This is a genomic window from Paenibacillus sp. NPDC057934, from assembly GCF_042887565.1.
Taxonomy (GTDB): domain Bacteria; phylum Bacillota; class Bacilli; order Paenibacillales; family Paenibacillaceae; genus Paenibacillus_AQ.
Window position 1 is genome coordinate 346,028 of the sequence record NZ_JBHVPB010000005.1, and the last position, 55,991, is coordinate 402,018.

The window sequence follows — 55,991 nt, forward strand, 5'->3', positions numbered from 1 at the left end:
GGATCTACCTCATCCTCGGCATAAGATTCTGCGGAATAGTTAAGGTGTTTGGAGCCCTTGGCGCTGGCATCTATAATACTGACAAGGCCGCGAAGCAGCGGAATCTTGCGGAGTTTGACGACCCAGCTTTTGTCGCTTTTCGGCACCTCCAAAAATGTGATTTCCTGATTCTTGCGCCGTACGGCTGTTACGTTGACATGCTTTCCGCCGAACATGACGCCTTCAATGACGGCTTGGCCGCCGTAGCTTGGAGTATCCTGGGACAACCCATTCACCTTCCCGTTTGTAATATATTTGTATATCCCTCATTGTAACTAATTTTTACGGACATTACTAGTTGGATCGGCTTTTACTGTACATACTATCCATTAGAGAGAGGATAAGGATGTTAAGGCCGCATTAAACCATTGAGGAAAGGGTGTACAGCGAAGATGAGCAAGCCGCAACAACAGAGAACAGTACATACAAATCCGTTTGGGTTTGCCTTGGAGCTCGGCTTTTTTGCCGGATTGTTCTGGGGAGGTGCCCGGTGGATCATGTATACACTGCATTTTACGAAGGTCATTCCCGCATTTTTGGCAGAGCCTTTCTTTAAGCATGAGTTTTTGCTGAAGCCGGCCGGACATTTGATCGGTTACTTGTCCTTTATTCTCCTGTCGGTGATCGCTGCCCTGATTTATGTATTCGCGTTCCGCTGGTTAAAGGGCCCGTGGCCGGGGATGATTTATGGCGTTCTCTGGTGGGCAGGCCTCTTTCTGGGGGGTTCTTGGCTCTTCCTGTTGCAGCGTCCGTTCCGACTGCCTTGGAATTCAGTGATCAGTGAATTTTGCGTTTTTTTACTCTGGGGATTGTTTATCGGCTATACCGCTGCGATGGAGTACACGGACGAGCGCAAGCGGGAGCGGAAAAGCATACTTACTTAAACGCCTCAAAAAAACTTCTCAAGGGCATAACCCTATGTTAAAATACAATGTGGCTATTTTGAGAGGAGAATGAAAATGGGCAACAAGCGTGTCTCCAAGCTGCGCAAGGCTTTGCTGGATCAAGGTTTGGATGCGATGTTAATTACCAGCGACATCAACCGTCGCTATTTGAGCGGATTTACCGGGTCGTCAGGATATGTGCTCGTCACAGGTGATGAAGCGTATTTGCTAACAGACTTCAGGTATATGACACAGGCAGCGGATCAATCAAACGGATTAAAAGTGGTAGAGCACGCTTCCAAGTTTCTAGATACAGTACGTGAATTGCTGCCAGCAGGCAACAATGTGCGTATTGGCTTTGAACAGGATCAAGTGGCTTACAGCGCTTATACAGCTTATGCGGAAGCCTTAAAGCCGGCTGAGCTGGTTCCGGTATCCAAAATTGTTGAGAACCTGCGCACCTACAAGGATGAAGAAGAGCTGGCTGTCATGAGACGGGCCGGCGCGCTCGCGGATGATACCTTCCGCCATATTCTGAATGTGATCAAACCGGGCATGACTGAACGTGATGTGGATCTGGAGATGGAGTTCTACATGCGTACCCATGGAGCAACGTCTTCGTCTTTCGATACGATCGTCGCTTCCGGTGAACGTTCGTCGATGCCGCATGGTGTGGCGAGCAGCCGTGTGATCAAGGGTAACGAGTTCATAACCTTGGACTTCGGCGCTTTGCTTGACGGCTACTGCTCCGACCTGACGCGGACCATTGCGCTGGGATCGCCTGATCCGAAGCTGAAAGAGATCTATGATATTGTGCTTGAGGCTCAGCTACATACGCTGGCAAATATCAAACCGGGCATGACCGGACGTGAATGCGACGCACTGGCGCGTGATATTATTACGCGTTATGGCTACGGCGAGCAGTTCGGACACAGCACTGGCCATGGCCTTGGCATGGAAGTGCATGAATGGCCACGTCTCTCCAAGCTCAGTGATGAGATTATGGAGCCAGGCATGGTAGTTACTGTAGAGCCGGGAATTTATCTGCCGGGCCTCGGCGGCGTACGTATTGAAGATGATGTAGTGATTACGGAAAGCGGCATTTCGCTGCTGACGCATTCGTCCAAAGAGTACACAATTTTGTAAGCTGGCTTTAAGCCCATGAGTAGCTTTCGAACGGGAAGACTATATTTTCTCATCAGGGTTCCATTATAATTATTGATTTCAGGAGGGGTATTTGTGATTTCAGTTAACGATTTCAAAACAGGTTTGACCGTAGAGGTGGACGGCGATATCTTCACCGTCATTGATTTCCAGCATGTTAAGCCAGGTAAAGGTGCGGCATTCGTTCGCTCCAAGCTTAAAAACCTGCGTAACGGTAACACCGTTGAGCGCACTTTCCGTGCAGGAGAAACCATCGGTCGTGCCATCATCGAAAACCGTGGTGTGCAGTATCTGTATGCCAGTGGTTCGGATCATGCATTCATGGACAACGAAACTTACGATCAATTCGAACTGTCCAGCAAACAGCTTGAGTGGGAACTTCACTTCCTGAAAGAGAACATGACTGTGAACATCGTAAGTTACCAAGGCGAGATCCTTGGGATCAACCTGCCTACCAGCGTAGAGCTGAAGGTTACAGAAACTGAGCCAGGCGTGAAAGGAAACACCGCTCAAGGTGCTACCAAATCCGCTAAGCTGGAGACTGGCCACTCTGTACAAGTGCCACTGTTCATCAACGAGGGCGATGTTCTTCTGATCGATACCCGCGAAGGTAAATACATCTCCCGCGCGTAGTTGTAAGGCAAGAATATTGTTCCATATCAAACTTTATTGCGTACGAGCCCCCCGCATTAGCGGTGGGGCTTGTACGTGTTTGGGTTTCCCAAACAACTATATTCCTGTTAAAATCCCCTCGTGAGGGGCGTGTTTCCGGACAATCCAAGAATTGCCCGGATATTTTTTTGTGAAACCATTAACGCATAACACTAATTTCGTATTATACTGATTTAAAGCGGGAAACTGAAAGCAAGATACTACATAGACCGAAATAGGGAGTGAATGGGACTTTGTCACTTTATGTTATGAAATTCGGGGGCAGCTCCGTCGGCGACATCGAACGCATGAAGCGGGTCGCAGGACGTATTGCACAGAAGCAGGATGAGGGCCACCGCTGTGTTGTAGTTGTATCCGCCATGGGGGATACAACAGATGATTTAATTGATCAGGCGAAGGCGCTGAACGCTCAGCCACCGGCGCGTGAAATGGATATGCTGATGACTACAGGGGAGCAAATCTCTGTCGCTCTGTTGTCTATCGCGCTGCATGGAATTGGCCGGGATGCCGTGTCTTATACAGGCTGGCAGGCCGGATTCCGCACGGATGAGACGCACGGACGTGCTCGCATTAACGAAATTTTGCCTAGCCGTGTGCTGGAGTCTCTGGAGAAGAATCAGGTTGTCATCGTTGCCGGATTCCAGGGGATGACTGTGGACGGAGAGATCACTACGCTGGGACGTGGCGGTTCCGACACAACGGCTGTTGCGCTTGCAGCCGCGATCAAAGCGGATGTGTGTGAGATCTACACTGATGTCGACGGGATCTATTCAACCGACCCCCGGATCGTGAAGACGGCGCGCAAACTGAAGGAAATCTCTTACGACGAGATGCTGGAGCTCGCCAATCTGGGCGCTGCTGTTCTGCATCCACGTGCCGTGGAGTATGCCAAACGTCATCAAGTCAAGCTGGTCGTCAGATCAAGCTTTAACCATAATGAAGGTACTGTTGTGAAGGAGGAAACAAACATGGAGCAGGGAGTAGTGGTAAGCGGTATTGCCTACGATAAGAACGTGGCACGGATCAGCATTTTGGGAGTGCCTGATGTGCCGGGCGTACTCGCACAAGTCTTCGGCACGCTGGCTGGTGAAGGCATCGATGTGGATATTATTGTACAGAGCGGCGTGCAAGGGGAGCATGCAGATTTCTCCTTTACAGTCTCGCTAGATGATCTGGACCGTGCCAAGGAAGTGATCAAGGGGCTGCATAGCGCACTGCCTTACCGTGAAGTGACCTCCGAGGATAATCTTATTAAAGTATCCATTGTCGGCGCTGGCATGGTCAGCCATCCTGGCGTGGCGGCTCAAATGTTCGAGGTTATCTCCAATCAGGGCGTCAGCATCAAGATGGTAAGCACGTCCGAGATCAAGGTATCCTGTGTAATTGAATCCGGCAATCTGCAAAATATCATTCAGGCGCTTCACACTGCCTATAATTTGGATACCACCGAGCAAGCTTTTGTTGGCGGACCACAAGATCGCCGTTAAGCAAGACGTGAGCGTACAAAAGGGATGTCAGCAGCCATTAAGGCTGTTGGCATCCTTTTTCTATGGGAAGCAGCCTTCCATAGGAAGGCTAGCGCCGGAATATAGACTGTCGACAGATTACACGTTGATCTTTCTTATATGAGCTCTCTATTTCTTGGCTATGTTTGTTTTTTTAATACATTCTATATAGTAGCTATATTCTCTAAAAAAAAGAGAAGAGGTAGACTGCCCGAATCTGAATCTATCGGATCACTCTGCCGCTGCTAAGCAAGTCTTCTGAATCTGCCCAGAATCTCTACCGTCTCTAGCACATTGACGAAGGCTTTGGGATCGGTCTCCAGGATCGTCTTCCTAAGCTCCGACAGCTCGTAACGGGTTGTGACCGTCATCAGCATGGTGTTTCCCTCATGACTGTAGCCACCCTCCGCATTCACTACGGTAACCCCATGGGGCAGGAGCGTGAGTCGATTCAGCATCTTCTCCCGTTCCTTGGTGACGATGAAGCAGGTCAGTTTGACATGGCGGATATGGATCATATCTACGACCCGGCTCTTGACGAAGATGCATAGCATGGCATAGAGGGCCGAATCCCAGCTTTTGAAGAAGCCGAGACTCAGAATCACGATTCCGTCCATTACGAACAGGATCGACCCCATCGGAATATCGTGCTTACGGGTAATAATGGAGCCAAGAATATCAAATCCCCCGGATGAACCGCCCACTCGTAGCGCAAAGCCAACACCACAGGCAATAATCACCCCACCGAAAATACTGGCCAGAATCGGGTCTTTGGTCAATTTCACCACCGGAATAATCGTCATAAACCAGGTAGTAGCCACCACCGAGAGCATGCTTAGACAGATATATTTCTTTCCCACAGCGATAAAACCCCACACTAGAATCGGTAAGTTCATCGCAAAATAAATTATGGAGATATATTTCGGATTGGTTAGATAACCCACTACGGATGCTGCCCCGGCTATTCCTCCGCTTAATAGCTGGTGTGGAATCAGAAACAGACGTAGCCCACTGGCGACCATAAAGGCCGAAATAATAATAATAACTACTTCTCGCGCCCGCTTCACAGCAACTGCGCCAGTTAGCCCTGTCCATAAATTCCGAACGTACATCATGATATCCCCTCTTTTTTTCTCGTATAAAAAATAAATTTATCATACCGATGATATTTTCTTATCAGGATGAGCACTATGATTTGTTTCACAGTCTTCCCCTTAATCTTCCCTTTCTTTCCTGTCTAATCCGGGCCCGTCCCGCATATCCATGAATAATGGCTGGAAGTAGAGAATTCAAAGGGAGCAAGCGTGTTTTAATTTTGTCAAAAGGAGATGAGCGGATTTGGACAAGTATGTAAGCTGGATGGCTGTACTGAGAATGCTGTCCGGCAGTGCCGAGATTATAGCTGCGCTGCTTATGCTGAGGTTTAATCAGGTGGATAAGGCACTGGCCGTCAATTCTACACTGGCTTTGGTTGGACCCACCATATTGATTCTGACCACGGCTATCGGGCTTACCGGGATGGCGCAGGAACTGTCCTGGGGCAAGCTAGGCTGGATTGGCTGCGGTGTTGCCTTTCTCTTAATTGGAATTCTAAAAAAATGATAGATGATAGTCATATTTGACCGGTACAAGCATAAATATGAACTAAAGCAGAAGAAGTAGAGGACAACTTGGGGGTAGCTTGTATGGCAAATGACTGGCTTCACTTATTCCCTGAAAAAGTAAGAATGCTGCTAAAAAGTCTTCCCTTGCAACTTTTATCAGCGGTAGAGGAAATACGGGTCCGCGAAGGCCGACCGCTCGAAATCAACTATTCCGGCAAGTACCACTTTCTAAGCGCCGATGGTAGCCTCACACAAAAGCCAGAAGAAGCTTATCGGCCGGACCGAGAGGATAGCCACCGGCTGCTGGATCTGATCAGTAACCATTCCTTGTATACGATGGAAGAAGAGCTGCGGAAAGGGTTCATTACGATTCCTGGAGGCCATCGAATTGGACTGGCCGGAAGAACTGTGCTGAGCGGGGGCGGTGTCGAACATCTGCGCGACATCACCGGATTCAATGTACGCATCGCACGTGAGGTACCGGGTGTGGCTGACGGTGTACTGCCCTATCTGCTGGACAAAGGTCGAATGCGGGTGCTGCATACGCTGATCCTTTCGCCGCCCCAGCATGGCAAGACCACACTGCTGCGCGATCTCGCCAGACAGATCTCTGGCGGCAGCCAGAACAGGCAAGGCGGGAACCGGCAGGGTCTCAAGGTTGGTATTGTCGACGAGCGATCCGAGATTGCAGGAAGCAGACGCGGGATACCTGCTTTCGATGTAGGCCCACGCACCGACATTTTGGACGGCTGCCCCAAAGCGGAAGGAATGATGATGATGATTCGCTCGCTCTCCCCAGACGTCATTATTGCCGACGAGATCGGCCGCCCCGAGGATGCTGATGCGGTAACTGAAGCACTGCACGCAGGCATCACAGTCGTGGCTTCCGCACACGGTAAGGAAGTGGCCGAGCTGGCCCGCAGACCGGGCCTGGGTAGTCTGCTCGAACACAAGATGTTCGAGCGCTATGTGATTCTGCACCGCAGTGAGGCGGGATTATCCTTCCGCATTCTGGACAGTCAGAAGCGCGCGCTGCTGCCCGGCTCACCGGGAGAGCGGACAGGTGGTGAACGCCATGCTTAAACTGTTCGGCGCCGTGCTGGTTGTGCTAGCCGGCACACTGGCCGGGTTCCAACGGGCCAGGCAGTATGCGGACCGCCCCCGGAACATCCGTGGCCTGATCGCTGCTCTGCAGCGGCTGGAGACGGAGATCATGTACGGCTTCACACCGCTGCCGGAAGCGCTGCGGCGGATCGGACAGCAGTGCAAGGAGCCGCTGCGAGCCTTGTTTGTCCAAGCCGCCGAGGAAATGTCTCCGCCGCATGATCGAAGTGCCGAAGAGGCCTTCGGCCGGGCTATCGAGGTTCACTGGAAGGCCGCAGCGCTGAAAGCTGCGGAGAAAGAGGTTATGAGGCAGCTAAGCTGTACGCTTGGCACCAGCGACAGGTCGAACCAGAGCAACCATATCGCGCTGGCTTTGCAGCAATTGAAGCAGGAAGAGACGGCGGCCAGAGAGGATCAAGGCAAATACGAAACTATGAGCAAAAGCCTGGGTCTGCTGCTTGGAGCATTGATCGTCATTTTGATCTTTTAGCGAGGTGCCAGGAATGAATATTGAAGTGAATGCCATCTTCCAAATTGCCGGCATTGGCATCATCATCGCCATGATTCATACCGTGCTTAAGCAGATGGGCAAAGAGGATATCGCCCATTGGGTCACAGTCATTGGGTTCGTCGTCGTGCTGTTCATGGTCATCCGCATGCTGGACGGACTGCTCCAGGAAATCAAAACGATCTTTCTTTTTCAATAGGCGCGGCGTGTCATGGAAATCATTCAAGTTGTAGGGATTGGGCTCATGTCGACCATATTGATACTCGTCCTGAAGGAACAAAAGCCGATGTTCGCCTTCCTGCTCACAGCTGCTACAGGAGTTCTGATCTTTCTGCTCCTGATTGGCAAAATCGGGATGGTCCTCTCCACGCTGGAGCGGATCGCCGAATCCTCTGGGATGGAAATGATCTACCTGAAGACCATATTTAAAATTATCGGGATTTCCTACATCGCTGAATTCGGCGCCCAGGTGGTGCGTGATGCAGGCCAGGAGTCGATTGCTTCAAAGATTGAGCTAGCTGGAAAAATACTGATCATGGTGCTGGCCGTTCCCATCATCAGCATTATTATTGAAACGGTCATGAAGCTTCTGCCCGCATAGGGCCTGAAAGAACTACGAACGCGAAAGTGGAGCAGGGAGGAGAAGCCATGTCGGAGCGCCGCAAGTTTCGCCCTCCGCCGTTCAAAATCATACTGCTTCTGCTCCCCTGCCTCCTGATGCTGTGGTGTGCCGGGAGCGTCGCTGCTTCGCCAGCGCCCACTCCTGAAGGAAGCTCATCACCGGTGGATCAATGGGTGAAAAGCCAGGTGGAGAGCCTTCCCAAAGATAAAGTGGACAAATACTGGGATCAGCTGATGAAGGATTACGGCGGATTTTTCCCGGACGGGGCCACCCCTACCCTCATGGATATGCTGTTGCCAGGCGACAAGGGACTCAGCATGAAAGGGGTGCTGTCAGGTCTGGGAGCGTACATGTGGCACGAGGTAATGTATAACGGCAAGCTCCTCGTCACCATTGTCATGATCAGTGTGATGAGTATGATCCTGGAGACGCTACAGACTGCTTTTGAACGTAAAACCGTCAGTAAAGTCGCGTATACCCTCTGTTATATGGTAGTGCTCGTCATTGCCGTTAACAGTTTCAATATTGCTATCGGTTATGCCAAGGATGCGATCGACAGGATGATTGATTTCATGATGGCGATGATTCCTCTGCTCTTCGCGCTTCTCGCTTCCATGGGGAATATCATCACGGTCTCGGTCACTCATCCACTGATCGTGTTCATGATCCATACGGTCGGTACCCTAATTCACACCATGGTTTTCCCGCTGCTATTCTTCTCAGCCGTGCTGCATCTGGTCAGTTCATTGTCCGAGAAATACAAGCTTACTCAATTGGCCAATCTGCTGCGTAATATCGGTGCCGGGCTGCTGGGGGTACTGCTGACTGTGTTTCTGGGCGTCATATCCGTCAGGGGCATTACCAGCTCGGTCACTGACGGGGTTACGATCAGGGCTGCAAAGTATATAACGGGAAATTTTGTTCCGGTCATCGGTAAAATGTTCGCGGATGCTACAGACACCGTCATCTCTGCCTCGCTGCTGGTGAAGAACGCCATTGGGTTGTCTGGGGTCATCATCATTTTGTTCCTCTGTGCATTCCCGGCGATCAAAATCCTGGTACTTGCTCTTATCTATAATGTTGCTGCCGCAGTGATGCAACCGCTCGGTGAGACACCGATCGTAACCTGCCTGCAGACGATTGGAAAAAGTATGGTGTATGTGTTCGCCGCTTTGGCTGCAGTCTCGCTGATGTTCTTCCTGGCCGTCACGATTATGCTGACCGCAGGCAATGTCACGGTAATGATGAGGTGAGTGCAGGCGGTGCTTCTGAAGCCGAATTGCAGCAGAGGATTCCGGGATGCAGAATCAGCAACACACTTTTGGGAGGGAGACGATGACTTGGTTAAGCGATTGGCTGCGTGAGATCATCCTTGTAGTCCTGCTGGCGGCTTTCGTGGAGTTGCTGCTTCCTAGTAAGTCCATGGAGCGTTATGCCAGACTGGTGCTCAGCTTGTTGATCTTGCTTACCCTGTTGAACCCCGTCGTCTCCTTGCTGAAGGGAGACGCTGCTAAGGAGCTTAGCTTGGCGATGAGTCAGCAAGAGAAGACAGGCGGAATGTTCACAAGCACTGGCAAGGGGACGGATTCGCTGGAAAAGATTTTGGCGGACGGACAGAAGTTAGCTCAAGGCCGTCAGGAGCAGAGTCTCAAGCTGGCGGCGGAGGAAGTAGCGGGACAGATGAGAGATCAAATCGCAAGTGAAGCGGGCGTCCGAGGTGTCCGGGTAACTGTCTCGCTGGCGATGGGCAAGCCGACTGGGGGCAGCGGTGGAGAAGAAGTCCCGATGATCTCAGGTGTAACAGTAGCACTGCCCGCGGCCCAGTCCCCTTCAGGGGCAGAGGAAGGTTCCTCCGGCGCAGCAGTCTCCCAGCCGATTGTCATCGTCCCTGTGGAAGCCGTAGAGGTGACTATAGGGGGCACGCCAAGTGCAGCACCATCCCAAACCGGACATACGGGAATAAAGGGCAGTACCGACGAGAGCGGGGAGTCATCGAAAGAAGCAAAGTCAATCACTGAGCTGCTGAAGCAAAAATGGGATCTCAATCCGGAGGCCATCCACATACAAGATCAAAGTGTAAGCGACAAGAAGATGTGAGACCAGCAATCGAAAGTACGCCAAACAATGAAGGAGGGATATAGGGATGGGCAACTGGTTGAAAAAACTGGAACAGTGGGCCGGGGGCGGACAGGGAAGCCCAAAGCGGAGCCATACGTTCCGCTGGTTGATTATTCTGGGCTTACTGGGCGCGGCGATCATGCTGTTTAATTCTTTTGTGAATGTGAAGAAGCTCGACAGCGAGAATACGGGGCGGGAGCCGCCTAGCTCCGGCAGTTCGCAGGCTGCAATCCAGCAGGCTGATCCGGCGGTCAGTAATTCTTTTTCCAGCATAGAACAGGCCATGGAGGACCGCACGAAGGAAATTCTGGAGAAAATCGTCGGCGTGGGGACAGTGGATATTATGGTCACCGTTGACTCCACTGAGGAAATCGTCGTGCAAAGAGATGTAAAGGACTCTCAGCAGAGTAGTGAAGAGACGGATGCCAACGGGGGAAAGCGTCATACGACGCAGTACACAAGAGACGGTGAGATCGTAACCTACACCCAGTCCGGGGACCAGACCCCGATCATAACCAAACGGGTCAAACCTCAGGTGCGAGGTGTGCTGGTCGTAGCCAAAGGGGCAGAGAACAAGGTTGTCCGCAGCCTGATTGAACAGGCAGTTCAGAAGGGCCTGAATGTACCAAGCTATAGGATCTCCGTAGTGCCGCGCAAGCAGGAATAGAAGAAGGAAAGCATAAAAGGAGGAATAAGGAATGAACGGCAAAAGACAAACGATTTGGTTAGTATCGATGCTCAGCTTGATGGTGGTCTTATCCGCATATTATTTATTCACAGAAGACTCTGGTGCTTCAGTTCCGAAGGAGACGGCGGGCAGCATGCAGGTGGATGGCGCAGCTAAGGGAACCTCCGCCAATAATGCTCTTGATAAAGGCTTCGAGGTCAATGAAGTTGTGACCCAAGGTGATGTTACGGGCGATGTAGATGCTACCGCTCAAAAAACTGCACAAGACCCTGCAACATTAGATGACAGCACAGCAGCAACTACTGAGGACAGCAGCAAGGCTACCGATAACAGTAATAATTCAGCAGCCGTCACTGAAACTTCAGACAAGGCAGCCGATAAAACAGTTGCGGGGGATAAAAAAACTGACAGTAACAAAACAACTGCTGATAGCAAGAGTAGCGGTGACAAGAGTGCCGATAAGAAAACCACAGCAGCAGGTGAGAAAACACCAGCCAAGAAGGATGCTGATGTTCTGGACGAAGTCGCTTCCCAAAGCGTCTCGGCAAGCAGTCTCTTCACCAATTATTTATACGAGCGTGAGCAAAATAATCAGAAGCAATACCGCGATCTTATGGCTCTGATTAACGATATGGATAAGACGCCAGCTGAGAATGCCGTAGCGCAAGAACAATTGCACGCGCTGGAAGACAAAGAGTCCAAAATCAATAACATCGAAGAGCAGCTTCAGCAAAAATACGGGGAAGCCATTGTCAAGGAAGACAGTAATAATTTCTATAAAGTGGTTGTGCTGAGTGACAAGCTGGATGTGAAGCAGGCAGTGGGCATTGTGGACCTGGTCATGAAGGAACTTAGCGTCACTCAGGACAAGGTTAGTGTACAATACGTCTCTCAGCAATAATCGGATGTGAAAAAACAAAGAAAATAGCGAAAGTGCTCGGGTTATCCCGGGCTCTTTCCATTTCTAGCGTTTATGATATAATACTTAAAGTTATCTTGTCCGCGAAGAAGAGCGGTTTCGAGAGAAAGCTGAAGGAGTGAACTGATTTTATGTTCAAATTAAGCGAAATTAAGGAATTGATCAAATTGCTGGACCAGACATCCTCCGTACATGAGCTGGAGATTGAGAGCGAAGGAATGAAACTGGCTATCCGCAAACCGGACCGCCCTGAGGCCGACGGAACAGCGGTTCCTTATGCCTACCCTCTGACGCAGCCTGTTCTGCAACAGCCTGTTCCGCAGCAACCAGCGGTGCAGCCAACTGTAATTGAGACACCTGTTCAGGTGCAGACTCCGTCTACTCCTGCAGAAAGTACATTACATACAATCGTGTCTCCGATGGTCGGTACCTTCTATGGTGCCGCATCTCCTGAAGCGCCGGCGTTCGTATCAGTCGGCGACCGTGTCAATGCCAAGACAACAGTGTGCATTATCGAAGCTATGAAGCTGATGAATGAGCTTGAAGCGGAAGTGAAAGGCGAAATCGTATCCGTCTTGGTCGAGAACGGCCAGCTTGTGGAATACGGCCAGCCACTGTTCTTGGTCAAACCGGAATAATATGCCGTAAATCATGCGGAGCTTAAAGCTCCGCAATACTTTTGGGAGGAAACGCATGAACATTCAAAAAGTGCTGATTGCCAACCGTGGAGAAATAGCGGTCCGCATTATCCGGGCCTGTCGTGAACTCGGCATTTCCACCGTAGCGGTCTATTCCGAGCCCGACAGGGACTCACTGCATGTCCGTCTGGCAGATGAGGCCTACTGCATTGGACCTATGCTATCCAAGGACAGCTATCTGAACTTTACCAATATTATGAGTGTTGCCACGTTGACCGAATGCGATGCTATCCATCCGGGATACGGATTTCTCGCGGAGAACGCAGATTTTGCGGAGATTTGCGAGTCTTGCAATATTACCTTTATCGGGCCTTCCCCGGAAGCGATTACGCGAATGGGTGACAAGGCTGTGGCGAAAGACACCATGAAGCAGGCCGGAGTCCCGGTTATCCCGGGTTCTGATGGCCTTGTGGGTGATGTAGAAGAAGCGATAACGCTGGGCCGTGAGATCGGGTATCCGATCATCGTTAAGGCAACAGCGGGCGGCGGAGGCAAGGGCATCCGGATTGCCGAGGATGAAGAATCTCTGGTGAAGCAGATTATTGCAGCCCAGCAGGAAGCACAGAAAGCTTTCGGCAATGCCGGAGTCTATCTGGAGAAGTTCCTGACGGGAATGAAGCATGTCGAGATACAGATTATTGCTGACAAGCATGGCAACGTAGTCCATCTGGGCGAACGGGACTGTTCTGTGCAGCGCCGCCGCCAGAAATTGGTGGAGGAAGCGCCTTGTGCCGTACTGACACCGGAAATTCGTGAGGCCATGGGGGATGCGGCCGTACGTGCGGCGCTTGCCGTGAACTATTCTGGAGCAGGTACACTGGAATTTCTACTAGGTCCGGATGGTAATTTCTATTTCATGGAAATGAATACTCGGATTCAAGTCGAACATCCGGTTACAGAAATGGTTACCGGTGTTGACCTTATCAAAGAAATGATCTCCGTAGCTGAAGGCAATCCGCTTTCCTTCAAGCAAGAGGATATTGTCATTAACGGTTGGTCCATTGAATGCCGGATCAATGCCGAAGATCCTGAGAAGAATTTCATGCCTTCCCCGGGCAAAATCGGCTTTTATCTGCCACCGGGTGGTCTTGGTGTTCGCGTAGATAGTGGCGCTTATCCTGGGTATACTATTTCGCCTTTCTATGATTCCATGATTGCGAAGCTGATCGTCTGGGCACCGACCCGTCAAGAAGCTATTGCGAAGATGAAGCGTGCCCTGGGCGAGTTCGCGGTGGAGGGAATTCATACGACTATTCCGTTCCATCAAAAACTGCTTGAACATCCTGTGTTCTTGGACGGGAATTTTGATATTAAATTCCTGGAAGAGTATGAAGTTTAGGACGACTTTGCTTTGTTTGTCATAAAGTTCGCCAAATGATATAGTATGTTTAATAAGAGACGTGCTTTAAGCTTGAAATCATGAACAACATGTTGAAAGGTGTGAAGGCTAAGATGAGTACATTGCCGACGGAATTCGAACGGACGGAAATCGGTGAAATCCAAATTGCCCCGGAAGTCATCGAGGTAATCGCAGGTTTGGCTACCGTAGAAGTTAAAGGTGTGGCCGGCATGAGCGGTGGATTTGCTGGAGGAATTGTAGAGCTTCTCGGACGCAAGAACTTGTCCAAAGGTGTGAAAGTAGAGGTTGGACAACGTGAGGCTGCGGTGGATGTATCCGTAATTATCGAGTACGGCAACCGGCTTCCTGAAGTAGCGGCGGAGATTCAGCGCAATGTTAAGCGTTCCATCGAGACCATGACGGGGCTTACCGTTGTGGAAGTCAATGTTCATATTCATGATGTGCAGTTCAAGAGTGCCACTGTAGAAAAGAACGAGGATGCCGAAGCCGTGCTTCGTGTGAAATAATAGCCACCCGTTCTTCTATAAACCCCCGACAGCAACGTCGAGGGTTTACTCTAATTTAAGGAGGTTATGAGACTCGTGGCAAAAATTTTGGACAGGCTTCTGCTGTTCATCTACAGCCTTAGCATCGGAATATTATCTGCAATAGCCATCCTCCTCTTGAGCGGGGCCATCCCCAGAACAGTGGAAATTAAGGATGGGCCGGCAGTCTACATTGTTGCGATCACGATCTCCGTGATCCTGTTCTTGCTCAGCATTCGTTTCTTCTACATCTCCATGCGACGTGACCGGGCAACGCTGCCTTCGGTAGATCAGCGCACAGAGTATGGGGATATCCAGATCTCCATGGAAACGATTGAGAACCTCAGCCTCAAGGCTGCCGGCAAGGTCAAAGGCATCCGCGATCTGAAGTCGCGTATTCGCGTCTCTCAGGCGGGTCTGGAAATTATGATCCGCGCGGTCGTGGACGGAGAGCATTCGCTCCCGCTACTGACCACGGAAGTTCAGCGTCAGGTGCACGATTTCGTGCAGGAAACGACTGGCATACCGGTTGCGGATGTGTCCGTATATATAGCCAACCTGTCACAGTCTCCAAGCTTCAAAAGTCGAGTGGAATAGAGGTGGGTTTCCCCTATGTCCTGGAGAGAAGTATGGGAAAGTCACGGGGGTAGGATCGCCGGAGTCTCCTTCGGGGTCATTCTCGGTTTGATTTATTTGTTTAGTGGTTTTTGGGATATGCTGTTCTTTGCACTGGTAGTGTTCATCGGATATACGCTTGGCAAAAGGAAGGACGATCACGCGCAGTCTCCTATGGTTAGATGGCAGGAGCTGGTGGAGTGGTTGTCTGGACGCTGGCGTCCTTTCAAATGAACCGCGATAGTCTTTCTCCCGAAGCAGGAATTGTAGGTTTGTTGTTGTTCGTTGCCCCGGAAGAAAGATCACGCGGTTTTTTTGTGGAGAGAAGGCTTTTGACGCAGCTGCCATAATATCTGTGTCCTATATATAAGACGAATAAAAGAAATCAACAAAAAAGCGGGAAGGAATGAAGGGGAGGTTTGGAACTGAAGGAGCGAACGCGTTCGCCTTTGTTCCCGGATTTCAACCGCTAAAAGCGGTTAATAAAGAAGAAATCTGGGGACAACAGCGACCGGAAGTCCAAACATCACCGCAATGACGACTGAGCCTTAAGTTAGGATCTTAAGTTCGTCTTATATAGGGATAAAAAGTGCTGAATTTGGGCTTAAAATAAAGATATGAGAAACAAGATTTTAGGAGGAACACATGAAGAGACGTTTAGCTAGAGAAATTATTGTACAAAGCCTGTACCAAATGGAAATGAATGATGTGGACAGTGCAGAGGCGGTGGAAATGCTGCTGGAAGAGGCTTCGGAGGAGAATGAGACAGAGCGTGTCATTACCGATGAGATTGAACTGAAGCACTATGTAGTAGACCATGTGAATGGTGTTTGGGAACATAAGGTAGCAATTGATGACATGCTGGAATATTACTTGAAGGGCTGGCAAATGAGCCGTCTGTCGCGAGTAGACCGTCAGATTTTGCGTCTGGCGACTTTTGAAATGGTATTCGCAAGCGATGTTCCTGCCAAGGTCTCCGTCAACGAAGCCATTGATCTGGCCAAGCATTTTGGAACCGAGGATTCCGGCAAGTTCGTGAACGGCGTGCTGGGTAAGATGATTCAGGAATTGGACACGCTCAAAGCGGATCATCTCCAATAAGTGAGTTAACCTTGAGGAGGCTGTGGGGGGACCATGGGTGTGCGAAAGTCACTAGCTATGGAGAAATAACTAGCTGTGGGAAAAAGCGCAGAAGTGCTCCTTAATTTAGCAAAAAACAGGTGAATGTATGGTTTAGGAGCATTATCGTATGCTAAAATGGTTCATTTTAGTTTCAGAGAAGCGAGTCTTTTAGATTAGATACGGTTATTGCTCTTAATGTACATTACACACGAAATTCCCAACTTTTAAGGTGTAATATTACCTCTATATGTATCGGCAGATTCAGATTCAGGGGACAACCCTGCACTTGCAGCGCTTTGCAAGCCTAAGTTTTGAGAGCACGCCATGTTTTGCGTAGAGCTATTAACTTTTTAAAATAAATTAAGCTGGAAGTAGGAGTTATCGTAGAATCAGGAATGAACTTTAACGTTGACCTCTGATTTTGACTTGAGCCCCAAAACAGGTTCAATTTATAATATAAAATCAACCAAAGCCTACCAAAGAGGAGAGATTTTCATGACAGCAGCAATCATCAGTGGTAAACAAGTATCCGACGAAATTCGCATCGACATTGCCCGGGAGGTTGCTGGGCTCTTGGAACGTGGGGTAAAACCTGGCCTTGCCGTTGTACTTGTTGGGGAAGACCCAGCTTCGCAGGTCTATGTTCGCAATAAGGAGAAATCCTGCATTAGTCTGGGCTTCCATTCCGAAGTACATAGACTGGATGCTTCGACTTCGCAGGAAGAGCTGCTGGCACTGGTAGAACAGTTGAATCAACGTGACGACATTGACGGGATTCTGGTGCAATTGCCGTTGCCGGGACATATTGAAGAAAAGGCCGTTATTGATGCGATTGCTGTAGAAAAGGATGTTGATGGTTTCCATCCGGTGAATGTGGGTAATCTGGTTATTGGCGACGACAGCCTTCTTCCATGTACACCTGCTGGTGTCATAGAGTTGATCAAGCGTACAGGAACAGAGATTTCCGGTAAGCATGCTGTGGTCATCGGTCGCAGTAATATTGTCGGTAAGCCGGTATCCCTGCTATTGCAACGTGAGAATGCTACCGTTACTATGTGTCATTCCCGCACAGCTAACATTGCGGAGCTCAGCCGTCAGGCGGATATCCTGGTAGTCGCAATTGGACGTGCTAATTTCATTGATGCATCCTTTGTGAAGCCGGGCGCTATCGTCATTGATGTGGGCATGAACCGCTTGGATTCTGGCAAACTTGCCGGTGATGTGGACTATGAAAGCGCGAAAGAAGTTGCCGGCCATATTACTCCTGTACCGGGCGGCGTGGGCCCTATGACGATTACGATGCTGATGGGGAACACGCTGATTGCAGCGAAACGCCGTCACGGACTGGAGTAGGTAGAAATCATGGCGGCAGAGCGGCAAGTCTATTCCATTAAGGAACTTAACCGTTACATCCGCATGAAGCTGGACTCGGATCATCTTCTGTCGGATGTATGGATACGTGGTGAAATCTCCAACTTTACACATCACGGCAGCGGACATATGTATTTCACACTGAAGGATGAGAGCAGCCGGATCAAGGCGATCATGTTCGCGTCCCACAATCAGCGGCTTCCCTTTGTGCCGAAGGAAGGCTCTCGGATCATTGCTAGAGGCAATGTGACTGTATATGAGCGGGATGGGCAATACCAGTTCTATGCAACACATATGCAGCCGGATGGCATTGGGAGTCTGTATCTTGCTTATGAACAGCTGAAGGCGAAGCTGGAGCAAGAGGGGTTATTCGCGGCGGAACGTAAGTCTCCACTGCCGAGGCTGCCGCGTTGTATTGGGGTCGTGACTTCCCCGACCGGCGCAGCTGTGCGGGACATTATGATCACACTTCAGCGGAGATATCCGCAAGCTGCGGTTGTGCTGTACCCGGTGACGGTGCAGGGCAAGGGCGCTGCGCCCTCCATCGTAAAGGCGATCAAAACGCTGAACGCTATGGGCGAAGCTGATGTCTTGATCGTTGGTCGCGGCGGAGGCTCTCTGGAGGAGCTCTGGGCGTTCAACGAGGAGATCGTTGCCCGTGCGATTGCAGCATCGGACATCCCGGTCATCTCGGCCGTTGGCCACGAGACCGATTTCACGATTGCCGACTTCGCCGCCGATCTTCGGGCGGCGACGCCTACCGCTGCGGCGGAGCTAGCGGTACCGCATGCCGCCGAGCTGGCGACGCAGCTTCGCCAGCAGCAGCGCAGGCTGCGCCAGGGGCTGCAGCGGCGTGCCCAGCGTGGACGCGAGCGGTTGGCTTCGCTGCAGCGGTCGCCGGTGCTGGTCAACCCGCGCCGGTATCTGCTGCAGCATACGCAGCAGCTCGACATGCTGCGCCAGCGGCTTGCAAGCGCGGCAGATGCGCGCCTGCGGCGCGCGCGCGAGCGTGAAGCGGTGCTGCGGCATAGCCTGCAGCGCTTCCATCCGCGTGATGGCGTGATCGCCGCCAGGCAGCGCGCTGAAGGCTTGCGCCGCGAACTGATCGGCGCTATAGGGGCAAGGCTGCGGGACAAGCGTTCGAGCTTTGTGGCGGAGATGCGCCACCTCGACGCGCTAAGCCCGCTCAAAGTCATGTCGAGAGGCTACAGCCTCGTCTACGACGAAGGACAACAGCGATTAGTCAAGTCGCTGAATGATGTAGCACTCGGTGACCTTGTGGTGGTCAAGTTGAATGATGGTGAATTGAATTGCCAGGTATGGGGAATGAAGGAGGATGGCAAAGACGATGACAAAGGAAGCGGAACTGGATTTTGAAGGAGCGATGGACCGTCTGGAGGAAATCGTGCGGGAGCTTGAGCACGGCGATGTCCCCCTGGAAAAGGCCATCGATTTATTTCAGCAGGGGATGAAGCTGTCCCAGCTGTGCGGTAACAAGCTGGAGCAGGTAGAACGCAAGATTGAGATGATAGTAGAAGAAGACGGCGAGCTGCGCAAGAAGCCGTTTGGCGGTCTGGAAGGGGTCGGCGATGAGTCCTTTTGACAGCAGCCCCGAAGGAACCGCCGGAGAGCCTCTGCGGGAACCCATTGAGTCTTATATTGCGATAGTTAATGATCTGGTCACTACTGAACTGGAGACAACCCTCCCTGAAGCATGGTTTGTCCCTGATAACTTGCACAAGGCGATGCAGTATTCGCTAATGGCCGGGGGCAAACGCCTGCGGCCACTGCTTGTCGTCGCAGCTTGTGAAGCACTGGGTGGGTCACGGGCTGCTGCGCTGCCTGTAGCCGGAGCCATCGAAATGGTACATACGTATTCGCTGGTGCATGATGACCTGCCAGCCATGGACAATGATGATTACCGGCGCGGCAAGTTAACGAATCACAAAGTGTTCGGCGAAGCGACAGCCATTTTGGCTGGAGACGCGCTACTGACCCATGCGTTCTACAGCATTGTACAAGCCACACGGCGCCATGGCATTCCGGCGGAGAGCTCGCTTGCTATCGTGGAGGAACTGGCTGAAATGGCTGGTCCGCGCGGAATGGTCGGCGGTCAAGTCGCCGACATGGAAGGCGAACAGGGCTTGACCAGTCTGGAGCAGCTTCGCTACATCCATGAACACAAGACCGGCGATCTGTTTATCTTCTCGCTCCTAGCAGGAGGACGGATCGCGGGGGCGAATGAGCAGCAGTTGGCTGCCCTACGGGAGTTCGGCACAAATATTGGACTGGCCTTCCAGGTTCAGGACGATATTCTGGATCTGATCGGCGATGAAGGCAAGCTTGGTAAAAAAACAGGCAGTGACATCCAGCAGCAAAAAGTCACCTATCCGTTTTTTATCGGAATTGAGGCTTCGAAATCCGAGGTGGAACGATTGACGCTGGCAGCCCGAAAAGCCGTGCTGGACGGCGGTTTCACCGACGTTAGTCGGCTGCTGGAGATCGCGGATTATCTCATGAAACGGGATCATTAGAATCAAATACGGAAACGGCTGTACTTCGACAGCCGTTTCGTTTGTGTTATAATGGGATTTATATTTTACAACAACTAGGAAAGCGGGGAATACACGTGCTGCTTCCACAAATAAATGAGCCTGCGCAGTTGAAAATGCTATCAATCGAAGAACTCGGTGTTCTTGCGGAGGAGATTCGTCATTTCCTGATTGAAAAGCTGTCTGTAACCGGAGGGCATCTTGCATCTAACTTGGGAGTCGTGGAGCTCACGCTGGCCCTGCATTACTGCTATGACAGTCCCTGGGACAAAATGATATACGACGTTGGGCATCAGGCATACGTTCACAAAATATTGACCGGACGCAAGGACCGCTTTGATTCCCTGCGTAAGCACGAGGGGCTCTGCGGTTTCGTCAAGCGTTCTGAAAGTGTGCATGATGTCTGGGAAGCCGGACATAGCAGCACCTCGTTATCAGCAGCTATGGGCATGGCGATGGCCCGGGATTTGAAGGGCGAAGACAACAAGGTTATTGCAGTGATCGGCGACGGTGCTTTGACGGGTGGTATGGCATTCGAAGCGCTTAATCATATTGGACACGAGAAGCGTAAACTGATGGTAATTCTGAACGACAATGAAATGTCCATCGCACCGAATGTAGGGGCTATGCACAATTATTTGAGTAAGATTCGTTCAGACCGTCACTATTTGCGCGCCAAAGACGAAGTTGAAGGACTGCTCAAGAAAATCCCCGCGATCGGGGATCGCCTCGCCAAAACGGCGGAGTGGGTGAAAGACAGCCTTAAATATATGATGGTTCCCGGTGTTCTTTTTGAAGAGCTGGGCTTTACGTATCTTGGACCTGTAGATGGCCACGATCTGGAGAAAGTGATCGAAACCTTCCATCAGGCCGACAATGTGAACGGTCCTGTGCTTGTGCATGTGCTGACAACGAAAGGTAAGGGTTATAAGCCGGCGGAAGTCGATTCTTATAAGTGGCACGGGATTTCCCCTTACAAAATCGAATCCGGCCAGGTGCTTAAAGCGGTCGGAAATCCGATGTACACCGAAGTATTTGGCAAAACGCTGATCGAGCTGGGCCGTGAGGATAAGCGTCTGATTGCTGTTACACCTGCAATGCCAGGCGGGTCGGGACTGTTCCCGTTCGCCAAGGAATTCCCGGACCGAATGATTGATGTCGGTATTGCTGAGCAACATGCCGCTACTCTTTGCGCCGCATTGGCGATGGAGGGCATGAAGCCGGTATTCGCGGTCTACTCCACCTTTATGCAGCGGGCCTATGACCAGATTGTGCATGATATTTGCCGTCATAATGCTAATGTCATGTTCGCGATTGACCGGGCCGGATTTGTCGGTGCCGATGGAGAGACGCATCAAGGGGTATACGATATTGCCTTTATGCGCCATATCCCGAACATCGTGCTGATGATGCCGAAGGATGAGAATGAACTGCGTCATATGATGAAGACGGCGATAGATTATAATGATGGCCCCATTGCTTATCGTTATCCACGAATTAATGGCACAGGTGTTCCGCTTGACGAAGAGCTGCACACCATACCGATTGGTACCTGGGAACGGGTACGTCCGGGCGATGAATACGCGGTTGTGGCCTGTGGACCAATGGTTCAGCTTGCAGAGGAAGCAGCGGAGCTGCTGAAGCGTGAAGGTATTCAAGTCGGCGTGGTCAATGCACGTTTCTTAAAACCGATGGATAACTCAATGCTTCTGGACCTTGCTCATGCCGGAACCAGCATGGTTGTACTGGAAGAAGCAAGTCAAGCCGGCAGCTTGGGCAGCGCTGTGCTGGAATTCTACGCGGAGCATGAGCTCTACGATGTCAGGGTTCATCCAATGGGCGTGCCGGATATCTTCGTGGAGCATGGCTCGATCAAGGAGCAGCGTCAAGTGGCGGGTCTTACCGTTGAAGCACTGTGCAAACGTATCAAGTCGATGATCGCTCTGCGCGCCTTTTCATATAAGAGCACTTCGTCTTCCTGAGAAGACCAGAAGCTGTAATTGCATCCTTTGAACAATTGGAGATGACCATGGAACACCGTAAAGAACGGATAGATGTACTGCTCGTGGAGCAGGGGTATTTTGAAAGTCGTGAAAAAGCCAAGGCCGCCATTATGGCTGGCCTAATTCTCGCGGATGAAGAGCGGATCGAGAAACCGGGCATGAAGGTGCCACGCGAATCCGTCTTGAAAGTCAAAGGCGCTGTTCATCCATATGTTAGTAGAGGTGGATTGAAACTGGAGAAAGCGCTCCGTACCTTTGGGATCGATCTTACCGGACGGAATATGCTTGACATTGGCTCTTCTACCGGCGGATTTACGGACTGTGCGTTGCAGAATGGCGCCAGTCATGTCTATGCTATTGATGTCGGCTACAACCAGTTAGACTGGTCGCTGCGCAACGATGAACGGGTGAGTGTCATGGAGCGGACCAACTTCCGTTATATGACCCCGCCGGACCTTAAGGGGCCTGTGCCCGATTTTGCCAGCATTGATGTATCATTCATTTCCCTCAAAATTATTCTGCCGCCACTGATGGCGCTGCTGAAGCGTCCGGCAGATATTGCCGCGCTGATCAAGCCGCAGTTTGAAGCGGGCCGGGAGAAGGTTGGGAAGTCAGGCGTAGTACGTGAACCTGCTGTACATAAGGAAGTGCTGGTCAATGTGCTTTCGATGGCGGCCGGGCTCGGCTACAGTCTTCAGAACCTGACCTTCTCACCGATTACTGGTGGTGAGGGTAATGTGGAGTTCCTGGCTCATTGGCGGCTTGAGCCGGTTGAAGAGTCTGCGGTAGTTGAAACCGAAGAGCACTCTGATCGTGCGGAAGCTTCGTCTGCGGCTGTCAACTTTGCTGGGTTGGCCGATAAGGTCATTAAGGAGGCTAACGCCACATTTAGCGTCAATACAACTCATGGAAACTCACGGCGGTGAGTTTCTTTTGTCATTGGGGAGGATTTTGCGGGGGTTCGCACGAATAAATCTCCGAGGTGATTGATAATGGCAGGTAGCTCTGACAAGATCGTCATGACGGTGATTGGGATCGCGGTTGCCATTGGCTTGTTATACAGATTGTATATATGGCTGGAGGGATCTCCGCGTTCATTAATAAAAGATAAGATTCCGATAAATAAGGATATTCTCCCGCACCCGGCTATCGATGTTCTGGAAGAGGCTGGGTACGAGGTGATTGGTGGCAAATTGAAGATTCCTCTGTCATTTCGGGTCAATGGAGCGGCGATGTACAGTAGGATATTCATAGATTATGTTGCTGCCAAAGAGGACGGGTCCTTCTATATGGTGATTCTTGCCCGCCCCCGCAAGCCGCTGGATTTCACCGGCAGCGGGCTGCGTGATTATTTGCTGCCTTATCTGCTGATCTACCCCGAATGCAGCGGTGTGCTGTATGTCAATATGGCGGCTGCGGCAATCCATGTGATTGAGCTCGGTAAAGACGATGGTGAATCCAATTAAGCTTAATTTTTTTAAAATACGGGAGGCAACAATGAAGGGACAACGACATATCAAGATTCGCGAGATTATTACGCAAAAAGAAATAGAAACACAGGATGAGCTAGTTGAAGCACTGCGGGATTCCGGTTTTCAGGTAACCCAGGCTACAGTGTCTCGTGATATCAAGGAGCTCCTGCTAATCAAGGTACCGATGGATGACGGCAGATATAAATATTCACTTCCAACAGACCAGCGTTACAATCCGGTTCAGAAGCTCAAGCGTGTATTGGTGGACAATTTCGTGCAGATTGATTTTTCCGGTAATCTGGTTGTAATGAAATGTCTGCCGGGTACGGCAAATTCCGTCGCTGCTTTGATTGACAATATTGATTGGCCGCAGATTATGGGAACCATTTCCGGAGATGACACCATCCTTATTATTTGCCGCCAGCCCGAAGATAGCAAAACGGTGATTTCGCAGATTATGGGTTATATTTCGTAATCGTAAAGCATTAATCAACAGCCAATGGCATGACTTTTCGGAGGTGTTTCTTTTCGTGTTAGAAACGTTATCAATCCGCAATTTGGCCGTCGTGGAGGCGGTGGATGTTCATTTTTTTCCTGGATTTCATGTGCTCACCGGTGAGACCGGTGCAGGTAAATCCATTATCATTGATGCGCTGGGGCTGATTGCCGGCGGACGCGGGTCCGGTGATTCCATTCGTTACGGCTGTGAGAAGGCCGAGATGGAAGCCCTGTTCAGCCTGCCGAACAGTCATCCAGTGTGGGAAACTCTGGAGAGACTGGGCATCGCGGCACAGAAGGAGGAGCACCTCATCATCCGACGTGAGATCACTTTGCAGGGCAAGAGTACTTCACGCGTAAATGGACAGATGGTGAATCTCAGCATGCTGCGGGAAATCGGGGAACAACTGGTCAACATCCACGGCCAGCACGAGCATCAGAATCTGCTGAAGGCGGAACGCCATCTCGGACTGCTGGATACTTACGGCGATGCGATTATTGGGCCGCTTAAAGCGGTGTATCAGGAGCGGTATACCGCTTTTGCTAAGGTGGAGAGAGAACTACGCGAATTACAGGAATCCAGTCAAAAGGCATACCAGATGTTGGACTTGTATCGTTTTCAACTGGAGGAGATTTCTTCGGCAGCCTTAAAACCGGGAGAAGATGAATTACTTTCCGAAGAAAGGGTCAAACTATCCCACAGTGAGAAAATGATGGATTCCGTATCGGGTGCATACGAACTGCTGTATGATCGTCAGGGACTGGAATCGATTGGAAAAGTCATTTCAAGGCTGGAAGATGCCGTTCGTTATGATGAAAAAGGTCTGAAGAGTATTCTGGAGCAACTGCAGTCTTCCTATTATCAATTGGAGGATGCGGCGTTTCAGCTTCGCGACTACCGTGAAGATATCGAATTCAACCCGCAGCGGCTGGAGGATATCGAGAACCGGCTGGACCTGATTACCGGCTTGCGCCGCAAGTATGGGGACAGTGTGGAGCAGATTCTGGCTTATTATGAACAAATTCACCGGGAAACCGATTTATTGGAGAATAAAGACGAGTATCTTGAGAAATTGACTACGAAGCGCGATGAGCTGCTTGCAGTCTTAATGGATGCTGCTGTTGAACTAACCGAGGCACGACGGATCTGTGCGGACGATCTGGCAACCCAGGTGGAAGGCGAACTGAAGGATCTTCAGATGGAACGTACCTCGCTCAAGGTCAGATTGGAGGCGCTGGTGGACCCACGTGGCATTGAATATCAAGGCCAGCGTATTCGTTTAACAAGACAGGGGATCGACAGCGCGGAGTTCATGATCTCTCCAAACCCCGGAGAGCCACTGCGTCCGCTGGGTAAAATCGCCTCTGGCGGTGAGCTGTCGCGTATTATGCTGGCGATGAAGAGTATTTTTGCCCGGACCGACGCCATTCCTGTATTGATCTTTGACGAGGTGGATACCGGTGTCAGCGGCCGTGCAGCACAGTCCATAGCGGACAAGCTGTTTAAGCTGTCTTCTTCTTGCCAAGTGTTCTCCATTACTCACTTGCCGCAGGTCGCCTGCATGGCCGATCATCAGTATCTGATTCGTAAGAAGGTGGAGGATGAACGAACCATGACCGAGGTGGAAGCCTTGACAGAGGATGGACGTGTGAAGGAGCTAGCCCGGATGCTGGGTGGCGTGGAAATTACCGAAAAGACGCTGCATCATGCGCAGGAAATGCTTAATCTGGCGGGAGCCAGCAAGGCTACACAGGGGTAAGCGGGACAATGATTGACAGTAATAAAAGCCTGGGGGCAAGGTTATCTTATAGGTACGCAATTGGCGACCACCTTTTTCGTCAAGCGAAAGAAGCAAAAGGGAGCGTGACAGCCATTGAAGCCGAACCTCAGGAAGTTAATGCCCGGCCTTTTATTTGCCTTCTTTCTCAGTTTATCAGGCATAACGGGACCCGTCACAAGCTTTGCCTCTTCACCAGAGCGTGAGCCTAACCAGGCCGAGATGGTGCAGAAGGGGATTGATCCGGAGCTGAAGGTTATTCCGGGGGGACAGACGATTGGTGTGAAGGTGAAATCTGCAGGCGTGCTGGTTGTCGGGCATCACATGGTCCAGACTGAACAAGCCTCCAAGATTTCACCTGGCGAGAACAGCGGGCTGCTGCCCGGGGATCTGATGACCTCGATTGACGGTGTGAAGCTGGATGAAGTGTCCAAGGTAGCCAAACTTGTGGAGCGTGCCGGTAAAGCAGGCGAATTCCTCAACATTGTGTTTAAACGGGGTGGCAAGGAGCATACCGCCAAGCTTAAGCCCGCCTACGACCGCAATGACAAGGTATGGCGCCTTGGACTTTACATCCGGGATTCAGCAGCAGGGGTAGGTACCTTGACCTTTTATGCTCCGCAGCAAGGGGTGTATGGTGCGCTCGGGCATGTCATCACCGATATGAACACAGGAACACCCATTGTTGTTGGCAGCGGTCACATAGTGCAGTCCAGTGTAACCTCGATATCCAAGAGCCAGGACGGCGATCCCGGTGAGAAAAGAGCTCATTTTCTTAAGGAAAGCCAGGTTCTAGGAAATGTGGAGAGCAATACGGATTTTGGCATCTTCGGCAAAATGGACCGTAACCCGGAACACAGCCTCTACAAAGAGCCGATTCCGATTGCACTTAGCAATGATGTGAAAGAAGGACCGGCGCAGATCCTGACCGTTGTAGATGGCCAGCAGGTGGAGCGTTTTGATGTAGAGATCATTCATGTAGCTAAGCAGCAGGTTCCAGCCACAAAAGGTTTGATTCTGCGGATTACCGATCCGCGTCTGCTCGATAAGACCGGGGGGATTGTACAAGGGATGAGCGGTAGCCCTATTGTGCAGAAAGGCCGTCTGATCGGCGCAGTCACTCACGTATTCGTGAACGATCCTAAATCCGGCTACGGCTGCTTTATCGAATGGATGCTTAGGGACTCTGGAGTAGCCAGCCAACAAAATAGCTTCCCACAATATCTTAAGGCCATCTAGCCTTAAGATTTTTTTGTCGAAGCTGACCGAACTACATCGAACCTTGCAATAAAATATTCAATTATAATCTAACCCCGAAAAAAAATAAAGAAAAATAATTTTCGACAGAAGGAAATTCAATCCAGATGTCGAAAACTTAAGGGAGAGAAGATGATATTATTATTTTCGAATAGCAGGTATAAATAAGGAGGAAGCAGCCAGTGCAGAATATTGAAGTATTGTTGGCCGATGATAACCGGGAATTTACGAACTTGCTAGCCGAATACATTACAGAACAGGAAGACATGACTGTAACGGGCATCGCGTACAATGGGGAAGAAGTGTTGCATATGCTTAGCGAAACACGTAAAGTTCCCGATGTCCTTATTCTTGATATCATTATGCCTCATTTGGACGGTCTGGGTGTACTTGAGCGTCTGCGCGAAATGGACCTGAATCCGCAGCCCAAGATCATTATGCTGACGGCTTTTGGGCAGGAGAACATTACTCAAAGAGCTGTGCAACTGGGGGCATCTTATTATATTTTGAAACCGTTCGATATGGAAGTTCTTGCGAACCGGGTACGTCAGTTGGTGGGAGTACAATCCAATATAACCTCTTCCTCTTCCGGCATGATGGGCTTCACGGCTTCAAGATCTAATGTGGTGCCATTGTCCAAAGGCAAGAACCTGGACGCCAACATCACCTCCATTATCCATGAGATTGGCGTACCGGCCCATATCAAGGGATATCAGTACCTGCGTGAGGCGATCACCATGGTGTACAATAACATCGAAATTCTGGGTGCTATCACCAAAACGCTGTACCCGGCCATCGCTGAAAAATTCAAAACGACACCTTCCCGCGTTGAACGCGCCATCCGCCACGCCATTGAAGTGGCCTGGACCCGTGGCAACATTGACAGCATCAGCCACTTGTTCGGCTACACGATTAATATCTCCAAATCCAAGCCCACTAACTCGGAATTTATTGCCATGGTAGCTGATAAGCTGCGGATTGAGCATAAGGTTTCTTGAAAGGGTAAGGAGGAGTGAGGGGTACGGGATTTTAGGATAGTTTACTGAAAATATTTAAAAGACGATAAACTTGCTCCATCTCACCCGATAAACCATTTTGGTTTATCGGGTTTTATTTTTGTAGAAAAGAGATACAGGATTAGATGAATAAAATAAACATGTTGTGGAAAAAGTGAAAGAAGTTCGAGTAGGGCATATTAAGGTAACAGAGGCAGCATATATGGATGTAACCCGTGAAGAAATATTGAGGATGTATATTGAAATGAATAAAAGTATGGGATTGTAAGTCTAATATAGGATTAAGCAGCTATTGCTTAGTCCTTTTCTGTTTCTTATGGACTAAATTATAGATACTCATGTACTATTTGATGTAGTGAAATAATCCTATATTGTTGAAATGGCTATTTAATCAAAGAGGAAGAGATGTGAACCAATGATTGCATATTTTATATTAGCTCACCAGAAACCAACAATGTTACAACGTTTATTGTCCGCTATCTATGATCCTAATAATTTATATTTAATACACGTTGACTTAAAAGCTAAAGATTTGATCGAATTCGCGCATCAAATTTCAAAAAATTATGATAATATTCGAATTATGCCATCTCGTCATATTACATATGCTTCCTGGTCAATGGTTCAAGTTGAATTAGACGCGATTAAAGAATTACTATATTGGAGTTCAGATTGGACACATTTTATTAATCTAAGTGGTCAAGATATGCCACTTGTTAATCAGGATAAGGTAAAAAACTTCCTAAAAGAAAATCCAAATAAAAATTTTATTAATCTTGAAATAGCCTCAGAATCAGACAGAAGAATTCACTTTAATGGTTACTTTATTGAAGACTGTGGATATTTAAAACGATTAGGAGAAAGAAATCCTTTTGAGTCTTATTTTGATAGCGGTATTAAAGCTTATAGGGGATCTCAATGGAAGATGATAACAAGGGAATTCGCTGAATATGTGATAGCATCTTCACTCTCCTTTGAAATGCAGGATTATTTTAAATTTGTATTAATACCAGATGAAACATTTTTCCCAACATTAATTATGAATTCAAATGAATTTGTGGGAACAGTTGTTAATAATAACTTGAGGTATATTGTTTATGAAAGAAAAGAGACTGGATTTTCCAGTGCGGCTGAACTGACAATGAAGGACATAATTAGTATTTATAGTTCAGACGTTTTATTTGCAAGAAAGTTCGATGATGCTATAGATTCTTCTGTTATTGATTTAATAGAAAGTACATTGTAATGAGAAGTGTAAATGAAGTTGTTTTATAGCAGTTTTCTACTGAAAGTGCATTTAAATGATTGTAATAACGCTGTGCTCAAGTAATTTAAATAGAAAAATAAAGAAACTCTATTAGACGCTTCAACTAGCACGATGTTAGAGTTAAGTATGTAAATAATCAAACTAATCACATGTGAATATGTTCAAGTCTTTCATAGATCAGTAGTGTAAATCTTGTGAAAAAGTGGGTTGATCAACGCAGGAAATACGAACTCGATATGCTGCCCGGTAATTGAGGATGCCAAGACCGCCAAAACGTTAGATCCGCAGCAAACATCAGCATAACAAACTTAGGAAAAGGACGGAGGGTTAACAACTATGATCATTGATTTTCGTATGAAAGCGCCGATTCCCAAATGGGAGAAGCTGTTTGCGGACGGGAAAGATGTTGTCAGAGACAGTAGCAAGCTGCGCAACGTCGTCTCAGTACCGTCAAACACGCTTGACGAGGTGATTGGTGAACTCGACTTTCACGGCATAGATTACGCGGTCATTATGGGACGTGGCAATGAGCCGGGTTCCTCAAATGAGGAGCTTGCAGATTTTCTGAAAAGTCCTCTGTCCACACGCTTCATTGGCTTTATTGGTGTAGATACTCCCAACGTCGACGAAGCGGTAAGAACGATTGAAACCTACGCCGCTACAGGGCTGTTCCGCGGGGTGGCTCTCAACGCATCCGTGTTGCTGCCTCATTTACCCGTGGGCGATTCTGCGTGGGACCCTATATTCATAGCCTGCGCAAAGCATAAGTTGCCGCTTGCGCTGACATTGAGTATTTATCTGGGTATAACCGGACCGCGGCAGAACTATGATTTCGCTAGGCCAAGCCAACTGGTTAGAGCTGCCCAAGCGTTCCCGGATTTAAACTTTATTATCAACCACGGAGCTTGGCCATTCGTAAATGAAGCGATCGGCACCGCTTCTTACCTTCGTAATATTTATATCTTGCCCGACTTGTTTGTTCGATTCCCAGACGGTGAAAAGTATCTGGAAGCTGCGAATTTCCATTTATCGAACCAGATCCTGTATGGAAGTAATTATCCCAATGTTCCGTATGAGTTCACACTAGATAAAGTGAAGAATTGGAATTGGGATGAAGGCGTACAACAGAAGTTTTTTTATGAAAATGCTGCTAAACTGCTGGGATTGCCTGTTCAGGAGTAAGGATTGGCGCCATCCAGAACAAGTTTAACGGAAAGATGCCGTCAGGAAAAGCCGAAATTGCAACAAGTGTCGATTGATTATTTTGTAGACGGTCACTCTCCACTCTAATCCCATAATTGAATTACTATTCGAGCGACTATTATCCTCACTAATTGTATGGTACAATTTTCCTACATTTAAATAAGGGGTTGTATTATGAAGAAAGTTTTTATTTCTCTAGTAATCATTGCATCTTTGTTGTCACCACAAACTGTGACGGTTGATGCAGCAACAAGCCAAAAAACTGTAGAAAAAACGGAGGCTCAAAAATTAGATTCTATACGCTACTTACAAAAACAAATAGCTGAACTAAAAAAGCAGGTTGATAGGATAGATTCTGAAAATAAGAGGCTACAAAAGTCTTCAAAAGAATATCAAGACAATCTTAGGAAGAAAATAACTCTAACGAAAAAACAGATATATTATTATGAGGAAATGGATAAATACCTCAATTAATTTCAAGTAATTTTCGAATCCTTAATTAGATCTCCAGGCGAACTGCTAACCAAGAAAAGTGTCACACAAAGAAGCGATCCTCTCACTCCGAGAATCGCATCTTTGCTTTACCCCCCAAGTTATAACCATCTTCACAACACCCGCCACTCAATCCCCCAACGGCAAATAAATCTCAATAACACTCTCTTCATGTTCCGGTAAACTCATGTCTGCCCAGTATTCAAAGTCAAACATCCGGTCACCACCGACACCCGCCTCATGGATGGCATCATACGTTTCGCCGATTTGCGATTCGGGTCCTGTGTGGGTGATCTTCGTGTAGGTTCCAGCCGGTAGGGCATGACTAATGAATCCATCGTTCAATGTGGAGAATTCACTGACTGCTACAGCAACGATGCTTTCGAAAGGTACATCTGGTGTCCATTCAGCGTCCGGATACACTTGTACCAGGTAGACGCCAGCATCGTCTAATTGGTTGGCAATTTCATGACGTCTAGCTATCAATGCTTCGCGTAGATGTACGACAACTTCATTTTCCAAATCTTGATTTAATGATGCTGTTGCGGCATATCCCACAAGTTTGGTTTCATTACGCTGTATTTGTAGTGATTTTATCGACACGAATTACACAGCTCCTTTTACTTTTTTCTTGCAGATCCAAAGACTTCCTCTACCAGATTATACCTGGTTAGCTGGGCAGAATTCAAAAACCAGAACTACCTATGCTGTATTTCTATCTGTCTCATTGGGCTCGTCTTCTGTAGTCGGACTTTTCTTCCGTTTCCCTGGGACAAGTAGGATCACAAAGCACAACAGCGGTAAAACGAGGCAGAAAATGAGATCGAACCAAGGATAGTAAAAGAGCAGAATTTGGTTGTACACGGTGATGTTTGGCGTGCTGGTGATGGTGCATACGATTAATATAATACCGAGCGGGATCGTAAGCATACGGCTTTCTTTTAGGCGAAGGAACTGAGCTAACCCGGTGGTTAGGGCGTAGAAGATCATGGTGGTTTTGTAGTAGACGGTGATAATCCATAAAAAGGTGAGAATCACCTCAAGGCGCTCCAGGAATTTGCCGATAGTTATTTTTTGGGCCAGCACAAAGGCGGGATAATACTTGGTTTCCATAAGCGCGGGACCCAGCACCAGCACGCAAAGTGTCACCACAATGAGCAGAATAAATCCTCCGACGGCATAGCCAGTCAGAATGGGCTTGGTCAGCTTGGTCTTGCTACTCACATGCTGTACCAGCATAAGAATAAACACCACTTCCGTAAAAGCTTGGGTGAAGGCGGGGAACATCCCTTTAAAAGACGGCCCCAGGCCATGAGCCAATATGGGTTTCACATTGGTGATTTCAATTTGTGGGATCAGAAAAAGAACCAGGCAGAGGAACAACACTAAAAAAACGGGAAAGAGGAGTTCTCCCATGCGGGCAAACGCCTCTATTCCGTAACGGTAGGCAATGATAACAACGGCTACAAACAATACAAGTATCGCATTGATAGGCGTTTCCGGCATCATCTGCGTAGTCATGAACTGGCTCATTTCACTCATGAGGGTCAGAGAACACATGAAAAATTGGAACAATAGCAGCAGTGTAATTACACCACCCGTAACGATCCCCAGCTTGCTTTGAACTGCCCCTATAAGACTTTTCCCTTTAAGCCGATTGGCAATTCCTGCGAATAAACAGCCGACGACCAGACCCAAGATGCCAGCCACAATCATTGAAATCCAGGAATCCTGTTTAGCGAAAGAGGCGATCATGGTCGGTAGCACTAGAATGGAATCCCCGATGATTCCTAGGATGATCAGTATGGTGAATTGTCGTGCAGATATTTTGTCCGTAGCATTTGTGTGCATGTGTTTCCTTTCTCCCGTATCCCTTCATAGAACTGCTACGAGAAGCGGATTTTGATAAGCATGAGCAGATTAGGGAGGGGGGCATTTAATACCAGGGCTATATATAGTGAGGTGCCGATCAGCAGCAGTCCAAGGAACACTACAATTTCCTTCTTCCTCTTCCTTTGCAGCAGTCCGGGCATTTCCAGCCCAAAGGCCGCTGCCGCCAATGCCAGCACGCCAATAACTGAAGCGATGTTCATGCTCTAACTCCCTCTATGGATTTAAGGTTGTATTGCCCGTTGTACCCGTTTTACGTATTAACATTTGGATTTTGTAAGAAATCTTGGTTTTCGCTAAATATTCTTCAGTCCAGCGATCTTTGATTGTATCCCAGTAATGAGGATGGTTCTGAGCGATCAATTCACCGAAGCCCAGATAATCAGATTTCATCGTTTTTGAGCGTTTGACAGCTGCCACGGCATTGCTTCGTATAATTTCTACCGTCTGTTTCTGCAATTGTGTGATGGTAGCTGGGTTCATTAAATTGATCTCGCGGCATGATCGTTGATTCACACTTCCTTCAGAACGAATAGAGATGATCATCTCGGGGATATCCCCAACAATTTTGGACTCTACTTTCGATTCCGAGGAGGAAACTTCAATTCCTGTATAAGAGGTTCCCTTGCCGCATGGAACTTCGATAGAAGTGCTCTCTAATTTATTCGATATATCGGTGTAGCCCTTGCTCTCCTGTTCGTTCAGCCAACCCACCAGCTTGTCCCCTTTGAACGCGGCAATCCCGTTGTATCGGAAGCGGCTGCTAGGGAGAAACGTTTCGACGTTACTTTTATGTTCCGCCTGCTCCAGACTGCCGATCAGCCGGATCCCGGTCAACGCCAAATCTACGCCGTCACTGGATAAGCGTTTGAGCACCTGATCCATTGTAATGGATACCGTGGGCGCCCAGTTTTTCTCCGATGTTTCCAAGGAATGAAGCATACTGTATGTGGGCAGTTTTTCAAGTGGCGTATAAATCTTTAGAATATCTTCGGCTTTGGTTCCCCGTGCAACAACCACATTGAAATCCATCCGATGTTCATTGTCGCGAAGCGCATTATCTATGAAATCACTGATGCCTTTCTTGGCAAGCTCCTCACCGATGACATAAAACTGCAGATGTCCCATATAAACTTTGCGCGGCGCCTCAGCCGTTAAAAAACGGGCAGCATCCAGCATGGTTTTACCCCGGCCTTGATACAAAGTGGTTGGCGGACGATCCCCGCTCTTATTTTGCGCAGAGATTTCACTTGGGTTGACCACCTGGAAGGAGACGAGATATTCTCCATCTTGCCAATCGATCCCGATGCCAAGCACAATCAGCAGTTCATTCAGCTCGCGTCGGCTCCAGCAACCGGTGAGCGAGAGAAAGCAAAGCATGATGATTATTATTTTTATAAGGGTACCTTTGTATCTATCCATGTTTACGCAGCCTTTCCTTGCCGCTATCCGTTGAAGTATCCGATCGTCTGAACATCAGCCATCTAGGCATCCGCAGCAATGAATCCTGCATTTCGTTGTCCCGGTAGGGAGCAATGGGGGATAAATAAGGCTCCCCGAAGGAACGAAGCGCGCAAAGGTGAAGCAGCAGTACGAAGATGGCCATAAATATACCAAGAAGACCAAAGCTGGCGGCTAAAATCATGAAAAGAAATCGCAAAATTCGGATCGGAATCGACATGCTGTATGCAGGAACCGTGAATGTGGAGATCGCCGTAATTGCAACGACAATAACCATAGCAGCAGAGACAATACCCGCTTCTACAGCGGCTTGACCGATGACCAGGGTACCTACTACGGATACCGCTTGTCCGGTTGCCTTAGGCATGCGGAGACCGGCTTCACGCAGGATTTCAAAGGTCACTTCCATCAAAAAAGCTTCAACAAACGCCGGAAATGGCACGGCCTCCCGCTGCGCAGCCAAACTGATGAGTAGGGGAGCTGGGAGCATGTCGCGGTGAAAAGTCGTAATAGCGATATACAGGGAAGGGAAGAGCAAGGATATGAAAAAACCGATGAAACGCAAAACCCGAAGCAAGCTCGCATAAACCGAGCGCTGGTAGTAATCTTCTGTAGATTGAAAAAAAGTAATCATTTGTGTAGGGACAAGCAGTGCGTTGGGTGTTCCGTCCACCAGAATGGCTACCTTACCTTCCAGTAGCTGCGAGGCGACGCTATCAGGCAGCTCTGTATTGTAAACGGTGGGAAACAGCGAGTACTTGCCATCTTCTATGAGTTCCTCGATATATCCGCTGTCGAGAATACTGTCGATATTAATGGATTGCAAGCGTGATCTGACCGTATCTACGATCGATGGCTTGGCAATGCCGTTGATAAACATCATCGTTACATCTGTTTTGGTGATAGAACCAATGGAATAAGTCTCAAGCCAAAGACGGGGATCTTTGATTCTTCTACGGACCAATGAAGTATTGGTACGAAGCGTCTCGTTGAAGCTCTCTCTCGGCCCACGTATGGAGGTCTGATTGGTGGACTCGCCGATTTCACGGCCTTTCCACTGCCGGACATCGGCGGAGTAGGCTTGAGCGGAGCCATCCAGTATAATAATAGCTTCACCAGATAGCAGTTTTTTATATAAGTAACTGAACTCTGTGATGGTTTGAATCGAACCCACACCAATTAGAAGCTCTTTGGCAAGCAAGACAGGGTCATCGTCTGTTACTACCATCTCCTCATGGTGATGATGGCTCAGCCTTTTCATGTTCGCAATTAATACATCGGTTATGAACTGATTAATAATGTTTGCGTCCGACATGCCATCCACATAAATGATTGCTGCAGCCGCCTTGTCCGTATTCTCGTAAAAAACCTGGCGAATAATTAAGTCATCGCTTTCTCCCATGTCTTGACGGATGCGCTGCGTATTCGGCCTAACCTCTTTATGAATCAGGAGTTGGTCATCCTCCGGCAGAGTCTGCGCATCATTTTGACGATAGGAGCTGGGTGATGGATTTCGCTGCATGAATAGAACCTTCTCTCCGGTGCGCATTTCTTTCCTATTATGACCAGTGCCAAAACAGTCTATGCACAGCGGGAGAGAGGCTCCATAGAACCGTGATCGCTTTGTTAGTATTGTATCTCCCAGTCTCCGTATTTTGAAATTAGATTTACATAAAGTCCCAAGTTTAATATACTTTAAGGTGGGGGTTCTAATGGTATGGAGGGAGGACGATGTGTGAAGTACTTTTTTAGAATTCTCGGCATTCTGTTTTCATTAGCAACTATTGCCCTGATTTTGCCTTTATTAATTAATGATTATAATCCCGCTGATCAAGCCATGCGTACATGGTCAATGGTAACGATGTGTGGTGCGGTGATATTTAATGGGGCACATTTTTATAGAAGAAGAAAAGATAAACGGGGATTAATATCGGTGATTGTTGGAATAATAATCTTATTGGTGGTTGTTCTTAAATTTCCTTTCTAAATGGCAAGCAAGCCGAAGAATTTGGACGGGGAAAAGCTCATGTAATATTTGGATAAAATCTTCTCTGAGCGAACCCTTTACCATCCCTTGTCCTGATGTGTTATGATTAGAGATAGGATCGTACTGAAAGAAATGAATCTGTTGCCCTTTCTTACAGCCATCTATTTTAATTTGAATCAGAGCATACATTACCAATGGGGAAGAGAAAAGGGGATAAGCTATTGAAGATTACCATGAAATTCACCAGCAAAGGAAAGGCAGCCATTGAATACTTTAACAACGAGGAACTGCTGGAGATCTTTACGCGATATATCAGAACTCTAACTAAAAAGTATGATATTGAAGTAGACATACCTGCGGAGAGCAACACGAACATCGTTGGAGATGGTGTGCTGACTGCGTTGGCCAAGAACGTTAACTGTGATGCGGATACCTTCTTTAAAGAGTTAGGCCGTGATGTTAAAGTCCCTTTGAAGAAAAGAATTGGCGTCAAATTAGACAATGTTTTCAAGACAGAGATTGTTGAATAGTATTGCGGTGAGCAATATGATTTAAAAAGAAACCAGGCATCGCCCGAGTGGGGTGCCTGGTTTTTTTATGTTCAGGTCTGCTGAACAACGAATTGTCATAGTAGACAATTGGTCATTAGGTTATCTGAAATATTCAAGCTTAAGGTGCTTCTTGCTTAGAAAAGGATTTATTAAGAAGGTTTCGATTTATTAAGAAGGTTTCTGCGACTCATGACATTTTCAATAATATCGATAAATTCTGGAGAGGCATTGGCTTCGATCGCGAGTTCATAGATATCTACCAATTGTTCGTCGGATAGCATATCGAGTGATGAAGGGCGCGGAATGGGATGAAAATGATAATCCATAGGATTCCTCCAAAGAGTAGTAAGAATAGGATCAGGATCCCGATATAAATGGTACCATTTGGAATTGAATCCGTCTCCTGCCATTCGCGCTGCGAATTTATCTTTACTTATTATAGACTTTAAGGGATAATTAGCTTTTTGTTTAAAATATGTATTCTAAGAAACAAAACGGCGACCTATCCCATATGGAGGACAGTCGCCGTTTTTGTTTTTAATCCCGTGTTTCGTTGCGGTTATACAGATACTTTTTGATTCGGGCTTCGTTAGATTCCGAGACGTTAGTAAATTGCTCCCCTTGATTGAAAAAAACGATCTTCCGTTCGGAATCATAACCGTCAATATTGTTGATGTTCACGACGTTGCTGCGGTCCAGACGTTCAAAGCCCTTGCTACCATAAGCGGCGAAAAGATCGGAAAGCGTGGTGGGGAGAACAAATTCGCCTTCTTTCGTATGGACGAATATCGTATTTTTGTAATTGGAGAAATACAATATTTCTTCCTCCAGAACTTCCTGGGAGGAACCGTCATTTAGCAAGACACGCATGTTTTCCCCATCCTTGTTCAACTACTTCCGCAGTTCTTTTGGGATTTCTGGGCTGTGAATTACAACTTTCATGACAGAAGTGAAAAAACGAGCAGATGAAGCTAAGATTGAAGAGGCAAACTTAGCGAGATTCTTCTTCATATATATCCTTCCTCCTAACTAAAGTGAAAATTATTGTTATAGACTGTGCTAAGAAAGCTAGTCCGATAACCGGTGATTGCAGCCAATAATTAAGTAGAACTAAACTAATTGAAGCTGCTTTTAAATATGGGTACCATCGAATTGGAATTTGTGTGTTTCTATCTGGTGTAGGTGAAAATAAAATCATAATGATTAGACAAAACACATTAATTATTAATAGGGTATGGTTTGAATAGTTGGATAGATGAGGAGTAATGGTGAAGATCAATATCGAAACGATGTTGCAAGAACGTGCAGTTTGAAAATGATAGCCGCCTGAGCAAAGCCTTAAGGTAATAAAAGCAAAAAACAGCACCAGGGTTTCTGTAAATCTTCCTGATAAATAACCTAGTAACATGGACACTAAAAAAACAAATGAAGTATTGAGTATTATACCTAATGAATATTTCATTACATCTACAGAATAGGTTTCTTCGGGATTTGAGTTCTTAATCTTGATTGCTATTTTGGTTGCTAATGATTCCATGATTCCCCACGGTCCTTCTTATAAGATAAGTATAAATATCCGTATAAAATTAATGCATAAGCAGTAGGAATTACGATGAAAAATCTAGTTAAATGACTGGCGAAAAATAGGGTGGACATTACTACCAGGATAGAAGGCAGGGAGAGAGCAAATAGAATCTTCTCTTTGAACGTGATATCTATTCTCCCATTTGGTTTATCTGGAATAAAATCAAAACCTTTTCGTTTGTTTGCAATCATAGCTCCTATGATGACGGTGATCAAAGACGAAAGGAACTGCAACAGATAGGAAATCGAAGAGAATTCTTTAAACGGTAATGAATAAATACCTAATTGATTCATGAATAAAAATAGCAGAGATTGAATCAACATATACGATTGGTAAGCAATTCCTGTGATAATTACTGCATAAAAAACCTGAATTCTAAAAAGCATCCAGAAAAAACAAAATGTTAGAAAGTATTGAGTAGCAATATCGATGATAGGAAAACTATAGTCATGTCTAAGTACATAAGATATAAAAGCCATAATAATACTAGCGAAAAGCATTTCAACAATATATAGATCAATTTTAAATAATCGAAATGAAAGTAAAAACATAGAGAAGCTCTCTATAACAGAAAAAAACATAAAAAGCACAAAGTCCAACATGCTGACACTCCCGGTAATCAGACTAATCAATCCTTAATCTACCAAACAGTATACAGAATATGCTAAAATACAACAACGATAAATGACACTTTCCGGCAAAATATTCTTGAAAATGTATTTGGAGAAGACAAGGAGGGGAAATATTGAGTCTGTTGCGGAGTAAACTGTACCCTATGTAAAGGACATTTTAAAAAAAGTCTAGGCAGATTGAAGAAGATGATCTCTGTATTGAACAGGGGTCATCTTTTTTAAATCCCATTGATACCTGTAGTGGTTATAGTAGGTCATGTAATCCTTAATCTCCTGTTTTAACTCCATTAAAGTCAAACAAGGCTTAATGGAAGCCTGATCTTTAAAGTGACCAAAAAAGGATTCCTGAGGGGCGTTATCCCAGCAGTTTCCCCGCCTTGACATGGATTGTTTCAATTTCATTTTCTTAACCATTTTTTGAAAATAAGGATGTGTATAATGAGATCCCTGATCAGAGTGAATGAAGGCACCATCAGCTCTCTTAAATCTTCGGTTTTTCTTAAGCTTCAGGAGAGTATCTGTCGCAAGATCCATTGTCATTCGATCTGACACGTGATATGCCAAGATTTCATTGGTTGAACTATCTTTGATTGTGGATAAATAGGCTTTTTTACCCGATCCGTAAAATAAATAAGTGATATCCGTCAGTAACACCTTACCTGGGATGTTCTGCTTAAACTCCCTGTTCAGCAGGTTAGGAACGACCCTGTGCTCCTGAGTAGCCTTCATCATCCGTTTATAGGGATTAGCTCTCCTGAAGGGGCATACAATGCTATATTTCTTCATAATCCTCCTAATCCTTTTCAAATTGTAGATCACCTTAAACTGACCTTCCAAGGTCATCTTGATGGAACGGGCGCCTTTCTTTCGTCTTTTGAAATGAAAAGCTTTTAGAATGACTTCTCTTAGTTGCTCATCTTGCTGTTTCTTCTGGATTCTCTTTTGCTTTGCTTCGGAAGACCAATACCTGTAATATCCACTTCTGGAAACCCCGGATACTTTACATAAATAGTTGACCATACGGTAGACTTGATACTTCTCGATGATGGTATGAATAAGCACAAATTTCTGGCTAGATGAAAGTGTTATCCTTTGTTCTGCCTCCTTTCCATGGAACGAATCTTTTTTAACAATTCATTCTCCGCCCGCAGCAAGGCATTCTGAGCTTCTAACTTGGCATACTTCTCTTCGAGCGTCAGCTCCCGTTTAAGGGGTCTTCCTGAGGCATGGCTTCTAGTATCCTGCAAACCTAAGATTCCGTTCTCTTGGTAGCTCGCACGCCATCTCTTTCCTGAGGATTCGACTCTTTGGAGCCCAACGACAGTTACGTCAAAACCACTTTCTTCAAATATTTCTCTCGGCAGCTTCCCCTTATTATTCTCTGAGATAAACAATTGCTTAAACGCATCCGTATACGTAATTGCCTTTGAAGATACAGACCTCACATAAGGATTGTTAGATAACTGCTTGATCTCTTTATCTGTGAATATTTTCTTGCTCATACCATTCCTCTTCCCTATCTTCTTCGTTATAAACAAAAATACCCTACCGAGAGACTTTTTAAAAGTGTCTACTCGATAGGGTACAGTTTAGAGTATGCTAGATTTCTTTTTTCCAAGGGAACGTTTCTTGCTGTATACCACATTCGATCAAATGCAATATTTCAAGGTTAAGAATCATCTGCTTGCTGAAAGCATACCGCATCGTTCCAAGATTGATGGAGGAAGCAGAGACTTGAATCGGCGCACGGCGGCTGGAGGAAGACCCAATCCTATCTATGAGCTGTATGTCCGGAAGGAAGACGAGCACAGGGCACTACAAGGCATACGCTAACTTTGATTTTAAAAAAAAGCATTCCAACCGATGATCCGGTTCGGAATGCTTTATCGTTACAAGGGAGGATTCTTGTGGCATCTGCGGCACACGGGATAGTATGCTTCATTGCCGCCGATCTGAATCTGCTTGCCGCTGTAGACGGGTTTGCCGTTCTCCACGCGGAGGGCCATGGTTGCCTTGCGTTCACAGAACCAGCAGATCGTCTTCATCTCCTCGATTTTGTCTGCATAGATCAGCATATATTTACTACCTTCGAAGAGGTTGTTCTGAAAATCATTTTTGAGCCCGAACGCCATCACCGGAATATCCAGCTCATCGACAATTCGTACAAGCTGCAGAATGCCGTCCTTATTCAGAAACTGGCATTCGTCAATTAATACACAGTGAGGCTTGGGCAGATTTCTGCTGACAATTCCGAAGATATCGGTGTTATCGTCAATCGGAATGGCTTGTTTGCGTAACCCTATACGTGAGGTGATATAGCCCACTTCGTCCCGGTTATCAATGGAGGGCGTGAACATCAGCACCGATTTTCCCTGCTCCTCGTAGTTATGTGCGACTTTCAATATCTCTATAGATTTTCCACTGTTCATTGCCCCGTATCTAAAAAACAACTGTGCCACGTCCATCTATCCTTTCGTTAGTACCCGCTCGATTATAATCCCGAAAATTGCGACCTTAACAGAGTATCATATTCGGCCCCGGAGAAGCCAGTGTCAATAATGCTTCATCAGTCTTCTTGCGCTCAGGTTATCGTAAAGATCATTCTGACAGGATATGCTATAATTAATTCTATTGCAGTAAAACATGAGTTCGTATGACAGCCACGGTTTCAACCGTGTGAAGAAAGGAGGGAATGACATGGCTGAGCAACACGATGACTACAAGGAACGGATAGCGGCTCTTGAGGCGAACGGGGATTTATCCGGGGCGGCTAAGCTTCTTATGGAAGAGATGCTTGCGGATCTGACCGAGAGTAATCGCAGTAACAAGGCATTGAGACGGGTGATTTTGAAAAATGGCCAGTCATCCACCATGTCTACCCGCTTGCGGGAAGCATTGTATGAATAAGCAGAATAACGGGTAATGGAATATTACGGAGGAAATGCTTATGGACATCATTTTTTCTTTTCTCAAAAAATACAGAGTTGCCTCCATTGCTGCACTTGTTATGATGGTCATTGAGCTAGCTGTGGAATTGTCTCAGCCCCTCCTGATTTCCAAGATTATTGATGATGGAATCAGGCAGCAGAATGCATCGGTGGTATGGCTATGGGGTGGGGTGCTCATTGGGAGCGCAGTTGTAGCATTTATAGCTGGTGTACTTAGTTCTTTTCTCGCTTCACATGCCAGTCAAAGCTTTGCCTTCGATCTGCGGGACCGGTTGTATGAGAAGGTACAAGGCTTCACTTATGAAGTGTTTAACCGCTTTGCTACCTCGTCGCTGATTACCCGTCTGACCGTTGATGTGTCCCAGCTACAGGATACGGTGTTCATGAGTCTGCGTTTTATGACCCGGGTTCCGCTCGTGGTATTGGGCAGTGTTATTATGGCGCTGGTCGTGCACGTTAAGCTGGGCCTACTCCTCGCAGTAACGTTGCCCATTCTGATCGTGTTTTTGTATTGGGTGATGAAAAAAGCCTCGGCGCTATTCCGTACGGTTCAGAACCGGCTTGATGGTGTAAACAGTGTCATTCAGGAAAATCTGACAGGTATTCGCCTGATTCGGGTCTTCGTACGGATGGGCCATGAGATTGGCCGTTTTGCTACCTTTAGCGGCAATTTGATGAAAACAACGATTTCTGCACTTCGTCTCACAGAGACGACGATGCCGTTCATTCTATTGATTGTAAACGCAGCGATTGTGGCTGTTCTGTGGTTCGGGCGTGTGGATATTTCTACGGGAAGTGCCACCTTGGGAGAGACGGTTGCGGTGATCAATTACTCACTGCGGACGATCGGAGCATTATCCGCACTGTCGTGGATTGTGGTGACCTTCTCCCGCGCCCGCGCGTCCTCACAGCGGATTGGGGAGGTCATGGCCGCCGGCAATCACTCTTCGGACGAGACGGCAGGAGTACCGGGCTTTCCATCGTTTGCGACACCAAACCCAGAGAATGCCGGTGTACCTGTGGCAGCAATCAAGGGCAGTGTCGTTTTTGACCGAGTGAGCTTCCGCTATCCCGGTAGCGAAATCGCTGTACTGGAGGATGTGTCCTTTGCGGTGCAGTCTGGGCAGCGGGTGGCTATTATGGGCGCTACCGGTTCCGGAAAATCCTCGCTCGTTGGACTGATCCCCCGTCTCTATGAAGAGAGTGGCGGAATGATCACAGTGGATGGAGCGAACTCCGCGAAGTTGGATCTCACGCAGCTTCGCGGCGCCATCGGCTATGTTCCGCAGGAGGTGCTGCTCTTCAGCGGCACGGTGCGGGAGAACATCGCCTGGGGCAATGAGCATGCCACTCAGGAGGAGATTGAGCAGGCGGCAGCAGCGGCCCAGATTCATGAGACGATCGCTAATCTGCCGAAGGGGTACGATACGCTACTGGGACAACGGGGCGTTAATTTGTCCGGAGGTCAGAAGCAGCGGCTGACGATTGCCCGGGCCCTTGTCCGCAAGCCAGCAATCCTCATTCTTGATGACAGTACAAGTGCACTGGACGCAGTGACCGAAGGTTTGCTGCTTCAGGCTCTGAAGGAAATGTCCTGCACAACATTCCTGATTACTCAGAAGATCAGCTCTACGGTATCTGCAGATTTGATTCTGCTGTTGGATGAAGGCCGCCTGATTGGGCATGGCTCGCATGATGGGCTGATGGCCAGTTCGAAGCTGTACCGGACCATTCTTGAATCACAGACAGGGGAGGCGGAGCAACATGTTGAAAGCCTTACTTGAAGCGTTCCGCCATCCGAAGCCGGACATCGAGCTAGGGGCGGGAAGCGGATTCGGCACACCTTCCGGACGCAAGCCCAAGGGTAAAGCCAAGGACTGGTCCGGTACGCTAAAACGGCTATGGAGCTACCTTGCTGTGCGCAAAGCCAAGCTGGGACTGGTGTTATTCATGGTGATCCTCAGTTCGGGCTTGTCGCTGCTAGGTCCTTATATGATCGGGATGGCAGTAGATGATTATCTGGAAGGAGCAGGGGGCCGGTCTTGGGGGATCTTCCTCGGTGCACTGTCGCTGGTATATATCCTCTATTCACTAACCTCTTGGCTGCAAAATATCTGGATGATCGAGGTGGCCCAGGAGACCATCTACCGGATGCGCACCGAACTGTTCGCTTATCTCCACAGGCTGCCGATTTCGTTCTTTAACCGCAGACAGCAGGGTGAGATTATGAGCCGGCTGACCAATGATATCGAAAATGTCAGTTCTACGCTGAACAGTTCGGCGATCCAGATTTTCTCCAGCGTACTTACACTAGTAGGAACAGTGGTGGTTATGCTGTGGCTCAGCCCGCTGCTCACCTTGCTGACGTTCATTGTGGTGCCATTGATGTTATTTGGCATGCGCTGGATAACGCGGCGCACAGGTCCGCTCTTCAAGGAACGGCAGCGCAATATGGGTGAACTGAACGGCTATATTGAAGAAACCTTGTCCGGCCAACGGATTATTAAGGCCTTCTCCCAGGAAACCAGAGTGATCCAGGGCTTTCGTGAACGGAATAACCGGATCATGCTCTCCGGGTACTGGGCGCAGTCGATCTCCGGTTTCATTCCGAAGCTGATGAACGGGCTCAACAACCTGAGCTTTGCCATTGTCGCCGGAGTCGGCGGATTGCTGGCGATCCATGGCTCCATTTCGGTTGGTGTCATTCTCGTATTCGTGGAATACACCCGCCAATTCACCCGGCCGCTTAACGATCTGGCGAACCAGTGGAATACGCTGCTGTCCGCAGTGGCTGGGGCTGAACGGGTATTTGAGGTGCTGGACGAGGAGACCGAGGCTAGCGATGAAGGGACGGCTATCGCACTGGACCATGTAGCAGGCTCCGTTCAATTCAGCAAGGTGGCGTTCTCCTATGACGGAGAACGGGATACGCTTGAGAATATCAGCTTCGAGGCGAAGCCTGGCGAGATGATTGCCTTGGTGGGTCCGACAGGGGCTGGCAAAACAACGTTAATCGGCCTGTTATCCCGCTTCTACGATCCGAGCGAAGGCCGGATTATGATAGACGGCCGGGATATCACTTCGATTAAGCGCGAGAGTCTGCGGGGGCATATGGCTTTTGTTTTGCAGGATTCTTTCCTCTTCAGAGGCAGCATTCGGGATAATATCCGCTACGGCAAGCTTGATGCTACCGATGAGGAAGTGGAGCAGGCTGCGAAGCTGGCCAATGCGCATTCCTTCATCATGCGGATGCCTGGCGGATATGACCGGATGCTGTCGGCAGATGGCAGTGGAATCAGTCAAGGCCAGAAGCAGCTGCTGGCGATTGCGAGAGCCATTCTGGCCGATCCAGCCATGCTTATCCTGGATGAAGCGACTAGTAGCATTGATACGGTAACGGAGGTCAAAATTCAGGAAGGCTTGCAGGCCCTAATGAAGGGCAGAACCAGCTTCGTTATCGCCCACCGCTTGAACACGATCCGTGCAGCGGACCGTATTCTTGTCTTGCGGGGCGGGAGGTTGATCCAGCAGGGGTCCCACGAGAAGCTTCTTCAGGAAGAGGGACTGTACCAGGAATTGGTGCAGGGTCAGCGTAAAGCAGCAGTTAACTGACCTGGGATCAGCGGACGAAAGTCCAAACACTCACCGTTGGGGCGGCTGAGCCTTACGTTGGGATCTCAAGCTCGTCATATATAACAACAGAGGCTCTCCGAAGGCGCATTTGCGCAGTCACGGGGAGCCTCTTGTTTGATGTGCCAGCGATCCAGAGTTTTTTTAAAAAAATCAAATATATAAATCGCATGAAATAACAAACAAAGCCAAGAAAAAAAGAGAGGTTATACTGCGATTTACGAAGTGTGGTTAACGATTTACGAAGTGTTGATTAATGATTTACGAAGTGTTGATTAATGATTTATGAAGTGTGATTAACAAGTTACGAAGTGTGATTAACGGCATTTTTGTACCTTAAATCGTCTCCAGTTAAGGCTTAGTGGGAATTAAGGGCAATATTGTACCTTAGATCTTCCAGAAACCCCCGTTTAGCATGCTTTTTTGAAAATTAAGATACAAAAATGCACCTATTTCCTCCTTTTCTCTAAATTGAAGAGGAATAAGATACAAAAATGCACCTAATTGGGCGGTAGACCATTTTTCACTGTTAAGCCTATTGGTAAAGGGGAGGAACTTGCGTACTAAAGCTCTAACCTCACTAGTAGAAAAACGCCTGATCTTTTGTGAGTATCTAATTTCGCTAGTAATATGTTCAAGAAATTTAAAATACAAAAATGCTGTTAGTTAGGCTGATTATTTATTAATTCACGGTGTTGATTCTTCAGCCTTCTGTTTCTCCCGAAAACGGGGGCCGACGTAATTGCGCTTGCGGTCACGGGTGAGAATCCAGCCGCCGAGGAAAGTCATGCCTGCTGCGAACAGCACCAGTCCTCCGCCAAAATGAAGCCAGGCGAATACCGGAGTGAGGCTATCGTCTCCATGCATGGAGTAATAGTCGAAGATATCATCCTTCATCATGAGAAAGCCCTTCATGGCGACAAGGCCGGGAAACACAAGGATAAGGATGGCAATAAAGCGTGAAATGAGCAGTCTCATAAGTGTCTCCTACCCTTCTAGGCGCTATAACATCACCACTATGATAACGCTTTAATCTCTAAAAGTCCATTGACAATGACGTTTATACATTTTGTAATAGGCCGAAAAGGGAGTACAATGTAGTAGATTAACATTCAAAGCTAAGTGTAATGACTGGAGGATACATATCATGACAATTTCATGCGACGTGGCAGTACTAGGCGGGGGAACCGGAGGTTATGTAGCGGCAATCCGTGCTGCACAATTGGGGAAATCTGTTGTCGTCATCGAAATGGACAAACTGGGCGGAACCTGCCTGCATCGTGGCTGTATTCCAAGCAAATCGCTCTTGCGCAGCGCTGAAGTGTACGCGGAGATACAGGAAAGCGAAAACTACGGCATTGAGACTAACGGCGTAAAGCTTGTGTTCCCTAAAGTACAGCAGCGCAAGGAATCCGTAGTAGATCAACTTCATCAAGGCGTACAGTATCTGATGCGTAAAAATAAAATACAAGTCATCAAAGGGAAAGGGCGCGTGACAGGCCCTTCTATTTTTTCTCCACGTAGTGGTGCTGTGGCGGTGGAACTGGAAGATGGCGAAATGGAGACCGTTGTCTCAGAGCATCTCATTATCGCTACCGGTTCCCGTCCGCGTGTTCTGCCAGGACTTCAGCCTGACGGCAAGATAATCCTCAGTAGTGAAGAAGCCTTGACGCTGGAGGAGCTCCCTGCTTCGATGATCATCGTCGGCGGCGGAGTTATTGGTGTAGAGTGGGCTTCCATGCTGGCTGATTTCGGTGTGGAGGTGACAGTGGTGGAAGCCGCAAACCAGCTTCTGCCGCAGGAAGATGAGGAAGTGGCACGTGAACTGCAGCGTCTTCTGAAGAAAAGAGGCGTTAAGATTCTGACAGGTACGACTGTAGATGCAGAGAGCTTCAGCAGCAGCGGGGATACGCTGTCCATCGAAGCGACTAAAGAGGAGCAGCGGCAGGTTCTGACGGCTGAGAAGCTGCTCGTATCCGTAGGACGGGTAGCCAATGTGGAGAATATTGGCCTGGAGAACACGGATATCCGCGTAGAGAAGGGTGTCATCTCCGTCAACGCCAACATGCAGACCAGTGAGCCGCATATCTATGCGATTGGTGATTGTATTGGCGGACTGCAGCTGGCCCATGCAGCCAGCCATGAAGGCATTCGGGCTGTGAATCATCTAGCCGGGGAGCCGCTTCATCCGTATCATACCCACCTTGTTCCCCGTTGTGTATACACACGGCCTGAGGTTGCAAGTGTCGGTTATACGGAGAAGGAAGCCAAGGCTCTGGGGCATGATGTCGTTACCGGGAAGTTTCCGTTCTCGGCTATTGGCAAAGCTATTGTATATGGCCTGAAGGACGGGTTCGTTAAGGTAGTGGCTGATCGCAACAGCCGTGACATCCTGGGTGTGCAGATGATCGGGCCGCATGTGACTGATCTGATCGGGGAAGCGGCGCTGGCCCAACTGCTGGACGCGACGCCATGGGAAGTTGGCGAGGCGATCCATGCGCATCCGACGTTGTCGGAGATCGTGGGCGAAGCCATGTTGGCTGTGGATGGCAACGCAATTGGCTTATAAAATGGGCTGCGGGGGACTTGAGGGACAGCAGAGAATAGGTTCTGCTGTCCAAATGACTTCAAAAGGGCTGTCAAACGTTTATTTCCGGCTTTTCTTTTTGAGTAAGTTGGGATTATAATAGACTCAAGCCAAGTCTTAGTACCTGGTTTTAAGATCAGACTATAGGTGATCCTAAAACAGTCTAAGATTTGAGGCTATATAAACAAGCGTATGCTTCCAAAGCCGCTTCGTGTGAAGGCGCTCGAAGAGGTTGCGCTTACCAAACTTTAGGAGGTACCTCATTTATGGAATTGCAAGGTACTGTTGAAACGGTTAACCGACATAAGCAGCTTGGACTCAGCGACGGCCAGGTCATTGATATGTACAGATATATGCAGCTCTCTCGCAAATACGATGAGCGCAGCTTGCTGCTGCAGCGAGCCGGGAAGATCAACTTCCATGTCTCCGGTATCGGCCAGGAGGCGGCCCAGGTGGCTGCCGCTTTTGCACTGGACCGGCAGAACGATTATTTTTTGCCATATTACCGTGATTATGCTTTCGTGCTTTCTGTGGGTATGACGGTGCGTGAATTGATGTTGTCTGTCTTCGCTAAGGCAGAAGACCCTAATAGTGGTGGCCGGCAGATGCCAGGCCACTTCGGCAGCAAACGACTGCGGATCGTAACCGGCTCAAGCCCGGTAACAACTCAGGTGCCGCATGCGGTTGGCTTTGCGCTGGCTGCCAAGATGCAGAAGAAGCCCTTTGTTTCTTTTGTTACCTTTGGCGAAGGCTCCAGTAACCAAGGGGATTTTCATGAAGCGTGCAACTTTGCTGGGGTCAACAAGCTTCCAGTTATTATTATGTGCGAGAACAACCAGTACGCCATCTCTATTCCGGCCCACCGTCAGCTTGGCGGGAAGGTCAGCGACCGCGCGCTAGGTTACGGATTCCCGGGTATTCGTGTTGACGGCAATGATCCGCTGGAAGTGTACCGTGTGGTGAAGGAAGCCCGCGAACGTGCGCTCGCGGGTGAAGGTCCTACCTTGATTGAAGCGATGATGTATCGTCTCGGACCACACTCGACTTCTGACAACGACCTGGCTTACCGGACGAAGGAAGAGGTTGACGAGAACTGGAAAAAGGACGGCGTAGCCGGTTTCCGTGATTATTTGACAGCTCTGGGACTTTGGAGCGAAGAGCAGGAACGCGATCTCGTTGCAGAGTACAATCTGGAGCTGAAAGAAGCTATTGAATACGCCGACAATGCACCGTTCCCGAAACCGGAAGAGACGCTGCTGCATGTGTACAGCGATTCCCAGTCACAAGGAGGGGTATAAGCGATGGCTATGATGGAATATATTGACGCTATTCGGCTGGCAATGAAAGAAGAGATGGAGCGTGATGACTCCGTCTTTGTGCTTGGTGAGGATGTAGGCGTGAAGGGCGGCGTGTTCACAACGACCAAAGGACTTCAGGCACAGTTCGGAGAAGAGCGTGTGCTGGATACACCACTTGCGGAATCTGCGATTGCCGGGGTTGCCATCGGTGCAGCTATGTACGGCATGAAGCCGATTGCCGAGATGCAGTATTCAGATTTCATGCTGCCAGCCACCAACCAAATTATTAGCGAAGCGGCTAAAATCCGTTACCGTTCCAATAATGATTGGGACTGTCCACTGGTGATCCGTGCGCCTATCGGTGGCGGCATCTTCGGGGGGCTGTACCATTCACAGTGTGCTGAATCCATTTTCTTCGGTACACCAGGCCTGAAGATTGTAGCTCCTTATTCGGCATATGATGCCAAAGGACTGCTGAAGGCTGCAGTACGTGACCCTGATCCGGTATTGTTCTTCGAGCATAAAAAATGCTACAAGCTGATCAAGGGGGACGTTCCTGAGGGTGATTACACCGTGCCTATCGGTGAAGCGAACCTGCTGCGTGAGGGCAGTGATATTACGGTTATTGGCTATAGCCTCCCGATGCACTTTGCCATGCAGGCGGCGGAAGAGCTGGAACGCGAGGAAGGTATCAGAGCACATATTCTCGATCTGCGTACGTTGCAGCCGCTGGATACCGCGGCGATTATCGCTGCTGTTCGGCAAACGGGCAAGGTGCTAATCGTCCATGAGGACAACAAATTCGGCGGTGTGGGCGGCGAGGTCGCGGCCATTATTGCCGAGCATTGCCTGTTCGACCTGGATGCGCCAATCTTCAGACTCTGCGGTCCGGATGTACCTGCTATGCCAATTAGCCCTCCAATGGAGAAGTTCTTCATGCTCAGTAAGGATAAAGTGAAGGCGGAAATGCTTCGACTGGCGCAATACTAACATTTATAAGTTTGCGGAGCGGCTGCTTTCGGAGCTAAGTTTTACTGCGGAGTAGACCCAAGAAGCCTCGCTCCGTAAAACTAAGTGTATGCTTTCGAAGCAAGTTTTACTGCGGATTAACCCTAGGAAGCATAGCTTCGTAAAACTAAGTGTATGCTTCCGAAGCTAACTTTTACTGCGGAGTAGACTCGAGAAGTATAGCTCCGTAAAACTAAGTGTATGCTTTCGAAGCTAAGTTTTACTGCGTAGTAGACCCAGGGAGTATAGCTCCGTAAAACTTTTAAGGAGTGAAATTATGTCTGACAATCAAAAGTTGACCGACGTGGTTATGCCCCAACTCGCGGAATCGCTTGTGTCGGCAACCATCGGCAAATGGCTGAAGAAGCCGGGTGATCCGGTCGAGCAGTATGAGCCGTTGTGTGAACTTATTACGGATAAAGTAAACGCTGAGCTGCCATCCACTGTGGATGGAATTATGGGCGAGCTTCTGGCTGAGGAAGGCCAGACGATTAGCGTAGGCGAAGTGATTTGTCGTATTGCTGTACCTGTATCGCCTTCTGAAGTCGCTTCAGCCGCGGCTAGCGCAGCTCCACAATCACCTGGTGCAACTGCAGGAGTACCGGCATCTCCGGTAGCTACGACTGCTGGCAGAACTGCGCTATCTGCCTCATCTGCTGACGCTCCAATGCGTGCCCGCTATTCTCCGGCTGTTCAGACGCTGGCAGCGGAGCATAACATTGATTTGACTGCGGTTGCTGGTACAGGCATGGGCGGACGAATTACCCGCAAAGATGTGCTGTCGTATTTGGAAGCTGGAGGTGCCGCTAATGCTGGGCAAAATATAGCACAAGCTCCGGCTCCGACTACTGTACAGGCACCAACATACGCACAGGCACCCACACCGACAGTTCCAACAGCATCGTCAATGGTGGAAGGATCATCAGCATTGTTTGAACCAGTTCGCCAATCTGGATTGCATCTGAGTGAATCCCCGCGTATTCCGTCGGTTGAAGTTGAAGGGGCGCAAAATGGCGCTTCCGAATACTTGATCGATGTTACACCGATCCGCAATACCATTGCGACCAGAATGCGCCAGAGTGTGGCGGAGATTCCACATGCTTGGACCATGATTGAAGTGGATGTCACCAATCTCGTGGCTCTGCGCAACAAGCTAAAGGATGAGTTCAAGCGCAAGGAAGGCATTAATCTGACTTACCTGGCTTTCCTGATGAAAGCAGTGGTTAGTGCAATTAAGGATTATCCGATCATGAACTCGGTCTGGGCGGTTAACAAAATCATCGTGAAGCGTGATATTAACATTTCGCTGGCCGTCGGTACAGAAGATTCTGTAATGACTCCGGTGATCAAGAAGGCTGATCAAAAGAACATCGCGGGACTGGCCCGCGAAATCGACGAGCTGGCTCAGAAGACTCGGGAAGGCAAGCTGCGCCTCGATGACATGCAGGGTGGCACCTTTACCGTCAACAATACCGGCTCATTTGGTTCAATTCTGTCTTATCCAATAATTAACTATCCGCAGGCGGCGATTCTGACCTTTGAATCCATCGTGAAAAAGCCCGTTGTCATCAACGACATGATTGCCGTGCGTTCCATGGCAAACATCTGTCTGTCGTTGGATCACCGGATTCTCGACGGTGTGATTTGTGGACGCTTCTTGCAGCGTGTAAAAGATAATATTGAAGGCTATACGCCGGAAACGAAGCTTTACTGATCCATACCCGGCCCATCACAGGAAACAGAGACTCGCTAAAGGGGACCTGACGCATGGAGAACTTAAATGACCACAGGCTACGTATTTCCTATGCACCATTGATAGAATATGGTGCAGCCTGGGAGCTGCAGAAGGAGCTTGTGCAAGGGATTGATCGCGGAGAGCATCCGGAGCAGTTGATCCTTTTGCAGCACCCGCCCACCTACACCATCGGATCGCAGAATCATCCTGAACATCTTCTTCTGGACAGCGTACAGCTGCAGGAACAGGGGATTGCTTTGTTTGAAATCGACCGCGGCGGGGATATTACATATCATGGTCCTGGACAACTGGTAGGTTATCCGCTGTTGAAGCTGGGGGAACAGGGCAGAGTAGATCTTCATGGCTATTTGCGCACTCTGGAGGCGGTAATTATTGATTATCTTGCTTCCCATGGCATTGTTGGGAGTCGCAAGCCGGAATATACAGGGGTCTGGGTAGGCGATGATAAGATTTGCGCGATCGGTGTGAAGTTTAATAAAAGCAAGCACCGCAGGGGCTTTATTACTAGCCACGGCTTTGCTTTTAACATCTCTGCCGGAATTGCCCGCCAAGGCTTTCAGGGCATTGTTCCATGCGGTATTACGGAGTACGGGGTGACCTCCTTGGAGGCATGCGTTGGCCGCGTAATGGAAGTAGAGGAAGTCGCACAGTCGTTGGTTCCTTATTTTCTGCAGCATTTTCCTTTTGATAGTGAAGCCATATCTTCCTGGAATGAACTTTAAGTATGATGGTCCTGGGAAAATGGCAAGTCCAAATAGCGGCCGGGAGAACCCTGGCCGCTATTATTATCGTTGCCTGTGAAGGAGATTAGCCGGCAAGGAAGGGCTCGATGACAACCAGCAAGGTGGATGCGATCATGGCGATCAGCATAACGTAGATAATGATGCGGAACCATTTTTGACGTTGCATGAGTGACTCCTTTTGAATTAGTTTAAGTTATGAACATATCACAATTACAACTATTGTAACGTATCCGTGAAAGAGAGGGAAGTCCAGTGATTGTACAGGACCGATTGATTGAGGAATTTATGGAGCTTGTCCGTGTGGACAGCGAGACGGGAAATGAACGGGAAATCGCCGATGTATTGACGAGCAAGTTCAAAGCGCTAGGTCTGGAAGTTGTCGAAGATGATTCTCAGGAGCGGACAGGACATGGAGCGGGCAATTTGTTTGTCACATGGCCTGCAGAGCAAGGGGTTACGGCGCCTAAGCTGCTGTTTACCTGCCACATGGACACCGTCGTGCCCGGTAAAGGAATTAAGCCAACCCTTCATGAAGACGGCTGGATTACAAGCGACGGAAGTACGATTCTGGGAGCTGATGATAAAGCTGGGTTAGCGGCGCTATTTGAAGCAATTCGGGCGATTCAAGAGCAAGGTCTGCCGCATGGACAGATTCAGTTCGTGATCACAGCCGGTGAGGAGTCCGGTCTGTTGGGCGCACGAGCTATGGACGCTAAGCATCTGGATGCTGAGATTGGCTTTGCACTGGACTCCAATGGTGAAGTGGGTTCGATTGCGGTGTCTGCACCGACTCAGGCGAGAATTACAATGCAAATCTACGGAAAATCGGCGCATGCCGGGGTCAATCCGGAAGATGGCATCAGCGCCATTCAGGTGGCCAGCAAAGCGATCTCGGCGATGAAGCTGGGTCGAATTGACAACGAAACTACTGCCAACATCGGCAAATTCGCGGGCGGTGGCCCGACGAATGTGGTCTGTGACCATGTGCAACTTGATGCGGAAGCTCGCAGTATTGTGCAGGAGAAGGTAGATCGGCAGATCGAATCCATGCGCGAAGCGCTGGAAACAACAGTCCGTGAATATAACGCGGAATGTGAATTCCGCAGTGAAGTAATCTATCCGGCATTCAGCTTCAACCAGCATGATCCCGTTGTACAGCTTGCAGATCGCGCGATCACGTCGCTTGGCCTGACGACACGCCTGTTCGCTTCCGGCGGTGGCAGCGATGCCAACGTGTTCAATGGTCTGAAGGTGCCGACAGTCAATCTTGCCATTGGCTACGAGCATATTCATACGACCCAAGAGCGGATCAAGGCTGCGGACATCGCCAAGGCCGCCGAACTGGTGGTTGCAATCATTCAGGAAAACGTTAAGGGATAGGCTCCGTGAAGCCTCCTCTCAGCGCTTAACATAAGGAGCTGTTATCTGACCGGCATTCTGCCAGTAAAGGTGACAGCTCTTTTTTTGTAAGGAGGTAAGGAGACAGCGAAGTGCGCGCGTAAGGTGCAAAGGTAGGGTAGATCGGGTACATGAAGTGCTGGGGTAGTTGTGAGTTGTGTGAAGAGGTGGAGAAGATGAGGGTTACATGAGTTAGTGATGTGGATGTAAGTTGCATGAAAAAATGAAGTAGAAGCGGCTTACATGAAGTAGCCAAGTAGGAGTGAGTTTCATGAAGAGAGGTAGTGGATGAGAACTGCACAGAGAAGTGAAGTAAATGCAGGCTACATGGAAAGTTGAGTCACTGGTGTAGTGTTCACAAGCAGGGAAGATACATGTTAAGCAAAAAAACTGGAAAAAGTCCCGCTAATTTCTGCGAAATCGTTACATTACAAAAAATAACAGGAATCACTCCTGTTATTTCAGACCAAATTCTAGTTTGTTAGTTGAAACCCAGGGAATAGCGGGAGCTATTCCCGTTAATTAGTTCAGAATGAGCAAATGAGTTAAATTAACGGGAAGAATTCCAGTTACGTGCCTAGCTACTCATACTGATCTTGCTACTCATACTGTTGTTGCTACTTTTCCGTTTCCAGTGTTGTCTATAGCGTCTATATCTTTGCTGTTACGTTAGCTGATGAATGCCGTATACCATTCGTTGGTTCACCAAACGCTATATCGAATGCATAGAGTTTCTTTATATAACTTGGGAATTATTTGCGGATTATTTGAAAGTGGTTTGAAGTTAATTTTAAAAGCTAATTTAGAAATTAATTAAGAGGTTAATTCAAGAAGTTCATTAGTGTTTGATGAATTAAAGGGTTATTTATCCAGCCTTGGGCGAGTGGGCCCGCGCTTCGTCATGCAGAGAGAGGACGTAAGCCAGTGGCATATCCCTCCCGTACCGCTCGATCCATTCGGCCAGCATGGCCTTAATTTGCGCTGGTGACCCTGCCATCATGACGGCGGCTGAGCTTGTACGGCTGAAGAACTTGTTCATGTCCGTTACCTTCTTTCCTGATAAGTTTGCTATAATACACCGTATGCAGAACAGAGACAAAGGAGACCAGAATGTGATGAAAAATCAAAAACGACACAGCAATCCGGCCTTGGATGAAGTAACCTTGTCCACTCAGCCGATTTTTGATGGGAAGATTATTACCCTGCAGGTGGATACGGTCCAACTGCCGGACGGAAATAGCGCGACCCGTGAGGTTGTGAAGCATCCTGGCGCTGTCGCGGTGCTGGCGCTGAACAACAACAAACTGTTGGTGGTGGAACAGTATCGGCAGCCGATGCTTCGGACTGAGGTAGAGATTCCTGCTGGCAAGCTGGACCCGGGCGAAGATCCGCTGACAGCAGCTCATCGGGAGCTGCAAGAAGAGACAGGCTTTCATAGCGGCGATCTGAAGCATCTGAAATC

At 48.4% G+C, this 55,991-nt stretch carries 63 protein-coding genes (2 of these 63 running past the window's edge); 47 read left to right on the forward strand and 16 right to left on the reverse strand.

Annotated features, from left to right (window positions below):
- Positions 1-215, reverse strand: the 5' portion of a protein-coding gene (locus tag ACFVRY_RS13875) for a DUF1385 domain-containing protein (protein ID WP_387500976.1). The gene continues 724 nt to the left of window position 1, outside the view; the window shows 215 of its 939 coding nt (coding positions 1-215); it begins with the start codon at positions 213-215; its stop codon lies beyond the left edge, outside the window.
- Positions 216-431: 216 nt separating this feature from the next.
- Here ACFVRY_RS13875 and ACFVRY_RS13880 point away from each other — a divergent pair, with 216 nt between their 5' ends.
- The 4 genes from ACFVRY_RS13880 (at position 432) to ACFVRY_RS13895 (ending at position 4,246) form a co-directional block, all read left to right on the forward strand.
- Entirely contained in the window at positions 432-923 is a 492-nt protein-coding gene (locus ACFVRY_RS13880; protein WP_387500772.1) for a YqhR family membrane protein, read from the forward strand.
- Between the two features lie 75 nt (positions 924-998).
- A complete protein-coding gene (locus ACFVRY_RS13885) occupies positions 999-2,069 on the forward strand; it encodes a M24 family metallopeptidase (RefSeq protein WP_066363762.1) in 1,071 nt (356 codons plus the stop codon).
- Positions 2,070-2,162: 93 nt separating this feature from the next.
- Positions 2,163-2,720, forward strand: coding sequence for an elongation factor P (gene efp / locus ACFVRY_RS13890; protein WP_066363761.1), 558 nt, complete (start codon positions 2,163-2,165; stop codon positions 2,718-2,720).
- A gap of 272 nt (positions 2,721-2,992) precedes the next feature.
- On the forward strand, positions 2,993-4,246 hold the full coding sequence (locus tag ACFVRY_RS13895) for an aspartate kinase (protein ID WP_387500773.1): 1,254 nt from the start codon (positions 2,993-2,995) through the stop codon (positions 4,244-4,246).
- A 263-nt stretch (positions 4,247-4,509) separates the two neighbouring features.
- Here ACFVRY_RS13895 and ACFVRY_RS13900 read toward each other — a convergent pair whose 3' ends face one another.
- Positions 4,510-5,379, reverse strand: coding sequence for a YitT family protein (locus tag ACFVRY_RS13900; RefSeq protein ID WP_387500774.1), 870 nt, complete (start codon positions 5,377-5,379; stop codon positions 4,510-4,512).
- Positions 5,380-5,602: 223 nt separating this feature from the next.
- Between ACFVRY_RS13900 and ACFVRY_RS13905 the strand changes: the two genes are divergently transcribed.
- The 30 genes from ACFVRY_RS13905 to ACFVRY_RS14050 all read left to right on the forward strand — a co-directional run bounded on the left by ACFVRY_RS13905 (position 5,603) and on the right by ACFVRY_RS14050 (position 31,037).
- Positions 5,603-5,866 (forward strand): YqhV family protein, encoded by a 264-nt coding sequence (locus tag ACFVRY_RS13905; RefSeq protein WP_387500775.1) that lies wholly within the window; start codon positions 5,603-5,605, stop codon positions 5,864-5,866.
- 83 nt (positions 5,867-5,949) lie between these two features.
- Entirely contained in the window at positions 5,950-6,951 is a 1,002-nt protein-coding gene (spoIIIAA, locus tag ACFVRY_RS13910; protein ID WP_387500776.1) for a stage III sporulation protein AA, read from the forward strand.
- Entirely contained in the window at positions 6,944-7,462 is a 519-nt protein-coding gene (spoIIIAB, locus tag ACFVRY_RS13915) for a stage III sporulation protein SpoIIIAB (RefSeq protein ID WP_387500777.1), read from the forward strand. The genes spoIIIAA and spoIIIAB overlap by 8 nt, the downstream gene beginning before the upstream one ends.
- Positions 7,463-7,475: 13 nt before the next feature.
- A complete protein-coding gene (spoIIIAC, locus tag ACFVRY_RS13920; protein WP_025335735.1) occupies positions 7,476-7,679 on the forward strand; it encodes a stage III sporulation protein AC in 204 nt (67 codons plus the stop codon).
- 12 nt (positions 7,680-7,691) lie between these two features.
- Entirely contained in the window at positions 7,692-8,081 is a 390-nt protein-coding gene (gene spoIIIAD, locus ACFVRY_RS13925) for a stage III sporulation protein AD (RefSeq protein ID WP_066363745.1), read from the forward strand.
- A gap of 47 nt (positions 8,082-8,128) precedes the next feature.
- Complete coding sequence (gene spoIIIAE, locus ACFVRY_RS13930) at positions 8,129-9,355, forward strand: stage III sporulation protein AE (RefSeq protein WP_387500778.1); 1,227 nt, start codon at positions 8,129-8,131, stop codon at positions 9,353-9,355.
- A gap of 82 nt (positions 9,356-9,437) precedes the next feature.
- Entirely contained in the window at positions 9,438-10,199 is a 762-nt protein-coding gene (spoIIIAF, locus tag ACFVRY_RS13935) for a stage III sporulation protein AF (RefSeq protein ID WP_387500779.1), read from the forward strand.
- 46 nt (positions 10,200-10,245) lie between these two features.
- Positions 10,246-10,887 (forward strand): stage III sporulation protein AG, encoded by a 642-nt coding sequence (spoIIIAG, locus tag ACFVRY_RS13940; protein WP_387500780.1) that lies wholly within the window; start codon positions 10,246-10,248, stop codon positions 10,885-10,887.
- A gap of 31 nt (positions 10,888-10,918) precedes the next feature.
- The gene (locus tag ACFVRY_RS13945; protein ID WP_387500781.1) at positions 10,919-11,809 is read left to right on the forward strand and encodes a SpoIIIAH-like family protein; all 891 of its coding nucleotides are present in this window, start codon (positions 10,919-10,921) and stop codon (positions 11,807-11,809) included.
- Between the two features lie 149 nt (positions 11,810-11,958).
- Positions 11,959-12,465 (forward strand): acetyl-CoA carboxylase biotin carboxyl carrier protein, encoded by a 507-nt coding sequence (accB, locus tag ACFVRY_RS13950; protein ID WP_066363724.1) that lies wholly within the window; start codon positions 11,959-11,961, stop codon positions 12,463-12,465.
- Positions 12,466-12,520: 55 nt separating this feature from the next.
- Entirely contained in the window at positions 12,521-13,864 is a 1,344-nt protein-coding gene (accC, locus tag ACFVRY_RS13955) for an acetyl-CoA carboxylase biotin carboxylase subunit (RefSeq protein ID WP_387500782.1), read from the forward strand.
- Between the two features lie 113 nt (positions 13,865-13,977).
- A complete protein-coding gene (locus tag ACFVRY_RS13960; RefSeq protein WP_066365508.1) occupies positions 13,978-14,391 on the forward strand; it encodes an Asp23/Gls24 family envelope stress response protein in 414 nt (137 codons plus the stop codon).
- Positions 14,392-14,466: 75 nt separating this feature from the next.
- The gene (gene amaP / locus ACFVRY_RS13965) at positions 14,467-15,006 is read left to right on the forward strand and encodes an alkaline shock response membrane anchor protein AmaP (protein ID WP_066363713.1); all 540 of its coding nucleotides are present in this window, start codon (positions 14,467-14,469) and stop codon (positions 15,004-15,006) included.
- A gap of 15 nt (positions 15,007-15,021) precedes the next feature.
- Entirely contained in the window at positions 15,022-15,258 is a 237-nt protein-coding gene (locus tag ACFVRY_RS13970) for a DUF2273 domain-containing protein (protein ID WP_387500783.1), read from the forward strand.
- A 411-nt stretch (positions 15,259-15,669) separates the two neighbouring features.
- The gene (gene nusB, locus ACFVRY_RS13975; protein ID WP_066363708.1) at positions 15,670-16,125 is read left to right on the forward strand and encodes a transcription antitermination factor NusB; all 456 of its coding nucleotides are present in this window, start codon (positions 15,670-15,672) and stop codon (positions 16,123-16,125) included.
- Between the two features lie 516 nt (positions 16,126-16,641).
- The gene (gene folD, locus ACFVRY_RS13980; RefSeq protein WP_387500784.1) at positions 16,642-17,499 is read left to right on the forward strand and encodes a bifunctional methylenetetrahydrofolate dehydrogenase/methenyltetrahydrofolate cyclohydrolase FolD; all 858 of its coding nucleotides are present in this window, start codon (positions 16,642-16,644) and stop codon (positions 17,497-17,499) included.
- 9 nt (positions 17,500-17,508) lie between these two features.
- Positions 17,509-18,894, forward strand: coding sequence for an exodeoxyribonuclease VII large subunit (gene xseA, locus ACFVRY_RS13985; protein WP_387500785.1), 1,386 nt, complete (start codon positions 17,509-17,511; stop codon positions 18,892-18,894).
- Positions 18,866-19,120: an exodeoxyribonuclease VII small subunit gene (gene xseB, locus ACFVRY_RS13990; RefSeq protein WP_066363700.1), complete on the forward strand. Its 255-nt coding sequence runs from the start codon at positions 18,866-18,868 to the stop codon at positions 19,118-19,120. Before xseA ends, xseB begins: the two co-directional genes overlap by 29 nt.
- Positions 19,107-20,051, forward strand: coding sequence for a polyprenyl synthetase family protein (locus ACFVRY_RS13995; RefSeq protein WP_387500786.1), 945 nt, complete (start codon positions 19,107-19,109; stop codon positions 20,049-20,051). Before xseB ends, ACFVRY_RS13995 begins: the two co-directional genes overlap by 14 nt.
- A gap of 95 nt (positions 20,052-20,146) precedes the next feature.
- On the forward strand, positions 20,147-22,051 hold the full coding sequence (gene dxs / locus ACFVRY_RS14000) for a 1-deoxy-D-xylulose-5-phosphate synthase (RefSeq protein WP_387500787.1): 1,905 nt from the start codon (positions 20,147-20,149) through the stop codon (positions 22,049-22,051).
- A 47-nt stretch (positions 22,052-22,098) separates the two neighbouring features.
- Positions 22,099-22,998, forward strand: coding sequence for a TlyA family RNA methyltransferase (locus ACFVRY_RS14005; protein WP_387500788.1), 900 nt, complete (start codon positions 22,099-22,101; stop codon positions 22,996-22,998).
- A gap of 66 nt (positions 22,999-23,064) precedes the next feature.
- Positions 23,065-23,538 (forward strand): hypothetical protein, encoded by a 474-nt coding sequence (locus ACFVRY_RS14010; protein WP_387500789.1) that lies wholly within the window; start codon positions 23,065-23,067, stop codon positions 23,536-23,538.
- Positions 23,539-23,569: 31 nt separating this feature from the next.
- The gene (gene ahrC / locus ACFVRY_RS14015) at positions 23,570-24,019 is read left to right on the forward strand and encodes a transcriptional regulator AhrC/ArgR (protein WP_066363692.1); all 450 of its coding nucleotides are present in this window, start codon (positions 23,570-23,572) and stop codon (positions 24,017-24,019) included.
- Positions 24,020-24,074: 55 nt separating this feature from the next.
- Complete coding sequence (gene recN / locus ACFVRY_RS14020; RefSeq protein WP_387500790.1) at positions 24,075-25,802, forward strand: DNA repair protein RecN; 1,728 nt, start codon at positions 24,075-24,077, stop codon at positions 25,800-25,802.
- A 114-nt stretch (positions 25,803-25,916) separates the two neighbouring features.
- Entirely contained in the window at positions 25,917-27,059 is a 1,143-nt protein-coding gene (gene spoIVB, locus ACFVRY_RS14025; protein ID WP_387500791.1) for a SpoIVB peptidase, read from the forward strand.
- 200 nt (positions 27,060-27,259) lie between these two features.
- Positions 27,260-28,075 (forward strand): sporulation transcription factor Spo0A, encoded by an 816-nt coding sequence (spo0A, locus tag ACFVRY_RS14030; protein WP_066363687.1) that lies wholly within the window; start codon positions 27,260-27,262, stop codon positions 28,073-28,075.
- A gap of 163 nt (positions 28,076-28,238) precedes the next feature.
- Positions 28,239-28,361, forward strand: coding sequence for a hypothetical protein (locus ACFVRY_RS14035; RefSeq protein WP_387500793.1), 123 nt, complete (start codon positions 28,239-28,241; stop codon positions 28,359-28,361).
- A gap of 147 nt (positions 28,362-28,508) precedes the next feature.
- Positions 28,509-29,339, forward strand: coding sequence for a beta-1,6-N-acetylglucosaminyltransferase (locus ACFVRY_RS14040; protein WP_387500794.1), 831 nt, complete (start codon positions 28,509-28,511; stop codon positions 29,337-29,339).
- A gap of 357 nt (positions 29,340-29,696) precedes the next feature.
- Positions 29,697-30,542, forward strand: coding sequence for an amidohydrolase family protein (locus ACFVRY_RS14045; protein ID WP_387500795.1), 846 nt, complete (start codon positions 29,697-29,699; stop codon positions 30,540-30,542).
- 195 nt (positions 30,543-30,737) lie between these two features.
- Entirely contained in the window at positions 30,738-31,037 is a 300-nt protein-coding gene (locus ACFVRY_RS14050) for a hypothetical protein (RefSeq protein ID WP_387500796.1), read from the forward strand.
- Between the two features lie 147 nt (positions 31,038-31,184).
- Here the strand turns inward: ACFVRY_RS14050 and ACFVRY_RS14055 are convergent, their stop codons facing one another.
- The 5 genes from ACFVRY_RS14055 to ACFVRY_RS14075 form a co-directional block, all read right to left on the reverse strand.
- Positions 31,185-31,658, reverse strand: coding sequence for a GyrI-like domain-containing protein (locus ACFVRY_RS14055; RefSeq protein ID WP_387500797.1), 474 nt, complete (start codon positions 31,656-31,658; stop codon positions 31,185-31,187).
- 99 nt (positions 31,659-31,757) lie between these two features.
- Positions 31,758-32,906, reverse strand: a complete 1,149-nt coding sequence (locus tag ACFVRY_RS14060) for a GerAB/ArcD/ProY family transporter (RefSeq protein ID WP_387500798.1) — start codon at positions 32,904-32,906, stop codon at positions 31,758-31,760.
- Between the two features lie 35 nt (positions 32,907-32,941).
- Complete coding sequence (locus ACFVRY_RS14065) at positions 32,942-33,148, reverse strand: hypothetical protein (RefSeq protein ID WP_387500800.1); 207 nt, start codon at positions 33,146-33,148, stop codon at positions 32,942-32,944.
- A gap of 13 nt (positions 33,149-33,161) precedes the next feature.
- Positions 33,162-34,367, reverse strand: a complete 1,206-nt coding sequence (locus tag ACFVRY_RS14070) for a Ger(x)C family spore germination protein (protein WP_387500801.1) — start codon at positions 34,365-34,367, stop codon at positions 33,162-33,164.
- Positions 34,360-35,928: a spore germination protein gene (locus ACFVRY_RS14075; RefSeq protein ID WP_387500802.1), complete on the reverse strand. Its 1,569-nt coding sequence runs from the start codon at positions 35,926-35,928 to the stop codon at positions 34,360-34,362. Before ACFVRY_RS14075 ends, ACFVRY_RS14070 begins: the two co-directional genes overlap by 8 nt.
- A 213-nt stretch (positions 35,929-36,141) precedes the next feature.
- On the opposite strand from ACFVRY_RS14075, the gene ACFVRY_RS14080 reads away from it, so the two are divergent.
- Complete coding sequence (locus tag ACFVRY_RS14080; protein WP_387500803.1) at positions 36,142-36,393, forward strand: hypothetical protein; 252 nt, start codon at positions 36,142-36,144, stop codon at positions 36,391-36,393.
- 221 nt (positions 36,394-36,614) lie between these two features.
- Positions 36,615-36,923, forward strand: a complete 309-nt coding sequence (locus ACFVRY_RS14085) for a hypothetical protein (RefSeq protein WP_066363626.1) — start codon at positions 36,615-36,617, stop codon at positions 36,921-36,923.
- Positions 36,924-37,093: 170 nt separating this feature from the next.
- Here the strand turns inward: ACFVRY_RS14085 and ACFVRY_RS14090 are convergent, their stop codons facing one another.
- The 5 genes from ACFVRY_RS14090 to ACFVRY_RS14110 form a co-directional block, all read right to left on the reverse strand.
- Complete coding sequence (locus tag ACFVRY_RS14090) at positions 37,094-37,270, reverse strand: sporulation histidine kinase inhibitor Sda (RefSeq protein WP_387500804.1); 177 nt, start codon at positions 37,268-37,270, stop codon at positions 37,094-37,096.
- Between the two features lie 211 nt (positions 37,271-37,481).
- Positions 37,482-37,814: a LytTR family DNA-binding domain-containing protein gene (locus tag ACFVRY_RS14095; protein WP_066363619.1), complete on the reverse strand. Its 333-nt coding sequence runs from the start codon at positions 37,812-37,814 to the stop codon at positions 37,482-37,484.
- Between the two features lie 121 nt (positions 37,815-37,935).
- Positions 37,936-38,481, reverse strand: a complete 546-nt coding sequence (locus tag ACFVRY_RS14100) for an accessory gene regulator ArgB-like protein (protein ID WP_387500805.1) — start codon at positions 38,479-38,481, stop codon at positions 37,936-37,938.
- The gene (locus ACFVRY_RS14105; RefSeq protein ID WP_387500806.1) at positions 38,469-39,131 is read right to left on the reverse strand and encodes a hypothetical protein; all 663 of its coding nucleotides are present in this window, start codon (positions 39,129-39,131) and stop codon (positions 38,469-38,471) included. The genes ACFVRY_RS14100 and ACFVRY_RS14105 overlap by 13 nt, the downstream gene beginning before the upstream one ends.
- Before the next feature lie 198 nt (positions 39,132-39,329).
- Positions 39,330-40,663, reverse strand: a protein-coding gene (locus ACFVRY_RS14110; protein ID WP_387500807.1) for an IS3 family transposase whose coding sequence is annotated in 2 segments (ribosomal slippage) — positions 39,330-40,273 and positions 40,273-40,663 — 1,335 coding nt in all. Because the reading frame shifts where the segments join, the coding sequence is not laid out codon by codon here.
- A gap of 127 nt (positions 40,664-40,790) precedes the next feature.
- On the opposite strand from ACFVRY_RS14110, the gene ACFVRY_RS14115 reads away from it, so the two are divergent.
- Positions 40,791-40,994 carry a putative signal transducing protein gene (locus ACFVRY_RS14115; protein ID WP_387500808.1) on the forward strand — a complete coding sequence of 68 codons (204 nt, stop codon included), beginning with the start codon at positions 40,791-40,793 and terminating at the stop codon, positions 40,992-40,994.
- A gap of 56 nt (positions 40,995-41,050) precedes the next feature.
- Here the strand turns inward: ACFVRY_RS14115 and ACFVRY_RS14120 are convergent, their stop codons facing one another.
- The gene (locus ACFVRY_RS14120; protein WP_066363603.1) at positions 41,051-41,620 is read right to left on the reverse strand and encodes a thymidine kinase; all 570 of its coding nucleotides are present in this window, start codon (positions 41,618-41,620) and stop codon (positions 41,051-41,053) included.
- 238 nt (positions 41,621-41,858) lie between these two features.
- Between ACFVRY_RS14120 and ACFVRY_RS14125 the strand changes: the two genes are divergently transcribed.
- Genes ACFVRY_RS14125 through ACFVRY_RS14135 form a run of 3 tightly spaced genes read left to right on the forward strand, consistent with a single transcriptional unit; the run spans position 41,859 to position 45,721 of the window.
- A complete protein-coding gene (locus ACFVRY_RS14125) occupies positions 41,859-42,068 on the forward strand; it encodes a Ni2+-binding GTPase (protein WP_387500809.1) in 210 nt (69 codons plus the stop codon).
- Positions 42,069-42,108: 40 nt separating this feature from the next.
- Positions 42,109-43,893 carry an ABC transporter ATP-binding protein gene (locus ACFVRY_RS14130; RefSeq protein WP_387500810.1) on the forward strand — a complete coding sequence of 595 codons (1,785 nt, stop codon included), beginning with the start codon at positions 42,109-42,111 and terminating at the stop codon, positions 43,891-43,893.
- On the forward strand, positions 43,874-45,721 hold the full coding sequence (locus ACFVRY_RS14135; RefSeq protein ID WP_387500811.1) for an ABC transporter ATP-binding protein: 1,848 nt from the start codon (positions 43,874-43,876) through the stop codon (positions 45,719-45,721). Before ACFVRY_RS14130 ends, ACFVRY_RS14135 begins: the two co-directional genes overlap by 20 nt.
- A gap of 705 nt (positions 45,722-46,426) precedes the next feature.
- On the opposite strand, the gene ACFVRY_RS14140 is transcribed toward ACFVRY_RS14135, so the two are convergent.
- On the reverse strand, positions 46,427-46,717 hold the full coding sequence (locus ACFVRY_RS14140) for a DUF2627 domain-containing protein (protein WP_387500812.1): 291 nt from the start codon (positions 46,715-46,717) through the stop codon (positions 46,427-46,429).
- Between the two features lie 169 nt (positions 46,718-46,886).
- Here ACFVRY_RS14140 and lpdA point away from each other — a divergent pair, with 169 nt between their 5' ends.
- The 5 genes from lpdA (at position 46,887) to lipB (ending at position 53,110) form a co-directional block, all read left to right on the forward strand.
- On the forward strand, positions 46,887-48,308 hold the full coding sequence (lpdA, locus tag ACFVRY_RS14145; protein WP_387500813.1) for a dihydrolipoyl dehydrogenase: 1,422 nt from the start codon (positions 46,887-46,889) through the stop codon (positions 48,306-48,308).
- Positions 48,309-48,592: 284 nt separating this feature from the next.
- Positions 48,593-49,624 (forward strand): thiamine pyrophosphate-dependent dehydrogenase E1 component subunit alpha, encoded by a 1,032-nt coding sequence (locus ACFVRY_RS14150; protein WP_387500814.1) that lies wholly within the window; start codon positions 48,593-48,595, stop codon positions 49,622-49,624.
- 3 nt (positions 49,625-49,627) lie between these two features.
- Positions 49,628-50,614: an alpha-ketoacid dehydrogenase subunit beta gene (locus ACFVRY_RS14155; protein WP_387500815.1), complete on the forward strand. Its 987-nt coding sequence runs from the start codon at positions 49,628-49,630 to the stop codon at positions 50,612-50,614.
- Positions 50,615-50,909: 295 nt separating this feature from the next.
- Positions 50,910-52,346 carry a dihydrolipoamide acetyltransferase family protein gene (locus ACFVRY_RS14160; protein WP_387500816.1) on the forward strand — a complete coding sequence of 479 codons (1,437 nt, stop codon included), beginning with the start codon at positions 50,910-50,912 and terminating at the stop codon, positions 52,344-52,346.
- A gap of 53 nt (positions 52,347-52,399) precedes the next feature.
- Positions 52,400-53,110: a lipoyl(octanoyl) transferase LipB gene (gene lipB / locus ACFVRY_RS14165; RefSeq protein ID WP_387500817.1), complete on the forward strand. Its 711-nt coding sequence runs from the start codon at positions 52,400-52,402 to the stop codon at positions 53,108-53,110.
- Positions 53,111-53,195: 85 nt separating this feature from the next.
- Here the strand turns inward: lipB and prli42 are convergent, their stop codons facing one another.
- Positions 53,196-53,297: a stressosome-associated protein Prli42 gene (gene prli42 / locus ACFVRY_RS14170; protein ID WP_139084594.1), complete on the reverse strand. Its 102-nt coding sequence runs from the start codon at positions 53,295-53,297 to the stop codon at positions 53,196-53,198.
- Positions 53,298-53,383: 86 nt separating this feature from the next.
- Here prli42 and ACFVRY_RS14175 point away from each other — a divergent pair, with 86 nt between their 5' ends.
- On the forward strand, positions 53,384-54,511 hold the full coding sequence (locus ACFVRY_RS14175; RefSeq protein WP_387500818.1) for a M20/M25/M40 family metallo-hydrolase: 1,128 nt from the start codon (positions 53,384-53,386) through the stop codon (positions 54,509-54,511).
- A gap of 883 nt (positions 54,512-55,394) precedes the next feature.
- On the opposite strand, the gene ACFVRY_RS14180 is transcribed toward ACFVRY_RS14175, so the two are convergent.
- The gene (locus ACFVRY_RS14180; protein WP_387500819.1) at positions 55,395-55,568 is read right to left on the reverse strand and encodes a hypothetical protein; all 174 of its coding nucleotides are present in this window, start codon (positions 55,566-55,568) and stop codon (positions 55,395-55,397) included.
- Positions 55,569-55,644: 76 nt separating this feature from the next.
- Here ACFVRY_RS14180 and ACFVRY_RS14185 point away from each other — a divergent pair, with 76 nt between their 5' ends.
- A protein-coding gene (locus ACFVRY_RS14185) for an NUDIX hydrolase (protein WP_387500820.1) crosses the window boundary here: on the forward strand, positions 55,645-55,991 show its 5' portion. Its footprint extends 226 nt past the window's final position; only the first 347 of its 573 coding nucleotides appear in the window; its start codon is at positions 55,645-55,647; its stop codon lies off the right edge, out of view.

What these genes read in the sequence shown, in the direction of transcription:
- spoIIIAC (WP_025335735.1), top strand. Translation starts at nt 7,476, where the DNA reads ATGAATATTGAAGTGAATGCCATCTTCCAAATTGCCGGCATTGGCATC.
- ACFVRY_RS14045 (WP_387500795.1), top strand. Translation starts at nt 29,697, where the DNA reads ATGATCATTGATTTTCGTATGAAAGCGCCGATTCCCAAATGGGAGAAG.
- ACFVRY_RS13960 (WP_066365508.1), top strand. Translation starts at nt 13,978, where the DNA reads ATGAGTACATTGCCGACGGAATTCGAACGGACGGAAATCGGTGAAATC.
- spoIIIAE (WP_387500778.1), top strand. Translation starts at nt 8,129, where the DNA reads ATGTCGGAGCGCCGCAAGTTTCGCCCTCCGCCGTTCAAAATCATACTG.
- lpdA (WP_387500813.1), top strand. Translation starts at nt 46,887, where the DNA reads ATGACAATTTCATGCGACGTGGCAGTACTAGGCGGGGGAACCGGAGGT.
- ACFVRY_RS14060 (WP_387500798.1), bottom strand. Translation starts at nt 32,906, where the DNA reads ATGCACACAAATGCTACGGACAAAATATCTGCACGACAATTCACCATA.
- ACFVRY_RS13880 (WP_387500772.1), top strand. Translation starts at nt 432, where the DNA reads ATGAGCAAGCCGCAACAACAGAGAACAGTACATACAAATCCGTTTGGG.
- ACFVRY_RS13995 (WP_387500786.1), top strand. Translation starts at nt 19,107, where the DNA reads ATGAGTCCTTTTGACAGCAGCCCCGAAGGAACCGCCGGAGAGCCTCTG.
- xseA (WP_387500785.1), top strand. Translation starts at nt 17,509, where the DNA reads ATGGCGGCAGAGCGGCAAGTCTATTCCATTAAGGAACTTAACCGTTAC.
- ACFVRY_RS13970 (WP_387500783.1), top strand. Translation starts at nt 15,022, where the DNA reads ATGTCCTGGAGAGAAGTATGGGAAAGTCACGGGGGTAGGATCGCCGGA.
- ACFVRY_RS14160 (WP_387500816.1), top strand. Translation starts at nt 50,910, where the DNA reads ATGTCTGACAATCAAAAGTTGACCGACGTGGTTATGCCCCAACTCGCG.
- ACFVRY_RS14040 (WP_387500794.1), top strand. Translation starts at nt 28,509, where the DNA reads ATGATTGCATATTTTATATTAGCTCACCAGAAACCAACAATGTTACAA.
- ACFVRY_RS14150 (WP_387500814.1), top strand. Translation starts at nt 48,593, where the DNA reads ATGGAATTGCAAGGTACTGTTGAAACGGTTAACCGACATAAGCAGCTT.
- ACFVRY_RS13945 (WP_387500781.1), top strand. Translation starts at nt 10,919, where the DNA reads ATGAACGGCAAAAGACAAACGATTTGGTTAGTATCGATGCTCAGCTTG.
- xseB (WP_066363700.1), top strand. Translation starts at nt 18,866, where the DNA reads ATGACAAAGGAAGCGGAACTGGATTTTGAAGGAGCGATGGACCGTCTG.
- spoIIIAG (WP_387500780.1), top strand. Translation starts at nt 10,246, where the DNA reads ATGGGCAACTGGTTGAAAAAACTGGAACAGTGGGCCGGGGGCGGACAG.
- nusB (WP_066363708.1), top strand. Translation starts at nt 15,670, where the DNA reads ATGAAGAGACGTTTAGCTAGAGAAATTATTGTACAAAGCCTGTACCAA.
- ACFVRY_RS14130 (WP_387500810.1), top strand. Translation starts at nt 42,109, where the DNA reads ATGGACATCATTTTTTCTTTTCTCAAAAAATACAGAGTTGCCTCCATT.
- ACFVRY_RS14135 (WP_387500811.1), top strand. Translation starts at nt 43,874, where the DNA reads ATGTTGAAAGCCTTACTTGAAGCGTTCCGCCATCCGAAGCCGGACATC.
- accB (WP_066363724.1), top strand. Translation starts at nt 11,959, where the DNA reads ATGTTCAAATTAAGCGAAATTAAGGAATTGATCAAATTGCTGGACCAG.
- ACFVRY_RS14125 (WP_387500809.1), top strand. Translation starts at nt 41,859, where the DNA reads ATGGCTGAGCAACACGATGACTACAAGGAACGGATAGCGGCTCTTGAG.
- ACFVRY_RS14090 (WP_387500804.1), bottom strand. Translation starts at nt 37,270, where the DNA reads ATGGATTATCATTTTCATCCCATTCCGCGCCCTTCATCACTCGATATG.
- ACFVRY_RS14180 (WP_387500819.1), bottom strand. Translation starts at nt 55,568, where the DNA reads ATGAACAAGTTCTTCAGCCGTACAAGCTCAGCCGCCGTCATGATGGCA.
- spoIIIAF (WP_387500779.1), top strand. Translation starts at nt 9,438, where the DNA reads ATGACTTGGTTAAGCGATTGGCTGCGTGAGATCATCCTTGTAGTCCTG.
- lipB (WP_387500817.1), top strand. Translation starts at nt 52,400, where the DNA reads ATGGAGAACTTAAATGACCACAGGCTACGTATTTCCTATGCACCATTG.
- ACFVRY_RS14050 (WP_387500796.1), top strand. Translation starts at nt 30,738, where the DNA reads ATGAAGAAAGTTTTTATTTCTCTAGTAATCATTGCATCTTTGTTGTCA.
- ACFVRY_RS14140 (WP_387500812.1), bottom strand. Translation starts at nt 46,717, where the DNA reads ATGAGACTGCTCATTTCACGCTTTATTGCCATCCTTATCCTTGTGTTT.
- ACFVRY_RS14005 (WP_387500788.1), top strand. Translation starts at nt 22,099, where the DNA reads ATGGAACACCGTAAAGAACGGATAGATGTACTGCTCGTGGAGCAGGGG.
- ACFVRY_RS14010 (WP_387500789.1), top strand. Translation starts at nt 23,065, where the DNA reads ATGGCAGGTAGCTCTGACAAGATCGTCATGACGGTGATTGGGATCGCG.
- ahrC (WP_066363692.1), top strand. Translation starts at nt 23,570, where the DNA reads ATGAAGGGACAACGACATATCAAGATTCGCGAGATTATTACGCAAAAA.
- ACFVRY_RS14070 (WP_387500801.1), bottom strand. Translation starts at nt 34,367, where the DNA reads ATGGATAGATACAAAGGTACCCTTATAAAAATAATAATCATCATGCTT.
- ACFVRY_RS14065 (WP_387500800.1), bottom strand. Translation starts at nt 33,148, where the DNA reads ATGAACATCGCTTCAGTTATTGGCGTGCTGGCATTGGCGGCAGCGGCC.
- prli42 (WP_139084594.1), bottom strand. Translation starts at nt 53,297, where the DNA reads ATGCAACGTCAAAAATGGTTCCGCATCATTATCTACGTTATGCTGATC.
- ACFVRY_RS14095 (WP_066363619.1), bottom strand. Translation starts at nt 37,814, where the DNA reads ATGCGTGTCTTGCTAAATGACGGTTCCTCCCAGGAAGTTCTGGAGGAA.
- spoIIIAA (WP_387500776.1), top strand. Translation starts at nt 5,950, where the DNA reads ATGGCAAATGACTGGCTTCACTTATTCCCTGAAAAAGTAAGAATGCTG.
- spoIIIAD (WP_066363745.1), top strand. Translation starts at nt 7,692, where the DNA reads ATGGAAATCATTCAAGTTGTAGGGATTGGGCTCATGTCGACCATATTG.
- ACFVRY_RS14105 (WP_387500806.1), bottom strand. Translation starts at nt 39,131, where the DNA reads ATGTTGGACTTTGTGCTTTTTATGTTTTTTTCTGTTATAGAGAGCTTC.
- accC (WP_387500782.1), top strand. Translation starts at nt 12,521, where the DNA reads ATGAACATTCAAAAAGTGCTGATTGCCAACCGTGGAGAAATAGCGGTC.
- ACFVRY_RS14100 (WP_387500805.1), bottom strand. Translation starts at nt 38,481, where the DNA reads ATGGAATCATTAGCAACCAAAATAGCAATCAAGATTAAGAACTCAAAT.
- ACFVRY_RS13900 (WP_387500774.1), bottom strand. Translation starts at nt 5,379, where the DNA reads ATGATGTACGTTCGGAATTTATGGACAGGGCTAACTGGCGCAGTTGCT.
- ACFVRY_RS14075 (WP_387500802.1), bottom strand. Translation starts at nt 35,928, where the DNA reads ATGCAGCGAAATCCATCACCCAGCTCCTATCGTCAAAATGATGCGCAG.
- ACFVRY_RS14155 (WP_387500815.1), top strand. Translation starts at nt 49,628, where the DNA reads ATGGCTATGATGGAATATATTGACGCTATTCGGCTGGCAATGAAAGAA.
- spoIIIAB (WP_387500777.1), top strand. Translation starts at nt 6,944, where the DNA reads ATGCTTAAACTGTTCGGCGCCGTGCTGGTTGTGCTAGCCGGCACACTG.
- folD (WP_387500784.1), top strand. Translation starts at nt 16,642, where the DNA reads ATGACAGCAGCAATCATCAGTGGTAAACAAGTATCCGACGAAATTCGC.
- ACFVRY_RS13885 (WP_066363762.1), top strand. Translation starts at nt 999, where the DNA reads ATGGGCAACAAGCGTGTCTCCAAGCTGCGCAAGGCTTTGCTGGATCAA.